Here is a 57,671-nt window from a genome sequence, read left to right as displayed (position 1 = left end):
ACAGTGATGTAGTAACGATACTCGGTGAGCGGGTTGTCTACAAAGAATTTATCTACTTGATGATGAATAAGCCACAAGGTGTATTATCTGCAACGGAAGATTCGAGAGATAGGACAGTTGTTGATCTGCTGGATGAAAAGTATCAGATTTTTGAACCCTTTCCAGTGGGTAGGTTAGATAAAGATACGGAAGGTTTTCTTTTGCTGACAAATGACGGCAAGCTTACGCATAATTTATTGTCTCCTAAAAAAGGTGTTCCGAAAACGTATTATGCACATATCGATGGGATTGTTACGGGGGAAGACGTTGAACGGTTTTTAGAAGGTGTTACATTGGATGATGGCTACGAAACGAAGCCAGGTCAACTGAATATTTTGAAGTCAGATGTCATTTCTGAAGTTGAATTAACAATTACAGAAGGAAAATTCCATCAAGTGAAGCGGATGTTTGAGGCGGTTGACAAGACGGTCATCTACTTAAAACGCTTATCAATGGGACCTTTATCTTTGGATGAAAGTCTAGCACTAGGGACATACCGAGAATTGACGGTAGAGGAAATAGAACAGCTCATGCAGATTTCAAAAAAATAAAAAGGGCTGAGCCGTTAGATACGGCTCAGCTTCTTTTATAGTTTAACTAATTCTATAATCTCGTACCGTAGATAACTTCTATTATGGATATTGCGCTTATAGCCCACGGGTGCCTTTTTAGAGGGCGTCAGGCGCGTACGCTTAAGATTGTGCCCAGACTGCAGGCGCCAGCCTATATGCCTGCGGAAGCAGGGTTAAGAGCTGGCGCCTTTCGCTTTTCAAGGTTACGTGCGGGTCAAGAAGATAATTTCACTTTTTTTGCTGTCGTTGTCCATTTACCTCGCACCGGGCTCATTATAAGCTCGTTGTATTCCAGGACGTTTAAGTCCCTTTGGACAGTACGGTGAGTGATACCAAATTCTTCTACCAGGTTTTCTGTAGTTACAGTTCCATTATCAAGGATGTAAAAATAGACATCTTTGATGCGTGTAAGCATACGATCAGTTGCAGGTTTCAAGTGTGGAATCACCCCTTCATCTTCATTATCCAAAATCATTGGTCATGAGACTTATGAATGTTGCCTAAAGCACGTTGAAATTATTCCTGACACCGCACATCCTTTCGAAAAGGTTGGTACGTCAGATTATTTTTTCTGACAATACCAGTATAACTTATTTATGTAAAGATTGCATGAATTTTTTGTGAAGATTCAGTGAAAGTGGTTTCCACTTTATTTTCTTAGTCTAACGTGTGAAAATAGGGTTATTAAGAAGGAGGGTGTCTTGATTGATGGATTGGAAAATTGAGGCCTTGAAAAACAAAGAGAAGCTGATAGGGGATTTACAGCAATTGATTGCCATTCCTTCTATTTTAGATGAAAGCGCAGCTACGGAAGAAATGCCATTTGGGCCAGAACCGAAACGCGCCTTAGACTGGATATTAGAAGAAGGTAGAAAAGCTGGGATGCTTGTAAAGAATATAGATAATATGGCGGGACATATTGAAATGGGTCAAGGGGATGAACTTTTAGGAATTCTTTGCCACGTTGATGTGGTTCCTGCAGGGAGCAATTGGAATTATGGACCGTTTGCCGGGACGGTGGATGATGATAAGTTATTTGGGCGTGGTGCTATAGACGATAAAGGACCGACAATTGCAGCATGGCACGCGATGAAAATGGTTCAAGAATCTGGAATTATGCTGAATAAGCGAGTGCGCCTCATTATAGGAACAGATGAAGAAAGTGGATTCCGTTGTGTGAAACGATATTTTGAAAAAGAAGAAATGCCAACGATTGGCTTTGCTCCTGACGCGGATTTCCCAATTATAAACGCTGAAAAAGGAATTGCCTCTGTCCTATTTAAACAAAAAGCAGTATTTGCTGATCAACAACTCCTGTACTTCAAATCAGGCAATCGAACGAATATGGTTCCTGATTATGCTGAGGCACATCTTGCGGGGGAAGTCGAAATTGATAATGAGCAATTCGTTACATTTTTAAATATTCATAATGTGACGGGGGGCATTGCCAATGAAAGCGGTCATACTGTCATCAATTTAAATGGGAAATCTGCACACGCGATGGAACCTAACAATGGGATAAATGCAGCTGTACTTTTAGCTTCCTATTTGAATCGTATACTTAAAGAAGGCCCATCGAAGGACTTCACTCAATTCATGTTTGATGCATTTGCAAATGAGTCGCGCGGACTGTTTCTTGGTTTAGCATTCAATGATGAAATGTCGGGAGATACAACGCTGAATGCGGGTATTGTTACCTTTGATTCTAAAACCGGTGGTGAAATCAACGTTAGCATGCGTTATTCAGTCACCTATCCGTTTGAAGAGAAAATAACGACATGTATGGAAAGGTTGGCAGATACGCCATTTTCAATGGATGTAGGATCGAACTCGGAACCCCATCACGTCGATGCTGCTGATCCTCTCATAAGGACTTTACAAGAGGTGTATACTAAGCATACCGGAGAACACGCCGGGCTATTGGCGATTGGCGGTGGCACCTATGCACGCGTCCTTGACAAGGGAGTTGCTTTTGGAATGTTATTCCCTGGTAGGGAAGATGTAGCTCACCAGGCTGATGAATATGTTTATATAGACGATTTAGTGAAAGCGACAGCCATTTATGCAGACGCAATTTGCGGTCTGGCGAGCGGAGAAACGAAAGGGGAATAAAGATGACAGTGTATTTTGTTGACGGACAGTTTACTGAGCGTGAAGGATTAAACATTTCGATTGACGATCGTGGATATTATTTTGGTGATGGTGTGTATGAAGTGATTAAAGTATATGGTGGAGAATTGTATACGGCAGAAGAACATATCAATCGTTTGTATCAAAGTGCTAGAAAAATAAAGTTAGCAATACCTTATGCAGAAGTCCAATTGATGGAGATTGCACGTCAATTAGTAGCTGCTAATAATATTTTAGTTGGTCATGTCTATCTGCAGATTACACGCGGCTCCGCACCTCGACTTCACCAATTTCCTGATTTATCGGTTTCGCCAGTCGTTACTGCATATGCGGTCAACAACCCAAGACCTTTAACAGATATTGAAAACGGAGTCCGAGTTAAAACCGTGGCAGATGTTCGCTGGTTGCGCTGTGATATTAAAAGTCTAAACTTGCTTGGAAATGTTCTCGCTAAACAAGAAGCTATAGAAGCAGGTTGTAGCGAAGCGCTACTTCATCGTGACGGTGTTGTGACGGAAGGATCTGCATCGAATATGTTCGGCGTAAAGGATGGAGCAGTTTATACTCATCCGGTTACGAATCTTATATTGAATGGAATCACGCGACAAGTTGTGCTTGAGCTCTGTAAGGAACAAGGGATTCCATTTATAGAAAAATCATTTACATTGGACGAAGCATTCGAAATGGATGAATTCTTTTTAACGTCAACAAGTTCTGAAGTAATGCCAGTCATTTCAATCGACGATCGGCTTTTAGGGTCAGGAGTACCGGGTCTTGTGACGAAAAAGTTACAAGAAGCATTTGTGGTACAGATTCCGACTTTCATCTCGGGTAATTAATGATAGACAGTATGTGATCGGAGTGATTGGACATGGCGCAACTTGTCAAACTTCTCGACTATGTCTCCCGGTACGAACAGGATCTATCACGTTACCCTTCACAGTATATCCGCTTAAAAAGATATCAATGGGAACGTATGAAGACCCAATGGGAAAGTGGCGCAGATTTATCAGAATGGCAACAGGGGATTCAAGATAATCCAGTAGAACCGATTGAAGAAAAATGGTTTTCCCCCCTAGTCCGGCTCTTTGGTCAACGGAGAACGGGACTGACAGAAATAAATCCTGCCAACGAAGAGATTGTAAGCGAAGATGAAGAAGACAATTTCGGCTTTAACCCGAACTTAATTCATAACCCATCCAATTTAGAACAACTAAGAAGTCTGTATTTGGATCAACTTTTTCATTTTCAGATAAAATGGGCTAGCTCTACGTTAATGGATAAGTCCAAAGTCAATACTCGTTTTACGCGAGATACCCTTTTAAGGAGTTTCGCCCAGCAGCTTCCAGACAATTATTTATTGTTCTATTACCCGATTCTGTTATTAAAAAAAGCGCCTGTGGAACTCGATATTATCATCGTGACACCAGTTGAATGCCAATGCATAACTGTACTTGAATCAGAGAATCTTGCGGCTTATAGCGGTAGCGGGGACAGATTCTGGCTAAAGAAGTCAGGTAACAAAGATTCGAAAATACTAAGTCCGCTTATCGCGCTAAATCGAACTGAAAAAATTATAACTAGCATATTTAATGCTCAAAAAATTGATTTTCCCATTCGAAAATATTTGGTTTCACGAAATGGGTATATCGATCACCCTGGAAAGGCATTCGATGTTGAAATTATTGATAGGCGATCCTACGAGGAATGGTTTTCTAGGCTCAGTAAATCGTCTGTGCCAATGAAATCGACACAGTTCAAAGCAGCCCAATCAATTCTTAATGCGGGACAAACAACTTCGATTAGCAGATTATTTGGTCCTAATGACGAACAACCCGCTGAAGAATAATTAATTATAAATAGAAAAGAGTGTATATAATGCGACTTCGCAATAAACCATGGGCGAGGGACTATATGGCAGAACACCCCGATGTCCTTTTAGCAGAACCAGAAAAAATGATAAATGGGTGGCATACCCTTTTTGGAAACGACAATCCGATTCATATTGAAGTCGGATCAGGAATGGGTCAATTTATTATCGGCATGGCAATTGCCAACCCAAATGTGAATTATATCGGTATTGAACATTTTGATAATGTGATTGTTTCAGCACTTGAAAAAGCGGTGGAAGCAAATAAACCATCAAATTTACGATTGTTTCGTGCAAATGGAATGGATCTTGCAAAGATCTTCCATAAAGGAGAAATCGACAGAATATATTTGAATTTTTCCGATCCTTGGCCGAAAGCTAGAAATGCAAAACGGAGATTAACACATGAAACATTTTTAAAGTTATATGAAGAAGTACTCGCGCCCGGAGGGGAAATTCATTTTAAAACTGATAACCGTCTTCTGTTCGAATACTCACTTGTATCTATGTCACAGTACGGTATGAAACTTTGTTTAGTATCCCTCGATTTACATGCAGAAATGCCGGAGGATAATATAATGACGGAATACGAAGAGAAATTTTCAGCTAAAGGTCATCCGATATACAGACTTGAATCCAGATTTACAAACACGTAAGTTAATTAGGGAATGGGGGCTGTTTCATGGATACATATACATTTCATGCAATGAAGTTAACATGGCTAGATGGCAGCGGAAATTATTTAGACGGTGGGACAATGTTTGGTGTTGTTCCAAAAGCTCTCTGGTCGAAGCGCTATGAATCAGATGAACAAAATCGTATTAAAATGAGAAATGATCCGATTCTGATTCAGTTCGCAGGGAAAAATATATTGATTGACACTGGTCATGGAAATGGAAAAATGTCTGAAAAGACGAAAAGAAATTTGGGGATTTTCGGAGATTCGAAGGTGGTAGAGAATCTGTCCCAGCTCAACCTGTTAGCTGAAGATATAGATATAATTTTAATGACGCACTTGCATAATGACCACGCGGCTGGTTTGACAGAATGGCGTGAAGGGAATCTAGTTTCCGTTTTTTCAAATGCAACTATTTTTGTTTCGAAAATTGAATGGGACGAAATGCAAAGCCCGAATATCCGTTCCAGAAATACATATTTAAAAGAAAACTGGGAGCCTGTTCAACAGCAGGTAAAGACATTTGAAGAAAGTATGACGATCATGCAGGGGATTGAAATGGTTCATACAGGCGGTCATAGCAATGGTCATAGTATTATCAAATTGACGCAAGGTGGCGAGACGATTCTTCATATGGCTGATATCATGCCTACTCAGGCACACAGTAATCCATTGTGGGTATTGGCTTTTGATGATTACCCGATGACATCGATTTTTGCAAAAGAGAAATTGATGAAAGAAGCACTTGCGGGGAGTTATAGATTCACTTTTTATCATGATGCTTATTACAGACTAGTGAGATGGGATACAAGCGGAAAAGAAATTATCGAATCAATTAAAGTTTCAGGTAAGTAAAAAAAACCGTCACACGCCCGCAGACTTCCGGGCGTATGACGGTTTTTTATTAGGCTTTTACTAGTTCAACAACTGTACCCGTTTTTGCGTCGGCCGCAAATTCGAATTGTTCCAGTACACCTTCTTTAATCCGTGATATGCCACCACGGTAAACATCCATTGTAATTACATTGTTCGTGTATGGCTCAGTTTTCATGACAATCCATGAACCATCTATTGGACCTTCGTTTTTAAAAGCATCTTTAATTGTGTTTAAAACCGAGTCTGCAGAAACATTCTGATTCATACGGTCGATTGATTCACTGACAATAACTCCAGCAGCAACACCTGTCAACACACCAGCTAGGAAATCTTTTAACTTCATATTCATTACCCCCTACAATCGGTATTTCAACTAGTGTACCACAAATTTACTTATCTTTGCCAAGCTAGCCAATGGAAATAGTAATTCGATTAACGAATTAATCGTTGGAAAGTTTCTGACTAATCGACTACACTAATTACAGAAGATTAATACATGATAAGTAGGGGGCAATATTCAATGCATAAAGATACACTTGAGATGTTTAAAACGTTGACTGAACTTCCGGGCGCACCGGGTAATGAACATGCTGTGCGTGATTATATGCGGGGTGAACTCGCTAAGTATTCCGATGAGTTGATTCAAGATAATCTGGGTGGTATTTTCGGTGTCAGAAAAGGTCCTGAAGATGGTCCGCGTATTATGGTTGCGGGCCATATGGATGAAGTCGGATTCATGGTGAGTCAAATAACGGATAATGGAATGATCCGTTTTCAGCCGCTTGGCGGATGGTGGAGCCAAGTCCTTCTAGCGCAACGTGTTGAAATTATAACGGTAAACGGTCCCGTAACTGGTGTGATTGGTTCGATTCCACCGCATTTGCTAAGTGATGCAGTGCGGAACAAGCCGATGGACATTAAAAATATGCTAATCGATATTGGTGCAGATAATAAGGAGGACGCAATAACAATCGGCATCCGTCCTGGTCAACAAATTGTACCTGTTAGTCCGTTCACACCACTGGCAAATAACAAGAAAATACTTGCTAAAGCATGGGATAACAGATATGGCTGTGGTCTAGCCATTGAGTTACTAAAAGAAGTACATGGTGAAGAGTTGCCAAATAATTTGTACTCAGGAGCAAACGTACTTGAGGAAGTCGGTCTCCGTGGAGCCGCAGCGGCTGCAACAATGATTAATCCAGATTTGTTTTATGCGTTAGATGCGAGTCCTGCAAATGATGCTGCTGGTGATAAAAGTGAGTTTGGTCAACTTGGAAAAGGTGCATTACTTCGTATTTTTGATCGTACGATGGTAACACATCGTGGCATGCGCGAATTTATCCTTGACATGGCAGAAACACATAACATTCCTTATCAGTACTTCTTCTCGCAAGGTGGGACGGATGCTGGTCGAGTTCATACATCCAATGAAGGAGTTCCAAGTGCTGTGATTGGCATATGTTCACGCTATATTCATACATCGGGATCTATCATCCATACAGATGACTATGCGGCGGCAAAAGAACTACTTGTGAAATTAGTACAAGCAAGTGATAAAACGACAGTGGAAACAATCAAAAGCAATGTTTGAGTATTGCGCTATCATAGACTGATTAAGGTCGTCCTAGCACTCCCTAGTGATGTGCCAGGACGACTTTCTAAATGGATAAATCGGAGGGGAAGTTGAATGGATTTTATGATTGGTTCTGTCAATGTGGCAAAAGTAACAGCTGCAAATGATGTGATTTCTCACTACTTCCCACATTCAATCATTTCTAGCGTTGAAGTAGGTTCGGGCGTTTCTAATCAACCTTACGGTGATGAGGAGACAAGGTTAGGAGCAATCAATCGTGCTTTACGAGCTGCAGGCAAGAACGGAGAAACGATTGGAATCGGGCTTGAGGGTGGCGTTCGTTTAATCGATGAGCAAATGTATCTTTGTAATTGGGGAGCTCTCGTACTTCCTAATGGAAAAAGGTTTACGGCTGGTGGAGCACAAATACCCTTACCGCAAGAAATTGCGGTAAGGGTGGCAGCGGGAAACGAACTTGGCCACGTTGTCGATACCTATTTTGAATTGAGTGGAATCCGAAGTAAAGAAGGAGCGATAGGCATGTTTACTGCAGGTGCGGTAAATCGTAATGACCTATTTAAACATATTATGCAACTACTAATCGGACAATTAAAATACTATCAACGTTCACAGTAATTACGAAGTTGCCACATCTATAAGTTGTAAGAGGTTGCAACAGGAGAGTAACATCTTTAAAATGGTTATGGAGTTCAAATTAATGATTGGAGGAAATCGAATGTTCCGGAAATGGAAATTCATATTCCTGATGATGATATCCATTATACTGCTTACAGCATGTGGAAAATCGCTTGATGAAAGAGCTACTGCAGGAATCGAGGCGGCGCGAGAAGCATTTCAATTGAATGATAAAAGTCCTACTGAAGAAATAGATGGTATTGAATTATACAAGCCTGCCGGGTTTGCGATGAATGATAGTTCAGATGAGCAAAATATCGTCTTTACAAAAAATGATGAGACGTTCATCCTTTTTATTAATCCAAATGAGAAGAGCGACAGTAAACTATTTTATGATTTGCTCCTAATCGATAAGAGTAAAGAAATTATTGAGCAAGCCACATTCTCTGATGATGGCACGTTCGGTTTCGCAGCGGTTGTAAAAAGCGGTGAGGATAATGTGGAGCTTATTGTAAGTGTAGGTGGATACAAAATCACGACAATGACAAAAAAGAAAAAAATTGAAGAAAACTTACCGAAGATGATGGAAATCGTGCGGTCTATTCAGCAGAGTTCTACTACAACTGCGATTAGGTAACATGATTCAGTTATCCGATAAATGGAGGCAAATAGATCTATGAATTCTCAAAAACTGGTGTCAATCTTAAAAGAACAACTTCCGTCTGAACATTTTATTTGGAAGTTCGACCGGAAAGCGGATAAGGTTCGTCTTGAGCATTCGATTCTTAAAAAAGGAATGGATATATCGCTCCCGGAAATTCTGGTTAAATATGAACGCAAAAAGGAAGTAGCTATAAAAGAAATAGTCTATACAATTGGGGAAACATTTAAAGCGATGGAAAAAGAACAATCAGAAGGATTTGTAGATAGCGCAGTCATTTTCCCGGTTATTAGATCATCTTCATTTCCTGAGGAATCAGCTGCTGGGCATCGTTTTCTAATGAAAGAGCATACTGCGGAAACGCGTATCTATTATGCACTCGACCTTGGAACTACTTACCGATTAGTTGACGAAAGTATGCTTGAATCAATCGGAATGTCTGAAATGGAAGTAACAGAATCTGCACTTTTCCGTGTTAGGGCATTGCCAACTGCTATGAAACAAGATGAAGTGTCGGGGAATATCTTTTACTTTATCAATAATAATGATGGCTACGATGCCAGTAGGATACTTAACAGTGCATTCTTGAAAGAGATGGCAGGAAAAGTTGAAGGACATATGACCGTTTCTGTCCCACATCAAGACGTGTTAATAATTGGTGATATCCGAAATGATACAGGTTATGATGTGCTGGCACAGATGGCTATGCATTTCTTTACAACAGGCGCTGTTCCAGTAACCTCTCTGTCATTCATCTATGACGATGGTAAACTGGATCCAATTTTTATCATGGCTAAAAATCGTTTGGCAAGAAGGGAAGGCAAGAAAAAATGAATGTATTTTATAATTTAGATGGTGTTGGGGATGTATTGCTATTTCAACTTACACTTACACGGCCACAAGCGGTTATCTCGAAATCATCAGGAGATGTAACGTTAATTCAAGATGAGGCGACTGAAGAAGTAATTGCATTTAACCTCTTCAAAGCATCGACTTATTTGGATATTCAAACAGTCGGCGAAGTTGAATTAACTGAAGACGTAGTTAAACGACTTCAAGAAGCGCTTTTGAAGAATAACGTGGAACTTAAACTTGATGTTGATTTTACTCCGAAATTTGTTGTAGGGCATATATTGAAAAAAGAAAAACATCCTGACGCGGATAAATTGAGTGTTTGTCAAGTAGATATAGGAGAAAAGACGGTCCAGATTGTCTGTGGTGCACCGAACGTAGAGGAAGGGCAGAAAGTCGTTGTCGCAAAAGTTGGCGCCGTTATGCCATCTGGAATGGTTATACGAGATGCGGAACTTCGTGGAGTCCCTTCGGCTGGGATGATATGCTCAGCTAAAGAACTTGGGTTGATTGATGCCCCTGCAGAAAAAGGGATTTTAGTTTTAGATAGTCAGGCTATAGCTGGAGAAGCATTCAATAAGTAGGAGACTAGAAGCGTACCGATATGGTACGTTTTTCTTATTTATGTTATTGATTTGATTTAGTCGTGTCAGTACTGTTAAAATAGAGTGATTGACATGAAAAGAGTGATAGTCTTGAGTTGGTTAAAAAAGATTACTAGCAGGTTATTTGGAACGGATGAAATTAACGAACAAGAAAATGTACATTATGAAAAAAATGAAATTGAGGATTCGTTACATAAACTAGACAGAAAGAATAGTGCATCCTTTCGTTTTCCAATTATCTCGGATGCAGAAATTTATGGCTGGGACGATGGACCAACGAAAGAACATGAAAAACCTGAATCTAAACTTCATACGGAAAAAGAAGAGATTGATAGCTATGAAACAAAACCACTTTATGAGAACGATAAATGGCCGAGTGATACTAGACCTGTAAATGTATATAGGTCTGAATCGGCATTGAAGTATGGAAAGGGAAAAGAAGTAGTTAAAAGACCTTCTTCTCCACCGGATAAAACGAATAAGGAAAAATTGCCTTCGAGAGCAAGTACGACCGTCCAGAAACGTTCAAGTAAACCATTTACACCGACTGCAGTACCTTCTCCCGTTTATGGATACACAAACCCTGGTAGGACAGCGTCGAAAACAATTATTGTGGAAGACATGAAACAGAGACCGCTGAATTTTGAAGTTGAAAATATTAACAAAGAGCAACTATTGCCAGGGAATGAAGAGAAAGCGTTTATAGTAACATCATCGGAAAAAGAAATTGTGCTTGATCGAACCGACATAATTGAAGTAAATACTCAAGATGAGCTAGTTAGAACGGAGTCAACAGTTGAAGAAGATACTCAAGCTGAGCTTGTTAATACGGAATCAATAATTGAAGTAAATGCTCAAGATGAGCTAGTTAAAACGGGGTCAACAGTTGAAGAAGATACTCAAGCTGAGCTTGTTAATACGGAGTCAATAATTGAAGTAAATGCTCAAGATGAGCTAGTTAAAACGGAGTCAACAGTTGAAGAAGATACTCAAGATGAGCTTGTTAATACGGAGTCAATAATTGAAGTAAATACTCCAGATGAACTTGTTAATACGGAGTCAACAGTTGAAGTGAATATTCAAGATGAACTCATTGAAATGGACTCAAGGATAGTAGAAAATGTGATTTCGGAAGCAGCAGCAGATGTTACAGAGAGTCCTGAAGTTGAAGTTGTTGAAATAGAATCTAGAGTAACAGAAGAAGACTTCGTAGGAATTATTAAGGGCACACCGGAACATACTAATACTGAGTTAACAGAAATGACGGAGCATCCTATTACAGAGGAATTGACAGTAGAACAATATCCGGAAAAAATAAAAGAACGCATTGTTCCTTTTAATGTATTGATGCTGAAATCCGATAAAGAGAAAATGAAGTCAGTAATAGCTGATAATCCGAAAAAGGTTATTAAAAATGATACTGTAATGAGAAAAGATGTAAAACCTGAAGAGCCAATACTTGACCCACGAGAAAATAGTTTAATCAATCCAAACAGAATAGATAGCGATAATAAAGAAGAGGAAGAGCCATATTACGCTTTTCCATCACTTGACTATCTGATTCCGCCCGAAGCACAAATCGAGGACACCGAATGGCTTGAATCGCAGTCGGGAAAACTTGAGGAAGCGTTGTCTCATTTTGCGGTCAAGGCAACTGTCATTGAAGCGATGCAAGGTCCGACAGTTACTCGTTTTGAACTTACTGTCGGAGTTGGTACAAAAGTAAGCAAAGTAAGGAACTTGACCGATGACTTGAAACTTGCACTTGCAGCGGAAGACATTCGGATACAAGCACCAATTCCAGGGAGAAGTTCTATCGGTATCGAAATCCCGAATCGAAAGACGAGAGCAGTTAGGATATCCGAGGTTATCGCAACTGATCAGTTTAGAACATCTTCCTCACCTTTAGAAGCTGTGCTTGGTCTAAGTCTGACGGGAACACCCGTAACCTTGGATTTACGGAAAATGCCGCACGGGATGATTGCTGGCGCGACAGGTTCGGGTAAATCCGTCTGCATTAATTCGATATTGGTCAGTTTGCTTTACAAAGCTACACCAACAGATTTGAAAATGATGCTTATAGATCCAAAAATGGTTGAACTTGCACCATTTAACGGTATTCCACATCTAATCAGCCCAGTAATTACAGACGTCAAAGCAGCAACTGCTGCTTTGAAATGGGCAGTTGCAGAAATGGAAAGACGGTATGAGTTACTTGCTCATGCAGGCGTCAGGGATATTGAACGTTATAACAAAGCAGTTGTAGAAAGTCGCCGGTTCTCATTGAAAATGCCTTATCTGCTTATTGTAATTGATGAACTTGCCGATTTGATGATGATTGCGCCGGCAGATGTCGAAGTGTCGATTAGTCGCATCGCACAGAAAGCACGTGCATGTGGTATTCACTTAATCATCGCCACTCAGCGGCCTTCTGTCGATGTAATCACGGGCACAATTAAAGCAAATATTCCTACACGTATTGCATTCTCAGTTTCATCCCAAATTGATTCAAGAACAATTATTGATTCTCCTGGAGCGGAAAGACTGCTTGGAAAAGGAGATATGCTTTATATTGGAAACGGACAATCTTCAAATGTTCGTCTGCAGGGTACATTTGTCACGGACGAGGAAATAGAACGTATAATAGAACACGTACAGAACGAGGCGTCACCCGAGTATTTATTTGGTCAAGATGAACTTCTCGCAAGTAGTATTGAAGAAGAAGAAGGCGATTCACTTTTCGAAGAGGCTTGTCTCTTTATTCATGAAACAGGCAGTGCATCTACATCATTATTACAACGCAATTTCAGCATAGGCTATAATCGGGCTGCCAAACTGATTGACCGAATGGAAAAGAATGGTTTCATATCAGGTCAGCGAGGTAGTAAGGCACGGGATGTATTTTTAACAGAGAGTGATTTAGAGCAGCTTACAGAACGTTAGGAATAATAACCGGCTTGATGAAGTACAGGTATAATAGATTAGTCCATAGAATTTGGAAAAAGACAATTAGTTTTAATTAAGGGGAACAGAAATGATCCCGGGAGGTTTCAATATGACGTTGTTTCATTTTACTGGCATTAAAGGATCCGGAATGAGTTCGCTTGCACAGATACTCCATGACTCTGCCCATGAGGTACAAGGTTCAGATGTAGAAAAATGGTTTTTTACAGAAGATCCACTTCATGAAAGAGAAATACCTATTTTAGCATTTGATGAAAAAAATATTAAACCAGGAATGATCATTATTGCAGGAAATGCTTTTCCTGACAGTCATTCGGAGCTTGTTAAAGCAAAAGAGCTAGGTCTCGAGATTATTCGCTACCATGACTTTTTAGGCCAATATATGAAAAAATTCATTTCTGTCGGAGTGACGGGGTCACACGGTAAAACGTCGACTACTGGTTTACTTGCCCATGTATTATCCGGACATTCACCCACTTCATACTTAATAGGAGATGGTACTGGCAGCGGTCCAGTAGATAGTGAATACTTTGTCTTCGAAGCATGCGAGTACAAACGCCATTTCCTTGCATATGAACCTGATTATGCAATCATGACGAATATCGATTTTGATCATCCTGACTACTTTAAAGATTTAGCGGATGTGATGGATGCTTTTGGAGAGATGGCGCTGCGGGTGAAAAAAGGCCTGATAGCTTGTGGTGATGATAGGCACCTGCAAAAAATTCAAGCAAATGTACCTGTCGTTTATTATGGGTTTGATGATTCGAATGATTTTGCAGCTAATAATATTACCAAAACGGTAGAAGGATCGACATTCGATGTCTATGTACGCAATGAATTTTATCACACTTTTTCAATTCCGCTAGCTGGGGATCATGCAATCTTAAATTCACTTGGTGTTATCGCTCTTTGTCATTATGAAGGGGTTAAAGCATCGATTATCCAAGAAAGATTATCTACTTTTAATGGTGTGAAAAGAAGGTTTACTGTAATTGAAACGGAAGGCAGAATTATTGTAGATGACTATGCTCACCATCCGACTGAAATTCAGGCGACATTACAGTCAGCTAAGCAGAAATATCCGGACCGAGAAATTGTAGCTATATTTCAACCGCATACATTTACGAGAACGGCAGCCCTTATGGGAGGATTTGTAGAAAGTCTTTCAACTGCTGATCATATCTATCTATGTGATATATTTGGATCAGCACGTGAAGAAGCTGGAAATCTAACCATTAATGATTTAATCAGTAAGATTCCAGGCGCTAAACACCTGGAACTCGAAAATATCGAAGAACTTGAAATGAATAACCCAGCAGTTTATTTATTCATGGGTGCGGGTGATGTTCAGAAATACTTGAACGCATTCAAATCATTTATCGAAACAAAGGAAACAGCTTAATCCTACGGGATTGGCTGTTTTTTCCGTTTGTAAAAACAATAAGACGAGTATTTTGTTAAATTGATTTTCGTTACCATGAAGGAAATTGAAGATTTGTGTCGAAGTAGTTCTAGAGACATAACGTTTACTTTGTCCCGAAAAAGGGTATACAAAGATATATGAGCAATTGAAGGAGGCAGTGCCTTGGAAAATCTTCTGTACATAGCGGCAATTGTCGCTGCAATCGCATTCTTAATTTTATGCGTAAGCCTAGCGATGACACTGTTCTCATTGAAGAACACATTAAAGGGTGTTTCTGAAACGATGGAAGGGCTAACCTCACAACTTGAAGGAGTAACAACTGAAACGACAGAGCTTCTTCATAAAACCAACAACCTTGCCGAAGACATTCAGTTGAAAGCAGAAAAGTTAAACACAGTGGTGGATGCTATGAAAGGGGTAGGTGAGTCCGTGACGGATCTTAACTCTTCCGTTCGTCGGGTTTCCGCCAACATCACTACTGAAGCAGAACGAAACAGCGATAAGATTGTCCAGGTCGTTCAATGGAGCAGTGTAGTTATGGGCATAATGGATAAGCTGAAAGAACGAAAGACGAGCAGTACTGGTTGGACAGCTTATACGCCTGTACCTGGACAAAAAAGATTACCCAGCCCTATTGATCGTTAATAGGGAAAGGTTAAAACATGACACTGTATTTGAAAATAGGAGGAATCGATTATGAATGAAGACCGCAAAGTGAAACCGAACTATAATGACCCTAATTACAACAAAGACTACAATTCAGGGAACAGCAAAGAATATGAGAATTCTTATGGCGAGCCATCTTACTTGCCGGCAAATTATGATCACAATCGAGTCTATACCAATTCTTTTTATGAAGATGAGGAAAGTTCAGGAGCAGGTAGTTTCCTAGCCGGCGCATTAGTCGGGGGAGTGATAGGAGCTGCGGCAGCACTATTCCTTGCACCGAAATCAGGAAGTGAAATGCGTGGAGATCTTACAACACAAGCGTCACACTTAAAAGATAAAAGTATTGAAATCAGTTCAGTGGCAAAAGAAAAAGCAACGGGATTGACTTCAGCTGCAAAAGAGAAAACTGGAGAATTTTCAAAAACAATTCAGGAGCAATCAGGACAACTGGTCGATAAAGTAAAATCGATGAAATCAAAAACTTCTGTTCCGATGGATGATGGAACAGCATCCTCCGAAGGAGAAGAATCGGTTGATTTCATAGATACTGCTAAAACGAAATTAGAGGATGCATATGAGGCTGGTGAAGAACAAGTGACTGCTACTGCAGATGCATTGCAAAAAGCAGTTGCTAAGTCTTCTAACGACGCTGAAAAGGCTGAAACAGGTAATAGCGATGTTGCGTATAGCAATAGCGAAAATCTTGGGAAAGATAAAATCACAAACCAGAATTATGTATCAGACACGCTTGGTAAATAAAAACTGCACTTTAGAAAGTCCGTCTACCCAATTTAGGTAGACGGACTTTTTATGTGAAGATAATCTCCAAGATATCTCCGCCATCTATCGGATCGTTGAATCCGATTGGTTTGCTGTTTCGTAGTAGCTGATACTGGCTTGGCGAATTTTCAGGCATACTATAATCGGTAAATGCAAAGATATCACTGAAGCGGATAGGACTTTCAGTCAATGTAACAAAATCGAGACGGTCGCCTTGTTTTGTAGTTTGGGAACCTTGAGCAGTAAGTCCATTTAAAGTAATAGCAAGTCGCTGTTTTTGAATTGCAACTTCCTCGTTATTGAAAAAAACCGTTATGATATCATTGGTTTTTTTTCCTATTTCTAAAATTACTTCATCCACTGTGGGGAAAGGGTGGATTTGTATATTAATTTCGTCACCCTCTTTGATAACTTGTTGAAGTCGAGCGGGAATCCCGTTGACGAAAAGTTCAGCAGTCTTTCTTTTCAATGTGACTGGTTTCTGATTGACTGTTAATGTGAATGTATTTTTATCTGAAAAATTACTATGATCGGTATTTTCTAATATTGCTGCGAGTGTTTTAGTATGGGAAGCAGAAATCTTATCTCGATCTTTAATAGGGGTGTGTATACTTCTAGGAATCCCATTAATATGAATTGATGGTTCCAATTTAACAGGAACTCCATCAATTGATGCATTGATGGGTATCAAATTTTCGAGAAAATCACTTACTTTAGCGGATGCATCTAAACCGTTAATACCAGGCATCAACTCGATTACGTCTCCGTTTGTAATCGGTTTTATTGTACTAACAGGTGAGCCATTTAACAGAATAACTGAAGGGGTACCATGCTCGCCAGGTATTAATATGTCATTATCATTTACCGTAACGGTCATCCCGAGACCTGGCCTTCCATATAATTGGCGGGCCTTAATATTTGCCGCAAGAAGCGCGTCTCCGACAGTCATTTCCTTCAATTCAAATAGTCTAAGCATTTTGTTGTTTACAGATATTGACATGTATTGGATTGGCGCTCTTCTTGCAGCAATAGCGATTCCAATCGGAGTTACTAATTCAGGTGAAGAAACGATACTAGGCTCTAAAGTGACTCCAGTAAGTGCATCTAGTCCACGGATTCCGACTCTGTTTTCAGGTAAATCTAGACATATGCTAATTTCTTTGGCTAGTCCGGGTGTTAAGCTACCGCCACCCACGAGCATGATTGCTTTCGGTGATTTTGCATTATTAAGTCGTTTGACCTCACCTGAAATCGATTTTGCTAGTAAATCTACAGCAGGCTTGATAATAACAGCTACTTCACTGGATTCAACTTCTTGCTCGCAGCCTAGAATATCAGTCATGATTACAATTTTATCTGTGGAAATTCTTTTTTTTGCGCTTTCAGCTAACGGGAAATCCAATAAGTAATGATTGCTTAATGCTTCAGTAATTTCATCCCCCGCAACGGGTACCATGCCGTAAGCGACAACGGTGTTGTTATCGGTGATTGCAATGTCTGATGTACCCGCACCTATATCGACAAGCGCGATGTTTAAACGTCTCATGGAAGGCGGAATCAGGACATTGATAGCAGCTATCGGTTCAAGTGTTAATGCTTCCATTTCGAGACCGGCATGTTTGAGTGCCGAAAGAAGAGATTCAACAACTACGCGAGGAAGGAAAGTGGCGATAACGTCGACAGATGCTGACCTTCCCGCCTGTTCAATCAAACTACCGATTACCTCACCTTCAAGCTTATAATGAAGGACCGAATAGCCGACACAATAATAATAGTCATCTGCTGTAACAGCATCTGAGGACAATAGTTTTTGTTGGGCTTGCTGGACTGCGGCAAGTTCCAGACGATTGACATCTTCAGAGGAAATAAGTGACCTTTCTGAAATATCGACAGCCATTGACCCCTCTGAAGTCTTCAACGCTCTGCCCGCAGCTGCGACACTAACCCGTTTTAAAGGACCATGCCGTTCCTCAAGTAGTTTTTTAATTTCAGTTATGACTCCTGCAACACTTAAAATATTATGTATTTGTCCATCAATCATTGAACGCTCTATGTGTTCAATTGAAACGAGGTCAGCTACATGGAAGTTTCCCTTGTCTTCTGTTAGGATGATCCCCACGACGGAACGTGTTCCGATATCGAGCGCAAATAATGTGGTAGCCAGAACTTTTCACCCTTTCTGTCGTTAAATGTAACGTATTTAGAAGAATAAGTAGAAATAACGTGACTTTTCAAATAGTCTTCTTTATAATAGGTCTATTATCAAAAATGTAACATATATTCTTCTCTACTGAAAGGGAATTATATGTGCGGGGAGGAGACGGACTGATGAGACAACATGATTTAGATGAATTACGCGGCCGTGTTAACGAGCTGAACGTCAAAGTATTGGATTTGATTAACGAAAGAACTACAGTTGTCAAAGAGATTGGGAAAGTTAAAGAAAAGCAAGGTGTAAACAGATATGATCCGCTACGTGAACGTGAAATGCTTAATTTCCTGAAAGAATCTAACAATGGTCCGTTACCTAACGGAGTTCTTGAACAGATTTTTAAAGGTATTTTCATGTCAGCACTTGAAATACAAGAAGATGAACAGCGCAATGCATTGCTTGTATCCCGTAAACGAAAAGCGGAGGATACGATTGTAGACATTAATGGACATAAAATTGGTGATGGAACACCATCATTCATTTATGGTCCTTGTGCTGTTGAATCATATGAGCAGGTCTTAGCCGTTGCACAGTCTATCAAAGCAAAAGGACTGACAATGATTAGAGGCGGCGCATATAAACCCCGTACTTCGCCATATGATTTCCAGGGACTCGGTCTTGAAGGTTTGAAAATACTGAAACGTGTTGCTGATGAAACAGGTCTTTCGGTTGTAACGGAAATCATTACACCTTCTCATCTAGAAGAAGCTCTTGAATATATCGATGTTGTCCAAATCGGTGCACGTAACATGCAAAACTTTGAATTGCTGAAAGAAGCAGGTATGATTAATAAACCGGTTCTTTTAAAACGTGGATTAGCAGCTACAATCGATGAATTCATTCATGCAGCTGAATATATAATTTCAAAAGGCAATAGCCAAATCATCCTTTGTGAACGCGGTATCCGTACATATGAACGGGCAACTCGCAATACATTAGATATTTCTGCTGTTCCAATCTTGAAAATGGAAACACATCTGCCGGTCTTTGTTGATGTAACACACTCAACAGGTAGAAAAGACTTGTTACTTCCAACGGCGAAAGCTGCGATAGCAGTAGGCGCAGATGGCGTAATGGCTGAAGTGCATCCAGATCCGGCTGTAGCATTATCCGACTCTGCACAACAGATGGATCTGCAACAGTTCGATGAATTTTACGAAGCAATTCAGCAATTCATGAACACGCACACAACAATCTCTTGAGTAGACGCCGGACCTAATAGGTTCCGGCGTTTTGAATACATAAAGTAAGTATGAGTATGGAAGGAGAAAGGCAAATGGCTATAACGATTTACGACGTAGCCAGGGAGGCAAACGTTTCAATGGCGACGGTCTCCCGTGTCGTTAATGGCAATCAGAATGTAAAACCCGCGACTAGAAAAAAAGTGCTCGATTGTATTGAAAGGCTAGGCTATCGCCCTAATGCAATAGCAAGAGGACTTGCCAGCAAGAAAACAACAACAATCGGTGTGATTGTCCCTGACATTTCTAAAAGCTTTTATTCCGAGCTTTCCCGTGGAGTAGCGGACGTAGCGACAATGTATGAATATAATATAATTCTTTCAAACTCCGATGAAAGCTCAGATAGGGAAGTCGAATTGTTAGAAGACCACCTTGGTAAACAAGTAGATGGACTTATATTTATGAGTGATTCAATCTCCGATGAAGTGCGCACTGAAATGTCAAAAGCGAATGTACCAATAGTTTTGGCCGGGACGTCTGATGTGGAAAATCAATTAGCAACAGTGAACATCAACTACCAGGAAGCTGCGTATGAGGCGGTCAATAAACTTATTGAGAATGGTCATGAAAAGATTATTTTTGTATCAGGTCCATTCTCCAAGGATATTAACCGAATTAATAAAAAGGCTGGATACATTAGAGCGCTTCAAGATAAAAATATTATGGTAGATGCACAATACATTGTAGAAATGGAAAATACATACGATGGTGCATATGAAGGCTGGAAACAAATTCGTGAATTACCTGGAAAACCAACGGCAATAATTGCAGGAAGTGATGCAATCGCTGTTGGTCTGTTAAATGCAATTGTGGATGCAGGACTGTCTGCACCAGGTGATTATGAAATCATTTGTTTTGAACACTCGATATTAGCTAGGGTTGTAAGACCTCAATTAACTTCAATTGTCGTTCCGCTCTATGATTTAGGGGCTGTATCAATGCGTCTTCTGACAAAATTGATGAACAAGGAAGAAGTTGAAGAACAACAGGTTATATTACCTTTCAGGCTTGAAGATCGTAATTTAATAAAGTGAAAAAAGGACACTCTTTTCAAACGGATGCATCCGTTTGAGAAAGATTGTCCTTTTTTGTTGCTAAGAAAATTATATAGAATTGCATTATGAAAAAAGAAGAATATAGTAATTCTCCCTCTAGGGTCCTAATACTATTATTTAGTCGCTCGATTATCTAGTTATTCAGTTTTTCATTTCGAATTACGTGTAAGGCACGACTGAGCATGTATGCATTTTTTTCATTTATTTCTGCTTTTCTAGGAATGGGTTCATAAAGTGGTATGGGGTCTTCCCATGTTGGAACTAAGGTAACTGGAGACTGTTCCTGCCACTTTGACAGCCATTCCTTAGGAAGTGGACCTGTAGGTGCAGATTCATTTTTCATCGCTAACCAGACATGAGCCCAAGCTCTTGGTACGACTCGCCAGATGTCATATCCGCCTCCGCCTACAGCTATCCATCGTCCTTCACAATATTCTTCAGCGATTTCACGTGCAACGCGGGGAATTTCTTTGTAAATGTTCATCGTTCCATACAGATGTGTTAGCGGATCAAAATAATGTGCATCAGCACCATTTTGGGTAAGAATTACATCAGGTTTGAAAAATTCAGTCACTTCTTTCATGGCTGTCCTATAAATGGAAAGGAAAGACTCGTCCTCCGTAAAAGCGTCAATCGGGAAATTGAAGGAAGTGCCATAGCCGGCACCGTTGCCGCGTTCTGTAATCGCCCCTGTCCCAGGAAACAAGTAGCGACCGGTCTCGTGTATGGAGAGTGTACAAACTGTAGGATCATCATAGAAACTCCATTGGACACCATCACCGTGGTGAGCATCGGTGTCAATATAGAGTACACGTGCACCGTATTTGCTTTGTAAATACTTAATAGCAACTGAACTGTCATTGTATACACAAAAACCGGAAGCACGACCATGGAATCCATGATGCAGCCCGCCGCCTAAGTTCAGCGCATATTTAGAACGACCCTGCATTACTTCATCGACTGCTGTCAAAGTACCTCCGACCAACATTGCACTAGCTTCATGCATATTGGGGAAGATGGGGGTATCCTCTGTGCCGATACCATAGATGGGACCAACATCCTCACGCAATTCCCCTTTACCTGCTTTCTTTACAATTTCAATATATTTCTGGTCATGCGCAAGAAGTAACTCTTCATCTGTTGCCATACGAGGCGCAATGATATCGCTTTCCTGAATGGCTCCAGACTTCATTAAAAGGTCGAGTGTCAATAAAATTCTTTTTTGATTGAATGGATGCGTATCTGAAAAAGAGTATTCAAGCTGTTCTTCTGAAAAAATAAAAACGGCATCCTTCTTCATATGTCGATGCCCGGAACATTTGGCCATAAGACATCAAAACCTCTATCCTTCAATCCTTTAATAACTTTAAGTGGATTCATTGAATTAATTCGAATTACGAGAACTTTATTTGCCTCGTTCTCTTTATCAGGGTAGACAAGTACACTCAATACATTTAGATTTTGTTCATGGAAAACTTTCGATACTTCGAAAAGGATACCGGGTGTATTTGGAACCTTAACTTCAATTTGTGAACCTGGTTGGTGAGCACCCGTCAATTCAATGTATTTATATAATAAGTCCGTTTCGGTAATTATACCAACCAGCTTATTGTTTGAGACAATGGGAAGGGAGCCGATTTTATTGTCGTAAAAGATAACAGCTGCTTCTTCAACAAAATCCATCGGGTGACCGATGATAGGATGCTTCGTCATGACTTTCGCTAGTGGTGTATCATAATAACTATTATCCATTATTTCGTAAATTGAAGACGGTACAAACTCTTTCAAGTCACGGTCTGAAACGATACCTACTACTGTACCGTCTGACGACAAAATCGGTAAATGCCGTATTTTCTCTACCCGCATGGTATGTAATGCATCATTTACTGTGTTCTCCGGAGACAATGTAATGACATCTATTTTCATTATTTCTTCAATTAGCATTCATTTACCCTCCCAATTTTCAATACATGAATCGGTTCATAAATCGTAAACCATCAAACTTTTGGACGGAATCTTGATCAATTCTATTACCGATGCGCGCCATCAAACAATTGGCAGGGTGGGAACTAATTTCTGGATCGTCGGTTGCATAGTATTCCAATCCGCCCGCGTTCATCATTTTCTCCATTATTTTTCGGTATTCCCATACGTTAAGCTTCGTACCTTTCAAATCCCAATGCCAGTAATATTCAGTCGTTAAAATGATATAGTCTTCCATCGCATCATCCATCATTGAAACACGCAATAGTGTTTTTCCGACACCAGCACCCCTAAATTTCGGAATGACTTCAATTGCTCCAAGCTCGATTAAGTTTTCAATTTTCCCTTCAGACCATCGCTCCAGGGGATCAGGATATAAATAAGTGACGTAACCTACGATTTGATTGGCGTCACGAACGATAAGAATACGTCCTTCCGGAAGTGCTGCAATCTCAATTAATGCTTTATGTTGCTGAGCAGGAGGCCTGAATGCAACAAGCCCTTCATGAAAGTCGAGACTTGCGAGATAGTCAGCGGTAATAGGTCCTTCAACAACGATATTGCCATTTTTATGTTTAATTTCCATTGCATTATAAGTTTTTATATGTTCCAAATGGATCACCTCCCATTAATTGATTAATCTACTCCTAGTATACAACAAATATGATAAAGAGTAGTCCGCTGATTACAAAGAAGCCGAAACTATTGGAAAAATTAAATTAGTTAGACAGGTAGGTTTAAAGTAAGGTAGAATGATAATTATAAAATGTATTTTGAAAGGGTGTTATGAATGGTTATGAAAACGGTGCCTGTAATTCAGGGAGATTATCAGTTAAGAGATTACGATAGTACAGTCAAGCAATTTAATTGGGCGGATGCTGAGAAAGAATTCAGCTGGTTTGAAAGCGGTCTCATTAATATCGCACATGAAGCAGTGGATCGTCACGCAGATTCTTATAGAAAAAACAAAGTAGCTCTCTATTTCCAAGATGCTAATAGAAAAGAGACATATACGTATAATGAAATGAAAAAAATGTCTAATAAAGCGGCAAACGTATTGCGCAATCAATCCCCTCTAAAAAAAGGCGATCGGATTTTCATCTTTATGCCGCGTTCACCTGAATTGTACTTTTCACTATTGGGTTCGCTAAAGTTGGGTGCTATTGTGGGACCGCTTTTTGAGGCATTCATGGAAGGCGCTGTCTATGACAGATTGTCGGATAGTGAGGCAAGCGCGATCGTTACAACTCCAGAACTTCTTGAAAGAATTCCAGTAGATAGATTACCACATTTAAAGACAATTTTTATTGTCGGTGAGAATGTTGTCGAAGAAGGAATTGTGGTTGATTTTAACAAACATATGAAAGATGCTTCACAGTATTTCCAGGTTGAATGGATGGATAGAGAGGATCCAACACTTCTTCATTACACGTCCGGTTCAACGGGAAAACCAAAAGGTGTCGTGCACGTTCAGGAAGCAATGGTACAGCAATTGCAGACAACACGTTGGGTACTTGATCTGAAAGATGAGGATGTTTTCTGGTGTACAGCAGATCCGGGTTGGGTGACAGGGACAGCTTATGGTATTTTTGGCCCTATGCTTGCCGGAGCTACGAGTCTAATTCTTGGCGGAAGATTCTCCGCTGAGGGCTGGTATGGTGCGATTGAAGAATATGGCGTCACAGTCTGGTACAGTGCTCCGACAGCATTCCGGATGCTGATGGGCGTTGGGGAAGGTCCGTTACGTAATTACGATCACTCAACACTCCGCCACATTCTTTCGGTAGGTGAGCCGCTAAATCCTGAAGTCATCCGCTGGGGGTCTGAAGCATTTAACTTACGCATTCACGATACATGGTGGATGACAGAAACAGGTGCCCAAACAATATGTAATTTCGGATGCATGCCTATTAAACCAGGCTCGATGGGCAAGGCGGTTCCTGGAATCGAAGCGACAATTATTGATGATCAAGGAAACGTTCTCCCTCCGAATCATATGGGGAATTTAGCGATTAAAAAAGGTTGGCCGGCAATGATGCGTCAAATTTGGAACAATAAGGAGAAATATGATTCTTATTTTATTAACGATGAATGGTACGTTTCTGGCGATTCAGCATATATCGATGAGGACGGTTATTTCTTTTTCCAAGGACGAGTCGACGATGTAATCATGACTAGTGGGGAAAGGGTGGGGCCATTCGAAGTGGAAAGTAAACTTCTTGAGCACCCTGCGATTGTCGAAGCGGGTGTTATTGGTAAACCTGATCCAGTTCGCGGAGAGATTATCAAAGCTTTCGTCGCGCTTCATGACGGCTATGAACCTACGGAGGAACTAAAAGAAGACATTCGTCAGTTTGTTAAAAAAGGACTGGCTGCACATGCTGCGCCGCGTGAAATAGAATTTAAGGATAAGTTGCCGAAAACGAGAAGTGGCAAGATTATGCGTCGAGTACTGAAAGCGTGGGAACTTAATTTGCCGACAGGTGACCTGTCGACGATGGAGGACTAATATCAATTTAATTAATAAAAAGAGCTTATCCGCTAGAAATAATAGCGGACAAGCTCTTTTTTGTGAAAAGATTCTATCCGTTTTCCTCGTAAGTAGGTGTTTAGATTACAGGTATGCTTTACATCATTTCTGTTGATTAGCCATTTATTTGCATAAAATGCTAGCGAGAAGAGCTTGTTATAAGTCATTTTCATTGGACTATTTCCGGCCCACTTTCGGCAAATGAATCACGACAGTTTTACCGAGAGGCAAGTGTGGCTAGAAGTGACTCCGTCACTTCTAGCCACACTCTTTAGGGAGGAATTGCAGTTCATTCCCCCTTGGTTATCCTATTTTGAATAATAGCCTACCGCGTACCTACAATATTTAAGTGAAAAATGCAGTTGCTTTAAAAAAAAGAATAGATGAGCTATTTTAAAGATTGTAAGTACCCGAAGATGTAATTTCGGGCACTCTAGTACGTTATACATTGTGTTCTCTGCTAACTTTTAGCAAAGACTATGTGATGCTTTATAAGAAAGTGACACTTCCTTAAACTAAAAAAGAGATATGGTAGTAGAAGGCCTGAGCGGTCAAAATTGTATCTTTGGCCGCTTCTCTCTAGGTGAGCAGTGAGCTATTCTTTCGTCCCGAAAAGCTTCGGAACTTCTTGTAGCCGTGTCTTTGGAGAGCGCAGGATGAACAAACATTATACGATTACGGAAAAAATAAGTAGGGATGCGACGAAGTCACATCCCTACTTATTAAGAAATCTTGATAATGGCATAGAAGTTGTTCAATTCAAAGCAATCTCAAGCAACTATACACGTAGTGCCTAGTGTTTGAATGAATTATTTACTAGTTATTTTTGGTTAATCAACAGAAGTGTCTTTATATATTACAAATCAATCACCAGAATCTCCATCTTCAGCTTCGTCTGCTGGAGGTGTTTCGACCTCATCGTTTTCAGGAGGAGTTGTAACGGGTGGTGGTACGTTTTCAGTAGTAGGAGTTTCAACAACTTCTTCTACGGGTTTAGTTGCACCAATAGTGATTATGTTTGAATCAGCCGAAAGTTTCCCGGTAATATCAACAGCTTTAACTGAATAAGAGCCCGGACCAACAGAAAAAGCATTTGAAGATAAGTCTCTGGTTGTTCCGATTCTGGTACCTCCGCTGTAAACGTAATACCCAATTACGTCATTGGATGGGGAGTTATTCCAGACCAGCGTTGATCCATTTACTGAAACGTTTACAGATGCTGGTGCAATATTATCTGCGTTAAATATAGCTCCCGATACAACTCGCGAGGCAAATAGAGAGTTCGCAGGGAACAATTTTGACGCATCACCTTTTAAAGGCCCAAGCATGCGATTAATATAAACTTGATTCACACCGGTACCACCAGCTGTAATAAATTCGCCAGGCGTAGATGGTAATGCCTGATATCTCGTTCCCTTAACAGATACATAGGATGATGAAGTGATGCTGTCATCAGACTTATTTGGTACCATCACGTTTGCATTAAATAAATCTGTTTTTACGAGCCCTGCTGACGAACACGAGGCAGAAGGGGCTAGACCTGAAATGCCACAGAATGACCTGCTAACAACGCCTTCTGGACGCTTGAACTTCGAAGTAGCACCAATAAGTTCGGGACTAGTTTCGTTTGCCTTATTAAGTAATCGTGCGAAAATTGAAGAGGTACGGGTATTACTTGTCCCATATTTCGCATTTTTAGAGCCTTGTAGTGAAAGTGTTGGATACTTATATCCAATCCATACACCCATTGAAATAGTAGGATTATAGCCGACGATCCAAGCATCGCTATAAGCATCCGTAGTCCCAGTTTTTGCGGCCATATCAATATTGAAATTTAATTTCTTTTTCATATTTGTTCCAGTCCCGGACGTTAAAACATCGCGTAGCATGTCTGTAACTATATATGATGTTTGGGGACTAAATACCTCAACAGGAGTAACTTCACGTTGGTAAACAATATTGCCTTCATTATCTTCGATTTTTTCAATCATGTATGCATCTACAAAATTACCGCCGTTTGCAAATGTTGCGAATGCGTTTGTATTTTCTTCTACTGTAGTCTCTAGAGTGCCTAGTGACAAAGATAAATTTTCATAGTCAGTTTCTTTGAGTTTTGAGAAGTCCATCAATTTAAGAAAGTCAGCAGGTCGTCGATTTATGATGTCGTTGTATAGACGTGCGGTTGCAAGGTTTTGTGATGAAGCAAGGGCTTGTCTAGCAGGAATGATTCCTAATTCTTGGTTCCTAAGGAAATTAACTGGTTTCCATTTATTGATCTCAAACTTAACATCGACGACAGGACTTCCGGCTCCAATCATTCCGTACTCAATAGCAGGTGCAAATACGAGTAAAGGTTTCATCGTGGATCCATTTTGTCTAGGTGCTTGTGTAGCGTGATTAGTTTCTTCTATTTCATGGTCACGACCACCTACAAAAGATAGGATTTTACCAGTGCTGTTTTCAATCATTATTGCACCTACCTGGACAGGATATTTCTCAATCCTGGCTTCACCAGTTTCTTTATCTATTACTTGATCTGTATGGGTATAGCCGTAACCTTCGTATTTTTTCGCTTCGTCATTCATTGCGTTATAAAGTTTTAAATCTACTGTTGAATGGATTCGTAAGCCATCATTTCTCATAGAGCGTTCAGCTAAAATTGAATACTTTTCCCTAACTTTCGACTCTTTTTTTAGTCTTTCGGAATCAATTCCGTCTTTTTCTGCAATGATTTTAGCGAGAATTTCGACTGTGCGGTTCTGTATCTCTTGTGTCAAATAAGGAAATCTTTCATCCGCACGCTGAACATGCTGACGGAAGTCCTTCGTAATGTCATAGGCAACTGCTTCATTATATTCCTGTTCTGTTATGTAGCCCGTTTCCTTCATTCTGAATAGAACGGTTTTCATCCGGTCAATTCCCGGTTGTAAGAACTCTTTATCCTTTGTTCCACCACCACTTTTAAAAGGGGTATATGCGAATGGTGCTTGTGGTAGTCCAGCAATGAATGCAGCTTGCGGTAAATTTAATTTAACAGCCTCAAGGCCGAAAATACCATCAGCTGCTGTTTCAATTCCGGCAATGTTTTGCCCATTTGAATTACGTCCATACGGAATAATATTCAAATAAGCTTCGAGAATCTCATCTTTTTCCATGAAATGTTCAATTCTCATTGCGAGTAAGATTTCTTTCGCTTTTCTTTCATACGATACTTCATTCGTCAGAATCTGGTTTTTAATAAGCTGTTGGGTCAGTGTCGAGCCGCCAGTCTGGCTATCTGAGTTTGAAACGTCCTGGAAAAGCCCGCGAAAAATTGCTTTAGGCACAATACCGTTATGCTCTTTGAAATATTCATCCTCTGTGGCGAATACCGCATCGATGACATAAGGAGATACACTTTCAAGCTTCGTTTCTTTGCGCTCTAAATCAGAGTTTATCTTTCCGATATAAACATTGTTGGCAAGATAAAGTTCGGACGTTTCTTCGTACGTGAAGATTGCATCCCGCATATCCTCTTTAGAGCGAAGCGGTTCTTTGGCTACCAATGAAGCAAAATAACCAGCTCCAACTGAACCGGCAAAAACGGTAAACGTTATACCGACTACTAAGAATATAAGAAAAAGGTTCCAGGTGACACTAGATGATATGCGCATACCTTTTGCCCATTTCGTTTTATTCATTCTGTCCAAATTCTCTTCTATTAAATTAATTCGGTTCTTTTTCTGTTTGCTCAAGTAAATCAACCTCCTGAAATCTATCCTATTATTGCAATAGGCTTGTAAAGTACTGATACATAAGGCTTTCAGGCGTTAAGGATGATGATTTTCCCCCAATTTGCCCCTCGGCTACTAAAATTCTAGGTAGTCCTCAAATTTTTTCATAGAATTTCTCTCGTGGTTGTCCGAAACGTGCAGATACACGTTCGAGATTGTTTGAATATTTTTGTACCCTAAAATTCGGCTCACTGTTTTTATATAGCCGCCAGCCTCTAACAATAATACCGCATGGGTGTGTCTAAGTAAATGAGTAGATTGGCGAGGGGGGAGACCTGCTATTTTGAGTAGCATCATCATTAATTATTGAGGTTGCAAATAATGGAATTCTTTTCCTGTTCCGCTAACCATTACATAATCGGAAACATTATAATGTAGATTCTCTTCCTCGTTGTCGCCTTGCCATTGCTTATACTCTTTTAGTATGCCGATGGTAACGTCATCCAAAAATGTCGTCCTGAGACTGCTGCTTGTTTTAGGTGGGCCTAGACCTGTCTTTGATCTTTGACGGTTTACTGCAAGAGTATTCTTTTCGAAGTCTATCTCGCCCCATTGTAACCCTAATAGCTCGCCACTTCGCAAACTCAACTTGAGTCTATGAAACTTTGAAAGGGTGAGGATTGTAAATCACGAATGGCAATGGCAGCAGGAAAATGAGAGGTTACGATGCGTATTAGCTTTTTACGCCGACAAAGCAAATTGTAAACGAAATAGTACAACGATAATGAATGTGCGGTTTAGCGAATTTGATTGGGATAAGGGTGGAAAAGCGAGAAAAATATTGTATGCACTTGGGTGAATAACAACGCGGCGGTGACAGAGTTGACATCAAAAGGGCTGTAGTAGGGGGCAGTGTTTATTGCTTAGAGAAGGTGAACAATAAAGCCAATCAAAACGAATTTGATATTTCGCTGACTGGCTTTATAGAGTACTGAAATTAGGGTAATAAATATTCCTCCTTTTAATGAGCAGCTTGATCCAAATAATTATTAAGTAATACATCTAATTCTTGACTGCAATTTACTACTTCTGGATGTGTAAATCCTAAATCTTTTGCCTTTTTATACATGTCTTTTCTTTTTAATTCAATTTTAAGTTTTAACATTTCACTTTTCATAATAATTCCTCCATCCAATATTATTAGCTTTATTCAACTGTGAAGTGTGGTTGAGATAAAACACAACTTTTCTATTGTAGCCTACTCAAAGTGTATAGAGTGTCGAATTATGCGAAGAAATAGTGATTTCATAATATTGTCATAAACAAAGAGTTTTATGTTAGGTAAACCGATTTAGTATTGACTTTAATATTTCTATTGGTTAGATGGAGGAGATAACCAAGTGATCGCATATGAAGAAATAATATTGTTAGCAGAACAGATACCGTTCGAGGTACTAAAAGACGTTGAAAGGCGTACTGGAGATTGGCTGGTATCGGGCGGTAAATAGGATGATCCGTATATTTATCAGCAGTTGCGGTATGCGAGACGTTTTGTTTCAAAGTAATTACTATAAACGGCTGCCCTATCAACAATCAGCAGAGTAGTCTCCAAGTTCCTTCGATTCATCGCCCTAGCAATAGTTAAAAGACTTGCCCCGTCCTCCCACATCGCGTAGAACTTGTCCAATTCCCTTTGCTTAAATATCCGATTCACATTGATCCGCTCGTCATCGAAAAGATAATACATGCCCTTCCCAAAAAAGACAGGATTCCTCCCGTCTGGCTGACTGAATTATGACAACAGGAGGGGGCCTGGTGAATAAAGACATTACTTTTATTACAGATACATTATTGTTAGGAATTGGTATAATGGAACTACCAATGAACTGTGTGGTAGTTATTTCTGAGGGTATTGCGATAGTGAGAGAGTTACACCTGACCACGGTGAATATAGGATTGTTACGCATCAAGGGAAAGTACTTTGGATGCGGAGGGAAGAAGGGGAAGAGTTCTGATAACGATATTTATAACATTTCTGTTGGTGTATGGATTTTTGATATTACTATCACTTAACAATAAAATAATTTCTAAAATTATTTGGATACCTTTTTTAGTATTATATTATAAAAAAATATCAACAAAGTCTAGTTTGAAAAGTTTCAAAAATAAAATAATGGTATCCATAATTATTTAGGTATTATTATTATATTTATCAATATCATGATTTGGTTAAACCATGTAGAACAATTAAATCCGAGATTTTATATTTTTATCGGATTAATTATTATTGTTGTTGTTATTTTAAATGGTGAAGAATTAATTCAATCATACATTCGTCCGTTTTTGATTACTTTATTATTACAATTGGCTGGATTATTAAATGTAGCTATATCCTTTTTGTTATTGCCTATTTTAGATAACAATTTTGATATACTTCAAAGTTTTTATAACCTAATGAGAAATAATGAGTTTGCAGAAGAAGAATTTAAAAACCAGTCTAATTTTCTCCTGTTTTATTTATTACTACTTTTGTTTTCTGCTTACCTGACATATACATTGCTCATTAAAGTAATGAAGAGGATTTTTTCTATATTTAAACGTGAAGAACTAATCAAAATACCTAAATCAGATTATAATAAAGTGTTGACGTATCTATCTATCACTTTGATCGTATTTGGATTCTTACCATTACTATTTGACTCAATTACTTTGAGTGCATTGTCTGAGCAGGAAGAAACGGACATGAAAAAATATTTCAATATAAATATTTTTACGTTATTTTTAATAACTATTGTTCCCTACACTTATTTACTTTTAAACAAAAAGAATAAATAAGTCCCCCTGGCCAACCAGAGGACAACGATTGATTACAACATAGCGCTGTGTCATTTGTTGTCCTCGTTTTTATTTCAAAAAAGGAGTGAGTAAAATGAAATCGTTGCGGAGTAAATTGATTGAAAAAGGATTTTCTAGTGTTCGGACATGCGAGATAGAAACGCAGACTATAGAGCTGAGTGCAAGACTAAAGAACGGCTATCTGATAGAGAATGGGCTGAATTGAAGGGGAGTAATCGACAGACCTACAAACGTGGACCAGGCGGGGCAATGCGTAGACGATAAATAGAGGGCGGGGACGGAGAAGCAGACTGAACAGTTGCTAAAGGGCTATCACAGGATGATTAATAGCGTGAAGATCATGCGCGAGGAGCTGAACGATATCTGCGGTAATTTGACGGATCCGTACGGATTAGAGGCAGCTATGCCAAAAGCAGTTGGGGGTCATAGCAATCCTGTTTATCAAGAGTTTTCAAGACGGGAAAAGCTGTGGAAGAAGATTAGTGATTATGAACAAAAAATAAAGATGGGTTAGGATAAATTTCATTTCATTACAATTGACCGTGAGATTGAAGTGTTGCATTGCTTGCTTGAAGGGAAAAGTATGAGATTGAATTGTGGATGGAATTTATTGATTAGTGCATCTGTGATGAGCTTAATTAGAATGAGCTTCAAAAAGAATGGGGAAACAACAAAAATAACCCTTGCTGTTTTACTCTTGGTATAGAGGATTTACACCTTACTTGGCGAATGTTGTAATGGGGGTGAAGAGGTTGAAATACACTACTTATATCACCACTTTACATATAGTGGAGATTGAACGCAGAAGTTTGTTTAGTTTTTCCGATGCCCCGAAAGAACTGTGGTATTGGGAAATTACGTTATGCACCAATGGCCCTGTTACTAAGAGTAGAGCGTATGAACAAAGCAGAGACGCTACAATTCCGTGGACGGAGATACGAAGTGCGAACCCGTTGACGGAAATGATTGATGCATGCAAGAAGTATATGGTGTAGCAATTATTAAGCCTAGGCATCCCACGGGGTGCTTTTTCTATGCCTAAAAATAACGCTTGCTGTATTAGCTGAGAAGTATGATGTTAAACTTGGGACGTTAAAGAGTAGAAAAAGTCGCGAAGCTTGGGTAAGAGGTCCATCAAATATAGATGCAACTAAAAAGAAAAAGGATGCAACCGAAAGAAGCCATTATGGAGTCGGATGATTTAACTGATAAGCAAATGCTTTTTTGTATTCACTACATTAAGAGCTTTAATGCGAAAGGATTCTTATCAAAACAGATGATAGAGAAGACTAATAACTACAAAGAAAATGTTGAAGACTATTGGAATTGGATGTATCGGGGTTTGGTTATTGGTATGGGCGATAATATTTACAATTTGAACCACTTCCAACCGTTGTAGGAACTACCAAATAATGATCCCTCTATCTTCATTTGTGTAAAAAAACAAAATATATCTAGAAATATTGAATTGTAATCTTTCCTGTTATGTCAAATATCAATAATTGCAAGTCGAAAATATTTGACAACTTCTCGATTTCGTTTAGAATGATGGTTATATATATATTCACACCTTGAAAGAGTCGAAGTAGTGTTGGTAGCACCGTTTAGAGAGGCAGCGGTTGGTGAAAGTTGCCCGGTTTACCATTCATGAATTACAGCTCTGGAGTGTGACGCTTACGCGGTGATATTGCGTTTTTAAGTGGAGAAGTAATTCTCAAGCCGGGTGGTACCGCGTTAATACATAATTAACGTCCTTGCATGATTTTTTTATAAATCGTGTAGGGGCTTTTTTAATTTTAGGAGGGAATAGAATGAAAGAAAAATTGATGGAAGATTTAAAGTGGAGAGGTTTATTGTACCAGCAGACAGATGAAGCGGGTCTTGAAGATTTACTGAGTAAAGAAAAAATATCTCTCTATTGTGGTGTTGATCCAACAGCAGACAGTATGCATATTGGGCATATCGTTCCATTGCTCACACTTCGCCGTTTCCAGATGCATGGACATCGTCCGATTTTACTTGTCGGTGGAGCAACGGGGATGATTGGAGATCCATCAGGCCGCTCGGAAGAAAGACAGCTACAAACGACTGAGCAGATAGATAAAAACGTTTCGTCAATTAAAAAACAGATGGAACAGATTTTTGATTTCAATTCGGATAATGGTGCACAAATGGTGAACAACAATGACTGGATCGGTTCAATGAGCATAATCGACTTTTTACGTGATTACGGAAAATTGTTAGGTGTCAATTACATGCTTGCAAAAGACAATGTTGCATCACGTCTTGAAGGTGGTATTTCCTTTACTGAGTTTTCTTATATGCTTATTCAAGGAATTGACTTTAATCATTTGTTCAACAATTATGGTTGTCGTGTCCAAATTGGTGGATCAGATCAGTGGGGTAATATTACGACTGGACTTGAAGTGATTCGTAAAACGCATGAAGAAGAGGTGAAAGCATTCGGAATCACAATTCCACTTGTCACGAAAGCAGATGGCACGAAATTTGGTAAGAGTGCAGGTGGAGCGGTTTGGCTAGATGCGAAAAAAACCTCTCCTTACGAATTCTATCAGTTCTGGATTAATACAGCAGATGCCGATGCCGTTAAATATATGAAGATTTTCACATTCATGGAGCGAGCAGAAATTGAAGCATTTGAAATTACCGTTCAAGAAGAACCGCATTTACGCAAAGCACAATTGAGGCTGGCAGAAGAAATGACGCGGCTGATTCACGGACAGGATGCATTAGACCAAGCAATCCGTATATCAAAAGCATTATTTAGCGGTGAATTGAAAACACTTACTGCGATTGAAATGAAAGACGCGTTTAAAGATGTTCCTTCCTTTGATATGGCTAAGGAAGACAAAAACATCGTGGACTTTCTCGTTGAAGCGGGTGTGTCACCATCTCGACGACAAGCACGTGAAGATGTGACTAACGGAGCGATTTCATTGAACGGGGAACGCGTGACGGATACAGCTCACGAAGTAGGAGCAGTAGATCGTCTGGATGACGCATTTACAATTGTTAGACGCGGTAAGAAAAATTATAAAATGGTGAAATTTGTTTAATTATAGGTATGAATGAAGACCAAATTTGCAAACCTTCAATTCAGCTGGTAATAATATTTCATTAAGGGGCAATTGTTTCGAAGGTTTGGACTTTATAAGGTATACCAAAAGGCTGTTTTCCTAATAATTAGGAAAACAGCCTTTTGCAATTCATACATAGGTAATCCATTTAGGTAACTCCAAATCTTCATATGTTTCAGGATGAATCATTTTCGCTAATTTCAATGCTCCTTCGAGTAAACGCGGAGAAGGTCGACAATACAATTCTTCTTCCATTATTGACATACAATCGTTTTTTACCGCAGCAAGTTCCTTCCATCCTGGCCGTTTTAAAACGACTTCTTTCTTTACTTTATCAGTCCGTACTCCGACCCAGGCGAGAAGAATATAATCAGGTTCTCTTTTCAGCACATCTTCCCAGTCGGTCTGGACACTCGCTAATTCAACGTCCCGGAACTCGTTCAGACCACCGGCAATGGCACTAATCTCAGTCAACCAATTTACTTCACCGGGTGTAAATACAGGTTTCGGCCACCACTCCCAATATAGGCTTGGGGTAAACTCAACTGTTTTTGCCCGTTCTTCCATTTGCTTTATGAATGATATATATTCCGCTTTTATCTGGAGAGCATGTTCTTCGATACCACAAGCTTTACCGACAGATAATAGATCATCTGCGATATCGTTCAAACTTTGTGGATTCAATACGATATGCGGAATTTGACGTTTCACAAGCTCTTCAATATTCTTTTCCATACCGGGTACACTGAGGGAAGCGAGAACCAAATCAGGATTATGTAATTCCAGTTTATCCATATCGATTGATAAGTCTGGTCCAAGCTTCGGTAAAGTATTGATTTCGCTTGGCCAATCGGAAAAGTCATCAATTGCAATAAGCTGATCGATGAGACCGAGATAAGCAAGCAGTTCGGTGTTGCTAGGACAAATCGAAATAATTTTCATATTTAAGCACCTCGTATATCTTAGTATATCATTGTTTATTAGTTAGGAAGTCCATACTCTGAAAAAATAAATAACTGAATTGCCGTTTAATAAAAAAATCGACCAATCCATAATGGACAGGTCGAAGGTTGTTGTTTTAGACTTTAATAAAGTGAGTATATAACCAAATTTAATCTCTTCTTACCATTTCCAAGAGCATATGGGCAAGCATCCCTTGCTCCTCTTTAGAACCGGATTTCCAAAGTTCCATTAGCACTTTTTCTTCACGGTTGCGAGGTTCTTCGTGTTTTGCTAAATAATTTGCAACTAACTCTGTTGTTTTAGTGAGTTTTTCCTCGCTTAACCCCATATTTTCACCTAATTCAACTTTACCTGATAGATATTGCTTGAATCGATTAAAATTCACCAAAATTTCGTCTTTTGTTTCGTTATTGATTTCTGCTAATTCACTCTGCACTTTACTATTAATATCCATTCCACTAGCACTCCCTTTGTCGTTATACATTCATGCTCTACATAATCAAATCGAAGTAAACATGGAAAAGATATGAATAAGTGCTACAGTTTGTGGAGATATTGCATTTTTCATTGTGAATAAATAAAAAAACCCCGGAATCGTTGATGTTACTCAACTTCCGGGGTTTTAGATATTGCTTTATAGAGCAAGTATTAATTAACGTGAGTAGAATTCAACGATAAGTGCTTCGTTAATTTCTGCAGCAAGTTCACTACGCTCAGGGAAACGAACAAATTGACCGACTTTCGTGTCGTTGTTAAATGTAACGTATTCAGGAACATAGCTGTTCACTTCAAGCGCTTCATTTACAACATCAAGGTTTAGAGATTTCTCACGAAGAGAAATTTCTTGTCCTGGTTTAACGCTGAAAGAAGGAATGTCAACGCGTTTTCCATCAACCAGAATATGGCCGTGGTTAACAAGTTGGCGAGATGCACGACGTGTACGTGCAAGACCCATGCGGTATACAATGTTATCAAGACGAGTCTCAAGAAGAATCATGAAGTTAACACCGTGTTTACCAGGCATTTTACCAGCTTTGTTGAAAACCGTTTTGAATTGACGTTCGTTTACGCCAAACATGAAACGGAGTTTTTGTTTTTCTTCTAATTGCATTCCGTACTCGGAAAGTTTTTTACGTTGGTTAGGACCGTGTTGTCCCGGGCCGTAAGGGCGTTTTTCGATTTCTTTTCCAGTGCCTGTAAGTGAAATCCCAAGACGACGGGAAAGTTTCCAAGATGGACCTGTATAACGAGCCATGAAAGACTCCTCCTCTATTGTTGGTTTTATTTTGTTGTAAAATAAGAACCAGATGTGTTCAATTCAAATGCCATTCTATTATCTTGCATCCTCGCCTCCGCAGCCAGGAAGTTACTCGATGCACCTTGTAAAAGGAATAGACTGGACAACCTGAAACACACAACTGCTGCAACTATTTTACACAAGTTTCATCATAACAAGTATAGATCTAAGAGTCAAGCATCATCAATGAAAATGAAAATAAGTAAAATGATTCATATAAAGAAATAGCATCCATAGTTCGAATGGTTTAGAATGAAAGCATACTTATTTGAACTTTCATACAATAGAATGTAAATGTGTGATGCGTTATTATTTGATGAATTTCGATAGACCAAACAACTTAGTGATAATTTTTCGAATATTATGGATAGAGTGTTATATTTAACTGGAGGTAATGGTGGAAATCAACTTGTGTTTAATGATCCAACGTGTGGATCCTTTTCTTGACTACTATTAAATGGTAAACTAAGAGAGGGAATGTGAGCGTCGATAAACTAGGGGGGGAATAAAATGAGCGATAAGAATTTGCATAAAGATACGATCGTCATCCATGAAGGGTATGATGATAAGGCGCACCAAGGTAGTTTGGCAGTTCCGCTATACCAAACATCAACTTTTTCATTTGAAACAGCATTGCAAGGCGAGAACCGTTTTTCAGGTGCTGAAGAAGGTAATATATATTCAAGACTGGGCAATCCGACCGTCCGTGTTCTAGAAGAGCGCATGACAGCACTTGAGAATGGAAAAGGTTCACTTGCGTTCGGTTCAGGGATGGCGGCTGTAAGCACAATTTTAGTTCATTTGACAAAATCCGGAGATCATATTCTTTGTTCGCGCGGTATTTATGGTTGTACATTTGGACTTTTGGGCATGTTGAATCAGAAATACAAAATTACACATGATTTGGTTAGGATGGGTACTGAAGAAGAGATTGAGCGAGCTATTAAGCCTGAAACGGTCTGTATATACATTGAAACGCCTATCAATCCGACAATGGAACTTGTAGATCTTCATGCGGTCGTCAATGTTGCCAAGCGTCATGGGCTTCGCGTAGTCGTTGACAATACCTTCTCTTCACCTTATCTGCAAAATCCCCTAGATATTGGTGTGGATTTCGTTTTGCACAGCGCAACTAAATATATTAATGGCCATGGTGATGTCATAGCTGGTCTTCTCGTTGGAGCGGATAAAGATGAAATAGAAACAATTAGAATGTCCGTTCAAAAAGATTTTGGCGGTATTATCTCACCTTTTGATGCTTGGCTTTTAATCCGTGGCTTGAAAACATTGTCGGTTCGAATGGAGCGTCATTCTGCCAATGCGGAAAAATTGAAAGCTTTTTTAAAAGAGCAAAAACTTGTTGAAGAAATTTATTACCCGTTTGATGAAGACAATCCTCAATATGACATAGCAAAACGTCAAATGCGTGCAGGAGGTGGCCTGATTTCATTTACCATTAAAGGTGGAAAAGAAGGGGCACAGCTGTTTATGAATAGCCTTTCACTTATTAAAATTGCCGTCAGCCTCGGAGATGCAGAGACACTAATTCAGCATCCTTCAACGATGACGCATTCAGTTGTGCCTGTGGAAGAACGGCTGCAAATGGGAATCACGGATTCATTGTTGAGGCTATCAGTTGGCCTTGAACATGCTGAGGATCTCATAGCTGATCTCAAATCGGCATTCTCGATAATGGAAGCAGCAATTACTGAACAAGCTTAAATTGAAAAAACTGCTTTGGCGACCGAATGTACGGTAACCAAAGCAGTTAAAAGGTCAAAGATGTTTTACAAGGGTTTCTACAAATAGTTCAAGGCCCAACCGATCTTGTTCAGTGAAGCGATTCAACTCAGGACTATCGACATCTAGAACGCCTAAAATAAAATCTTTTTTCACAATTGGAATGACAATTTCAGACTGCGAAGCTGCATCGCAAGCAATATGTCCAGGGAAAGCCTCGACATCAGCTACGATAATGGATTCTTTCGTTTCGGCCGCGGTTCCGCAGACGCCTTTTCCAAGAGGAATACGAATACATGCTGGAAGACCTTGGAATGGACCGAGTACGAGTTCACCGTCATCTATCAAATAAAAACCTACCCAATTGATACGGTCTAAAAATTGATTCAGTAAGGCTGATGCATTACTCAAGTTGGCATAGACGTTTTTCTCTCCGGTCAGCAATGCATCTAATTGACCTGCCAGTTGTTTATATTTCAGATTTAAATCCGTAGCATAATTTATTTCTTGAAACAATTAGAGCACCCCTTTTAGTGAATAATAAAATTCAGTATACATATTTAGATGATTATAAACAAACTTTGTTGATTATTTGAGGGGGAAACAGATTTTTCGCTATAAATCATACATATTCGCAACCAATTGTCTTTAAACGTGGTACTATATAGGATAATATCATGGTACAGCGACTCGGACAGGGGGACCACGATGAAAACCTTCATCATAGCTATTATCGCGCTAATCATATTGACGACAATCGCCTTCTTATTCAGGCGTAAACATATCCAAGAAATCGGTCGATTGGAACAGGAAAAATTACAGATTCAGCACAAACCGATTTTAGAAGAGATGACGAAAGTGAAACAATTGAACATGACAGGCGAAACCGAAGAAAAATTTGAACGGTGGCGGACTGAATGGACGGAATTGATGGATATACATATGCCGAAAATCGACACGCTCTTATTTGATGTCGAAGATATGGTTGATCGTTTCCGTTTTAAGAAAGCCACATTGCTGGAAAAAGAAATCCGGGAGAACATTCATTTCTGTGATAAAAAAATGAATGATATCTTATTTGAATTGAACGAGCTTGTCGGCAGTGAAGAGAAAAATCGTATTGAGATGGAAAAACTAAAAGAACAGCATCGTGCAGCTCGCAAATCAGTTCTTGCTCACCAACACTCATTCGGAATGACGGCGAATCCGCTTGAAAAGGAGCTGGAATCATTTAATTCGAAGTTTGAAGAATATGATGAGTTGACTGCTAATGGTAATTACTTATTAGCTCGTGAGATTGTCATTTCATTGGCCGTAAAAGGAAATCGTGTATTTTCACTGATTCATGAAATTCCATCATTACTTTCGGAACTGCAAAGTAAAATTCCAGCATCGATTCGAGAACTTCGAAATGGGACGAGAGAGATGGAAGAGCAATCCTATTATCTACAACATCTTGACTTAAAGAAAAATTTCAGTGCAATTGAACTCGAAATAGAAGAATTGTTGTCGAAAATGGCAGGGCTTCAAATTGAATCTGTACAACAGCGCGCAGCTGAAATGAATGACCAAATTGATTCATTCTATGATGCGCTTGAAAATGAAGTAAATGCAAAGCATTACGTAGATGAATATTACAATCAGATTGCTGAAAGGCTGTATGAAATAACCACATTAACAAGAGAAACGTCGGATGAGGCGGCATTTGTTCAGAAAAGTTACCGATTGGATGAAAAGGAAGCCCAAATTCCACAAAAATCGCTTAACGAGTTGACCAGTCTTGAGAAACAATTTGAAGTACTTACTTCACGTGTTGAGGGGGGTGCTTCTGCCTATTCAATTTTACAGGAAGAATTACAACAAATTTCCGATGTACTTGAACAAATAGCCGATGAACAAGCAAATCTTGCAAATCGTATGAAAAACTTACGAATTGATGAGAACAATGTACGAACTAAACTCAACGAATTATCACGTAAATTACAAAATGCGGATCGGATGCTCCATAAAGGAAATATACCGGGAATACCGGACGATATGGAAGCCCGTCTCGAAGAGGCAGATGAACAAATCTATATCGTGACACAAAGTTTACAGGAAGTACCGCTAAATATGACGCTTGTCGATTCGTATTTGGAGAACGCTGATAAAGCTGTACGTGATGTTAGCGAAAAGGTAGAAGAGATGTTAGAAAACGTGTTGCTTATTGAATGGATTATTCAATATGGAAACAGATACCGTGCCTCAAATCCGGAAGTGCATAGCCGACTGCTGAATGCTGAAGAATCTTTCAGACAGTTTCGTTACGCAAAAGCATTGGAAGAAGCGGCAACAGCCGTTGAAGAAATAGAACCTGGTGCAATGAAACGAATTGAGGAACTTGTAAAAGAACATGTCTAAGGTAAGATTATGAATTACAGAAAAATAGCCACCGGCATTTAATGCAGGTGGCTTTGTCACGCACATAATTGTTTCACTTGAGAGGAAGACACCAATGATCTATTTTGATAATAGCGCAACGACAGCCCCAGATGAAGGCGTACTGACATCGTTCATGGAAGTAAATAAACGTTTTTATGCAAATCCTGCTTCGTTGCATCTTGCTGGAAAGGAAGCCGAAGCACTTCTTAAACGTTCAAGAGAACAAATTTTGTCAATACTGGGTGTAAGTGATGGAGAGCTCCTATTTACGTCGGGTGGAACGGAGGCGAATAATTTAGCTATAATCGGTTTCGCCCGTTCTTTGCAATCCAAAGGGAATCACCTGATTACGACAAAAATTGAGCATCCATCAGTTCTGCATTCAATGGAATATTTAGAGTCACAGAAATTTGAAGTGGATTATTTGTCAGTTGATGAACAAGGGATGATATCTGTTGATGAGTTGAAAAGTAAGCTGAGGAAAGATACAATTCTTGTCAGTATCATGCATGTCAACAATGAAATTGGGACTGTGCAACCGATAGCCGAATGTGCACGAATCATTAAGGAACATTCTAATGCTGTATTTCATTCAGATATGGTCCAAAGTTTTGGGAAATTGCCGGTTTCAATTGAAAATGACGGTCTTGATGCAATAACAATTTCAGCTCATAAAATAAATGGTTTAAAAGGTTCGGGCTTACTTGCTTTAAGGAAAGGTAAATTACCGCAGGCGATAAATTATGGGGGCGGACAGGAAAATGGTCTTCGTAGCGGTACAGTTTCCGTTCCAGACGCGGTGGCGTTAGCAAAAGCGATACGGATTAGTTCGGTTGAAACCGAACGTCAAGACTTCAGACAGTGGAGAAAGCAACTAATTGATTTTATAGGTCAATTTGAGAAAGTTCTTATACTCGCACCAGAAAAGGGAGCACCACATATATTATCTATCGCTTTTTATAAAATAAAAGGTGAAGTAGCTGTTAATTTCTTTCAAGAAAATGGCATTACTGTTTCTACTTCGAGTGCATGTTCCTCAAAAGACAATAGTGCGGGACATGTAATAGAAGCAATAGGTGTCAATGGGAAATACAAAAATGGAGTAATTCGCATCAGTTTTGGGAAAAATAATGTAGAACAAGAAGTCATAGAACTAAAGCGAGTATTTGCAAAGTTCATGGATTTACTTGGAGGGGGAAAATAAGTAATGGAATGGAATGAACTATTAATTCGTTACGGAGAAATGTCTTTAAAAGGTCGGAATAAGAATGTGTTCGTAAAGAAGTTGCGTAATAATATTAAAGATGCACTAAGTGATTTAAAAACAGTCGTCATAAAACCTGAACGTGACCGTATGTTTCTATATGCAGAAGACAAACGAGATATGGAAGAAGCGATAACTCGTTTGCCACATGTTTTTGGTATCCAATCATTCAGTCCAGTTGCTAAATGCGATGCGACAGTAGAAGCGATTAAAGAAAAAGCGATAGAGGTTATTGGAGCAGCTGAAACTGCAGGAAAAACTTTTAAAGTTGAAGTGAGACGAACGGACAAGAGATTTCCACTGGTGACCAGTGAATTGCAACTTGAGATCGGGTCGCATGTGTTGCGAAGCTATCCTGAACTAGGCGTAAAAATGAAAAAACCTGATATTGTCCTTCATATTGATATTAGAATTGAAGGGGCTTTCCTGACAGCCAAAATATATGAAGGTGCAGGAGGAATGCCGATTGGGTCGAATGGCCATTCTCTTTTAATGTTATCGGGCGGTATCGATAGTCCGGTTGCTGGATATCTGATGATGAAACGTGGCGTGTCGATTGATGCGATTCATTTTGCCAGCCCTCCATTCACAAGCGAGCTGGCTAAAAAGAAAGTGATGGATCTTGCAGAAAAGTTAAGCTCTTTTGGTGCTGCTGTTCGACTTCACATCATTCCTTTTACTGAAATACAGCAAGCAATTATCAAACAAGTACCAGATAACGTTTCGATGACGACAACGCGGAGAGTAATGCTTCAAATCGCTGATATAGTACGTGAGGAAGTGAATGCTTTTGCCATAATCACAGGAGAAAGCCTTGGTCAAGTCGCAAGTCAGACACTAGAAAGCTTAACAGCCATCAATGCTGTTACTTCGACCCCTATTTTGCGTCCGCTCATTGCGACAGATAAACTTGAAATTATTGATATTGCACAAAGTATTGGGACATATGAAATATCAATAAGACCCTATGAGGATTGTTGCACAATTTTCTCGTCTTCAAATCCGAAAACTAAACCGAAACTCGAAAAAGTCGCTTATTATGAAAGCTTTGCCGATTTTCATCCAATGATACTTGATGCAAATGAAAAACGAGTCACGATTGAATTACCGCTTGTAGAGAAAGACGAATTCGAAGATTTGCTTTGAGGATGAAGAAATTACCATATATACGTCCTGCATGAATTTATCTTTTCTGTACATTCTATATGTACAAGGAGGTGTCAAACATGCCAAACAACAACAGCGGTAACTCAAATCAGCTTCTAGTTCCAGGTGTACGACAAGCTCTTGATCAGATGAAAAATGAAATTGCATCAGAATTTGGTGTACAAATGGGACCAGATGCTTCATCGCGTGCCAACGGATCCGTCGGCGGAGAAATTACAAAGCGATTAGTGCGTCAGGCTCAATCACAAATGAATGGATCCCAACAATAATACTTTAAATGAAAAGCTGTTTTGGACATTGTCCGAAGCAGCTTTTCGCTTATAAAGTATTACCAAAGGTCAAGCTATTTAATCATATCTTAAGCAGTTTACAGTATTTACCGCTTCTAAATAGTGCATCGATTTCTGTTTCTTGCACATTCTATACTTAGAAGGAGGTGTCAAACATGCCAAACAACAACAGCGGCAACTCAAATCAGCTTCTAGTTCCAGGTGTACGACAAGCACTTGATCAGATGAAAAATGAAATTTCATCAGAATTCGGTGTACAAATGGGACCAGATGCTTCATCGCGTGCCAACGGATCCGTCGGCGGAGAAATTACAAAGCGATTAGTGCGTCAGGCTCAATCACAAATGAATGGATCCCAACAATAATACTTTAAATGAAAAGCTGTCTAGGACATTGTCCGAAGCAGCTTTTCGCTTATACAGTATTATCAATAGTAAAGGCATCTAATCACATCTAACGCAGTTAACAATATTTACCGACTCTAAATCGTGCATTAATTTCTGTTTCTTGCACATTCTATACTTAGAAGGAGGTGGTAATCATGGCGAACAACAATAACAGCGGTAACTCTAACCAGCTTCTAGTTCCAGGTGTAAGACAAGCACTTGACCAAATGAAAAATGAAATTGCATCAGAGTTTGGTGTGCAAATGGGACCAGATGCTTCAGCGCGTGCCAACGGATCCGTAGGCGGAGAAATTACAAAGCGCTTAGTGCGACAAGCCCAGGAACAAATGAAAGGAAACAACCAATAACAATCAATAGAAAAGCCATTCCGGTAATTTTTCCGGGATGGCTTTTCCTATTTTTTTATAGTATCTTCATTTATCAATCATTTTAACCATTCCATTTTAGAATTAGTAAATTTGTTTTGAATTGTCGGTCGTTTATTTGTATACTGAATTTAGACATATAAGGGGGAATCGTTATGAAACGTGAACAATTGATTGCACCTGAAGAATATAATCTGGTAAGTGAGTTCGAAAAGTATGCAACAGGTACTGGGAAAAAAGCACTTATATACGTAAATTCGGAAGGGCAAAAGCAACAACTAACATATGATGAATTAATGGAATCGGCAAACAGAGTCGCCAATGTATTTCAATCGAAAGGTCTATTAAAAGGCGATGTTGTATTAGTTATGGTACCTCGGAATATTGAAGCGTATGTTACATATATCGGAGCACTCAAGGCGGGTCTAGCTGTAATTCCAAGTTCTGAAATGTTGAGGTCGTCAGATATCGAATATCGTATAGCGCATAGCAATGCAAAAGTAATTGTAGCATTTGATGCATTTACCGATCAATTCAGTGAAGTGAGGAATATGGATGATGTTCAGCTATTTGTTGTCGGGGAGGCAAAGAATGATCAGCTTTCTCTAACTGAACTGATGAAGACTGCATCAACGGAATTCGCTAGACCGGAAACAAAGAGTACAGACATGGCCTTTCTATCATATACTTCGGGCACAACAGGAAAACCAAAAGGAGTAGTACATACACACGGTTGGGGATACGCCCATCTGCGGACAACAAGTGCAAGTTGGCTAGGCATTGAAGAAGGAGATATAGTTTGGGCGACTGCCGCGCCGGGTTGGCAGAAGTGGATATGGACACCATTCCTCTCTGTATTAGGTAGTGGAGCGACTGGACTCATTTATGATGGCAAATTTGAAGTAGAAACCTATTTGAATTTGATTAGAGACTATCGAGTGAATGTTTTATGTTGTACGCCTACCGAATATCGATTTATGGCGAAGGCAGAAAAACTTGAGGCTTACGATTTATCCTCAATAAGAAGTGCAGTTTCCGCAGGAGAACCGTTGAACCGAGAAGTCATTGAAATATTCGATAAAGTATTTTCTCTATCAGTAAGAGATGGGTATGGACAAACAGAAAATACGCTTCTTGTAGGAACAATGATTGGTATGGAAGCGCGTCCAGGTTCGATGGGAAAACCGACGCCTGGAAATAAAGTTGATATTATTGATGATGAAGGCAATCCTTCTGCCATTGGAGAAGTTGGAGATATCGCAGTACATGTATCGACTCCCGCGTTATTTAAGGAATATTTAAATGATCCTGAACGAACAAAGATGCAGTTCCGAGGCGAGTATTACGTGACAGGTGACAGGGCGAAAATGGATGAAGATGGTTACTTCTGGTTCGAAGGCCGGGGAGATGATATTATTATCAGCTCTGGTTATACAATTGGGCCGTTTGAAGTGGAGGATGCATTGACGAAGCATTCAGCAGTACGTGAATGTGCTGTCGTCGCAAGTCCTGATGAAGTGCGCGGAAATATCGTAAAGGCATTCATTGTTCTCAAAAACCCTGAAAGGGAAAATGAAGAAGGTCTTATCAGAGAATTACAAGAGCATGTGAAGACATTAACGGCACCTTATAAATATCCACGGAAAATCGAGTTTTTGGATAAACTGCCTAAAACAGCTTCAGGGAAAATTATGCGTATAGAATTAAGAAAACTAGAACAAGAGTAAGTCATTATTGTTAGCAGGCCGCTTTTCCGGTACGGGATAACCGTGACTGGAAAAGGGGTTTTTATTATGAATTTTGCATTAATATCAAACCGATATTTAATATCTTCTTTACGAAATTTTTCCAATAGACTATACTGAGAAGATTATTTCGGAAATCAAAATATAAAGGAGGCTAAGTAATGCAAATGGAAAAAAACGGTGTTCTTTGGGCGATAGGCTCCTATTTAATTTGGGGTTTTATGCCAATTTATTGGAAAAGTCTCGAACATGTCGGAAGTACCGAAATACTGATGAGTCGAATTGTATGGGCATTTGTAATTACTCTATTAGTAGTATTACTAATGAAAAATGGCCGTTATCTAAAAGAAGACATTAAGGCACTTTGGAAATCACAACGAAATTTTTGGGCATTGTTCGCAGGTTCGGCACTTGTTTCATCCAATTGGTTCATCTACATATGGGCTGTGAATAATGACTATATTATTCAAGCAAGTCTAGGTTATTACATAAATCCGCTAATTTCAGTTTTACTCGGAATCTTTTTCTTAAAGGAAAAACTTTCGAAGTCCCAGCAAGTAGCTTTTTTGCTAGCTGCGACTGGCGTTACAATTTTAACAGTTTCATATGGTTCGTTCCCATGGCTGGCATTCGCTCTTGGCATTACATTTGCAGTCTACGGGCTTATCAAAAAACAAGTCAAACTCGATGCATTACGCGGCTTAACAATTGAAACACTTTTCATTGCTCCGTTCGCAGTTATTTACTACATTATGTTGTTTAAAGATGGGAACGCTGTATTTTTGCATTCAACTATCAAAACAGATATTCTGCTGATTTTGACAGGTGCAGCAACAGCATTGCCGCTTCTTATGTTTGCAAAAGGAGTGCAGAGAATTCCTCTTTACATGGCAGGGTTTCTTCAATACATCGCACCAACGATGATGTTATTCCTTGGGGTTATCGTTTATAAAGAAACTTTTGGAGGAGTTGATTTGTTATCATTCGCCTTCATTTGGTCAGCGTTGCTCTTGTTTACTGTGTCGAAAATTTTAGAAGTGGTGAAAGTGAAAAAAGCGCGGCTGCAAGAAGCTTCTGCAAATGTAGATTAATGAAATTTGGGATTACTATAGAAGTGGATAATCAGGAGGCTAAAGTGGCGACGATTTATTGTCTTGTGCCTTTCGGTGCTAAACCTTCGCTTTACTTGTTGTCTAGCTATGGTCGCCAGTCCCTCGGGTCACAGGTCAGTTAGTTAGGGAGGGATTGAACACTTCAACCCTCTTAGGTGGCTTGAGATACCCTCCTTGCAAACTGCCTTGCGCCTTTCGGGGCTAAACGGCGCCCTACGCTTTTCTAGAGATACATCCGTTGTACTTTTTCCCAGAAGGAGTTATTTTTCATCTTAACTGTTTTCACGGTTCTGTCGCTTAAGCAGATTTCCACGTTTTTGACCTGGCGTATGCCAAGTGCTTCATTGTCAGCGGCGATTATAGGGAAGACGTTGCCATCCTGGTGAACATTAAGCTTTAGTTTTCGTTGACCACTCATGATGAACGATGATCCAAGCGTTCTATAATTATTGTTATTTACGGATGCAAGTTCAGTTACTTGAAAACAGCTGAGTAGTGGATCTACTACTGCACCATTGACGGATTTATTGTAAGCGGTACTGCCGGTCGGCGTAGAAATGATAAGACCGTCGCCTAGGAAAACTTCAAATAGCTTATCATCAATAATGACATCCATGACAAATGTCCGAATGATATTAGAGCGTATACTCAGTTCGTTCAAACAGTAGAATGGTTGGTGATTGTCAATTTTCACTTCAATTAGCGGATACTTTCTTACTTTAAGTTCTGCAGCACGAATTGTTTGTGTCATTTGAAATAGGTTATTGAAATTGAAATCACAATAGAGACCAGGTTTGGCTGTTAAAGATATGCCTGCGTATAAGCAGTCTTGGCGGAAACCAGTTTTGCGGACCGCCTGTAAAAATGAACCATCACTACCGATGCTAATAATAATATTCGCATCTATATCACTCTCGGTCATAGTAAAACCTTCATGGATTAATGCATCTTCCACTTTTAACTTTTTATCAAGTGAGACTTCATCATGTTTGCTGTAAATAAAAATATTCATCCGATCTGTCATTGCACAAGCTCCTTCCGAATGAGTTATACTCATTTTAGCATGTAATGAAACATTTTAGTGTCTAGTAACGTATAAAATAGTGATATAAAAAAGGAGGAATTTAAATGACAATGAAACGATGGATTGCAGTTATTGTCGCTGCGGCACTAGTTTTTGTTTCGGTAGGTATTAATTCATTATCGTACATATTTACGAGAGACTTCGATGGTTTCTTTGAAGAAATGATGGCTACTTCATCCGAGGGATATGAAGAATCGATTATAGAAGAAGGCAGTGGGGGAGAAAGAATTGCTGTCCTCACACTCGATGGGATTATCCAAGACTTAGGGACTTCGACATCTTTATTTCAACCTTCGGGCTATAATCATCAATTCTTCATGAGTCAGTTGAATGAGGTATTAGTGGACACTAGCGTTAAAGGAGTGGTATTGAAAGTGAACACACCTGGCGGAGGTGTAGTTGAATCAGCAGAGATTTACGATGCTCTTCGCTTAATTCAACAAGAGAATAAAACACCTCTGTACATTTCGATGGGTGGAATGGCGGCTTCAGGTGGTTATTATGTGTCAGCACCGGCTGATAAGATTTTCGTTAATCCAGAAACAATTACAGGTTCAATTGGCGTCATTATGGAAAGTGTAAATTATGCGAAACTCGCTGAAAAATATGGTATTGATTTTAATACCATCAAAACAGGACCTTACAAAGACATCATGAGCGGATCACGTGAAATGAAAGACGAAGAGCGTGCGATGCTACAGGAAATGATTAATGATTCTTATGAACGCTTTGTCGATATTATTGTAGACGGAAGGGGTATGAGCGAAGCGGCAGTGAAAAAAGTTGCTGACGGCCGTATCATGAATGGACGTCAGGCAATTGAAGTTGGGCTTGCGGATGAATACGGTAAAGTAACCGATGTAATAGCGGCCATGAAGGAAGATAATAATCTTCAGAATGCAACCGTTTTCGAATATACAACTCAAGACAGCTGGGCATCCTTATTTGGAGTGAAAGCTGGAAATCTATTCGGAAGTAATATTGAATCAGAATTGATTGGTAAGTTGTTGAACGATTATAATGCACCAAGAATGATGTATTTATACGGTGAAAGATAAGGAGGGACAAATATGTCGGAATATATTGAACGACAACCGGATCTGACGGATAAAACAATTGTCACAGGACAGCCTAGCGATTATGAAACTGTTGAAACAGAACACTTTCATGCGAAATATGCGGGGTTTTGGACGCGGCTATGGGCGTACACAATAGACTTGATTGTTCTCTCTGCCATCAGCGGAATTATCATTAAACCGATTTTTCGAATTGCTGGTTGGGAAATAACAAACCCTTCATTCTTCTTATTCAGCCCCTATAAAATCACGGTGTTAGTGTTGTTGTTGCTCTACTTCATGCTAATGACGAAGTATTTGCAACAGACAGTAGGAAAAATGATTATGGGTATACGAGTTGCATCAAAAGATGGAGGGCAACTGACTTGGGGAGCGATAATCTTCAGAGAGGGCATTGGACGTTTCATTTCCAAAATGCTTTTGGTTCCTTATTTACTAGTCATATTCATGCCGAAAAAAGAAGCGTTGCATGATTTGTTTGCGGACACAATTGTTCAACATGAGTCTTCGTATGAAAAAGAGTTGCGGATAAATTATCGCAAACGGAATGAGGGACAACAGTTGCAAGAAGGCACTCTGATTTAGTAAGATAGACATAGAAAAGGGGGCGTATTAATGGTTAACGTTACATTTCAAAACAATCCTATGACATTGCTCGGTAAAGAAGTTTCAGTAGGGGATACAGCAAACGATTTTACAGTGCTTGCTAACGATTTGAGCCCGGTTACACTTGCTGACTCAAATGGGAAGGTCAGACTAATCAGTGTGATTCCTTCTATCGATACAGGAGTCTGTTCAGCACAGACGCGTAAGTTTAATGAAGAAGCTTCGTCACTTGGAGATAACGTTCAAGTCTTGACAATCTCTGCCGATCTTCCGTTTGCACAGGCTAGATGGTGTGCTGCAGAAGGAATTGACAATGTTCAGACGCTATCCGATCATCGTGATCTTTCATTCGGAGAAGCATACGGAGTTGTCATGAAAGAGCTGCGTTTGCTTGCACGCTCAGTATTTGTTATTGATAAAGATAATAAGGTAACTTATGTTGAATATGTCGGGGAAGGTACAGACCATCCTGATTACGAAAAAGCAATTTTAGCAGTAAAGAAACTAACAAAGTAATAAAAATTATGAAAGCCCACTCGGAGACGGGTGGGCTTTGTCAATTGAGGGATAAAGATATGAAAACAAATACGGAAATTATATTTTCATTTATAGATGCATATGCGGAATCTAAGGAAGAGCTTTACTTAGAAGCGATTGTTGAAGTCTGCCAAAAGTGGTTAGTAGGCGATATAAAACCCGAAGTAACAGAAAAGATCACTAAAGAGGATATCCGTAAAGGTATTCAGCTAGCTGTTTTGAAAGGTATGAAGCAAAATGTTCAGCCTAATCACCAGATGACCCCCGATTCAATTGGGATGCTCATTGGACATATCGCTGGTAAATTAGCAGCAGATGAACAAAGTCTGACACTTTTAGATCCGGCGGCAGGCACAGGTAATTTGCTTTATACTGTCATGAATACAATTGAAAATGATGTCACTGCAACGGCAATTGAAATTGATGATTTACTTGTCAGGTTGTCTGCAGTTACAGCGGAACTCCTTGAACATCCTGTTACGTTTTATGTTCAAGACGCACTGCGACCGTTATTTGTAGATCCAGTCGATATTACGGTAAGTGATTTACCAGTAGGTTTCTATCCGGATGATGAAAATGCGCTAAATTATGAATTGATGTCCGCTGAGGGACATGCATATGCACATCATTTATTTATTGAGCAATCGATGAAGCACACAAAACCGGGAGGTCATGGCTTATTCATCGTCCCAGCGAATCTGTTCGAATCCGACCAATCTTCTGTATTGCATCCGTACTTAAAAAACAAAACAATTATCCGAGCAATTATTCAACTACCTGATTCGTTATTCAAAAATGCGGCTCATGCAAAAAGTATTTTAATACTGCAGAAACCCTTACCAGAAAAGAAAGTGGTGCATGATGTTCTTCTTGCTAAAGTTCCTAATATGACTGATAGGCATGCAATGGCGTTATTTCTTCAGAAAATTGATATTTGGGCTAATGAATAAAGTATTATTAACCTGACAATTGTGTCTGATACAAAAGAAATCAGTTGAAAAGGGGTACACTTTATGCGGAATATTTTAGCGATAAACGCTGGGAGTTCATCCTTGAAGTTTCAGCTTCTCAAAATGCCCGAAGAATACGTAACGACGATAGGACTAATAGATAGAATTGGTCAAACTGAATCATTGTTCACCATGAAATCCGAAGATGGTAAAATTGAATTAATACAAGGTATCAAGAACCATACAGAAGCAGTAAATATATTGCTTGAAATGCTGATTAGCCAAGGAATCGTAACCTCTTTTGATGAGATTGACGGAGTCGGCCATCGTGTCGTACATGGTGGTGAAGTGTTTAGCGATTCTGTGCTTATTAATGAAGATGTTGTCGCAGCACTTCAAAAACTATCTAATCTAGCGCCATTGCATAACCCGGCTAATATCGTAGGTATTAACGAGTTTAACAAAGCTTTGCCAAACGTTCCGGCAGTTGCAGTTTTTGACACAGCATTCCATCAGACAATGCCGGAAAGTTCATTTTTATATCCGTTGCCATATGAGTATTACGAAAAATACGGTATCCGAAAATACGGTTTCCATGGTACTAGTCATAAGTATGTAACAGAGCGTGCAGCGTTGTTGTTAAACAGACCACTTGAAGATACGCGGCTAATTTCTTGTCATTTGGGAAATGGCGCGAGCATAGCCGCAGTAGAACGTGGTAAATCGCTCGATACTTCTATGGGTTTTACACCTCTTGCTGGTGTAACGATGGGAACACGTTCAGGAAATATAGATCCCGCTTTAATCCCTTATATTATGGATCAAACGGGAAAGACTGTTGAAGAAGTACTCGAAGTGTTGAATAAACAATCAGGAATGCTTGCGATTTCGGGTTTTTCGAGTGATTTGCGCGACATTGAAATCGAGGCTTTAAAAGGAAATACACGTGCACAGCTTGCGTTAGATGTCTTTGCGGATCGAATTCATAAATATATTGGTTCTTATGCCGCGAGGATGGGCGGTGTGGACGCAATTATATTTACAGCTGGAATCGGTGAAAATAGTATAGTTATTCGCGAAAAAGTTTTAGAAGGCCTTGAGTTTATGGGAGTCTACCTAGATCCCGATTTAAATAATATCAAGGGAAAGGAAGTACATATTAGTTATCCATACTCCCCTGTAAAAGTGCTTGTCATCCCGACGAACGAAGAGGTTATGATTGCCAGAGATACGATGCGGGTTGCACAATTATAAGTTTGGGAGAATAGTTCAGTGTGCTTTGTTTTAAACATTCAGTCCTAGTTCGGGTATTATCCACAATACATGTGAAAAAGAGTTGCCCATACAAAAATTGGGCAACTCTTTTATCATTAATTTACAGCTGGAATCAGCGAAAACAGTATTGTTATTCGTGAAAACTTTAAAAGAACGATTAATCCCAACAAACGAAGAAATCAGAATGGCGAGAGATACAATGAGGCTTGCAGGGGTATAAAAGGTTTAAGGGGTTTTACTATTTAGGGGGTGTTCTATATATGAAGAGCTTTTTTGTCATGCAAGGAGAAACATATCGAGAAGAAAAAGAATTAGGTGTTATTTGGTCTCCGCAACAAGATAGTGGAGGGCAGATCCCCCATTCATGGTTGCGGATGAAGGAAGTGAATGAAGGTGATCGTTTCTTCCACTATGTAAAAGGGAATATTGTTGCGATTAGTGTTGCTAAAACTGAATGCAGAGCAGCGACTAAACCATCAAAAGTGCAAAGATATGAACGCTCGAGTGATGACGGTTATTTGGTGAATTTAGAATATCATGAACTAGAAAAACCACTAAACGTACACTCAAACTTTGATAAAATCTCACCACTTTTACCAATAAAATATTCTCCGTTTCAACAAGATGGAAATGGAAATTCAGGATATTTATATCCATGTAATGAAGAGTTGGTCATTAAATTATTAGAACTTATTAGTGATTTGAATATTTACCAAGTGGATGAGGAGCAGCTGGAGTTAGCGATTGGTACAGTTCGGCGTACAGAGCGCAATACATTTATTCCAATGATTGCTGAAACGGAAGCAGAAGTGAAATCAAAGATTCGTTTGGGTCAACAAAAGTTTAGGAGAGAGTTATTGCTGTTGTGGAATCATAAATGTGCTTTGTGTGATATTGAATTATCTGCTTTACTTCAAGCGAGCTACTCCAAGCCGTGGAAAGACAGTACTGATCTTGAAAGAGTCTATCCTTATAATGGAGTACTATTATGTTGTAATCACGACGCCTTATACGATAAAGGGTATATTGCGTTTGATGGACAAGGCAAATTACATATTTCTACGTCTGTTCCTGAGAACGATTATTTAGTATATAATATCCATCCGAAAAAGAAGATTGCTCGATTTGAGGAAAATAAGCCTTATTTTAAGTGGCATCTAAAGAATATATTTCAACAATAAAAAGAAGTTTTTCGGTCACCTTTTTTTAACTTTTCTCATTTATCCTATTAACATAAGTTTGGTCCTTAACGAATTGACTCATATAATGCGTGGTTTAGTTTTAATTTATTTCCTTCAAAACTACTTTTATTCAATAGGTCAAATGTATTAATTAAAAATATGTTCAAATCGATGATTTTTACTGAAATTTTATTGGTAAAAATTCTACTGAAGTCATCGGCATCAGGGGCTTATCGAATGTTATTTAAAGTTCATTTACATAGGTCTATTTAATCACATATTGAATATGAGAGTGGATAGGAAAATTGAATTGACTGCAAAACAACTATATAGTTAAAAAGTAAATCTCCTATTTCTTCCTGAGAAATTGAAATGACTGCAGTTCTGTCCTTTTGTTTTAAATTCCTCTTAATTTAAAATCTAAAGTTGGTATGAACAACTGTAATAAGAGAAACACTTCAATAGTATATTTGCAAAGTCTGCTTTTGAAGTATTATTTCATTTTATGTGTAACAAAGACAATGTAAACAATGAACGTCTCTATCTTTCAGTGTTTGCATAACCTTTCTTTATTATCGAAAAAAATGTGCAATAATCTGCCTTCATGAAAAAAGGATGTATGGATCTTTACCTGAAGAGAATATTGATTGAGGTGTATAAATGGAACCAATTGTAGAAGTGAAAAACGTAACGAAGATTTTTGGTAAATCTCCAAAAGCTGCAGTAGAGTTATTAAAAAAAGGCAGTTCAAAGAAAGACATTTTAAAAGAAACGGGGCACACTGTCGGCGTTAAAAATGTAAACTTTAGCGTTTACCCAGGTGAAATCTTCGTGATAATGGGATTATCCGGAAGTGGAAAGTCTACATTAATCCGCATGTTCAACCGTTTAATTACGCCGACATTAGGTGAGATTTTGATCAATAATGAAGATATTGTAAAAATGGATGCTGCTCGTCTAAGAGATGTGAGACAGAAAAAGATAAGCATGGTATTTCAAAACTTTGCGCTTTTTCCACATAAAACAATTCTAGAGAATGCAGGATTTGGGCTTGAGATTCAAAAAATCTCCGATAAGGAGCGCCATGAAAAAGCAATGAATGCGTTAGAAGCTGTAGGGTTGAAGGGATATGAAAACCAGTTTCCCTCACAATTGAGTGGTGGGATGCAACAAAGGGTTGGACTTGCTCGTGCACTTGCTAGTGATACAGAAATCATCTTGATGGATGAAGCATTTAGCGCACTAGATCCATTAATTCGAAAGGATATGCAGGATGAGTTAATTGAAATTCAAGAAAGTTTCAAGAAAACCATTATTTTTATCACACATGATTTGGATGAAGCACTGCGCATAGGAGATCGAATAGCTTTAATGAAGGATGGAAGCATCATTCAACTCGGAACACCTGAACAAATAATGATAGAGCCAGCAAATGAATTTGTAGAGAAGTTCGTGGAAGATGTCGATTTGTCTAAAATACTAACTGCATCACACGTGATGAAACGTCCAGAGAAAATTAGTATAGACAGAGGTCCAAGGGTTGCACTAGAAATCATGGGAAGACAGGGTTATTCCAGTATATTCATTGTGGACCGTAAGCAAAAGTTATTAGGTGCGCTTAGTGCTGAGAATGCACGTCTTGCAATAGATCAAGGAAAATCAATTTCTGAAGTGATGACTGCTGACATCCCAACTGTAACAGAGGGTACCTTACTTGCTGATATTATGGAAGTGATGGCAACGTCAAGTATACCAATATCAGTTATAGATGAAGAGAACAGAATTAAAGGAATTATTATTCGGGGCGCATTAATTGGAGCTCTTGTCGGAAACAAAGATTCCTTGAATGATTTGGAGAGTGAATGATTTGAGTATATCCAAAATACCACTTGGAGAATGGGTTGATACCCTAGTTGATTGGGTAACCATTGTATTTGCAGGATTTTTTGAATTATTTACAAATGTAATTGATTGGGGCTTAGATCTTATAGTTGAGGTATTGAGTGTAGGGCCGCCTATCGTATTAATAATCATTTTAGGACTTTTAGTTACCTATACTAGTAAATGGCAATTAGGTGTATTTACCATAGTTAGTTTACTTTTGATTGATAATTTAGGATATTGGGAGTCGACAATTCAAACACTTTCGATTGTGTTAGTATCAGGATTTCTCACAATTCTAGTAGGGATTCCAGTAGGAATATGGTGTGCACAAAACCAAACAGTACAAAAAATTGTTACACCTACTTTAGATTTTATGCAAACAATGCCAGCGTTTGTATACCTGATCCCATCGATTTTATTCTTTGGAATTGGCGTAGTGCCAGGGATTGTTGCGTCGTTTATTTTCGCGATTGCGCCAACTATCCGTATGACGAATCTTGGTATTCGAGAAGTACCTGAAGATCTTATCGAAGCATCAAATGCTTTTGGATCGACAACTAATCAAAAATTGTTTAAAGTTCAATTGCCATTAGCAATGCCAACGATTTTGGCAGGAGTAAACCAAAGTATTATGCTTGCTCTTTCGATGGTTGTAACTGCTTCTTTAGTAGGGGCACCTGGTCTAGGAGCAGAGGTATACAGAGCTGTCAGCCAAATTAATGTTGGTCAAGGTTTTGAAGCAGGATTGTCAATTGTTATAATCGCTATCATTCTTGATCGCATTACGCAAAACTTGCGCAAGCCAGCTTATGAACATGTTATTAAGCCAAAAATCGTCTTTTTAATTTTCGCTTTACTTATAGGCGGTACTGCGATTGTTTTAGCAATTCCTCAAGGGGATACTGTGAATGAGAATGCTAGTGAAATTGGTACTCAGACAGGATATGAAATAATTGGTATTGAGCCTGGTGCAGGACTTATGGGGCAAGCTAAAACTGCAATAACTGATTATGGTCTTGATAATTGGAATCTAGTTGAAGGTTCTTCAGCTGCAATGGTTGCCGAATTGAAAAAAGCTTATGATGCAGAAGAGCCGATTATTGTCACAGGATGGACTCCACATTGGATGTTCTCAGCATATGATTTGAAATACCTGGAGGATCCTAAGGGTTCATTTGGTGGAGCTGAAGATATAAATACACTTGTAAGAAAAGGACTCGAACAAGATGCCCCAGGTGCATATAAGATCCTAGACCAATTCATCTGGGAACCAAGTGATATGGAAAG

Annotated in this window: 58 protein-coding genes, 1 pseudogene and 1 other annotated feature (2 of these 60 only partly in view); of the genes and pseudogenes, 44 read left to right on the top strand and 15 right to left on the bottom strand. The window is 39.3% G+C overall.

All coding sequences use genetic code 11. The features are described 5' to 3' along the window. Positions 1 to 590 carry the 3' portion of a pseudouridine synthase gene (locus tag AC1TO6_RS01540; RefSeq protein ID WP_482099840.1) on the top strand. 130 nt of this gene lie to the left of the window's left edge, so the window shows 590 of its 720 coding nt (coding positions 131-720); its start codon lies beyond the left edge, outside the window; it ends in the stop codon at positions 588 to 590. Between the two features lie 235 nt (positions 591 to 825). Here the strand turns inward: AC1TO6_RS01540 and AC1TO6_RS01535 are convergent, their stop codons facing one another. Further along, positions 826 to 1,047: a DeoR family transcriptional regulator gene (locus AC1TO6_RS01535; RefSeq protein ID WP_482100110.1), complete on the bottom strand. Its 222-nt coding sequence runs from the start codon at positions 1,045 to 1,047 to the stop codon at positions 826 to 828. A 272-nt stretch (positions 1,048 to 1,319) separates the two neighbouring features. On the opposite strand from AC1TO6_RS01535, the gene pepV reads away from it, so the two are divergent. From pepV to AC1TO6_RS01510, 5 genes are read left to right on the top strand one after another with little or no spacing between them, the layout of a single operon-like run. Then, positions 1,320 to 2,723, top strand: a complete 1,404-nt coding sequence (gene pepV, locus AC1TO6_RS01530) for a dipeptidase PepV (RefSeq protein WP_482100109.1) — start codon at positions 1,320 to 1,322, stop codon at positions 2,721 to 2,723. A gap of 2 nt (positions 2,724 to 2,725) precedes the next feature. After that, a complete protein-coding gene (dat, locus tag AC1TO6_RS01525) occupies positions 2,726 to 3,580 on the top strand; it encodes a D-amino-acid transaminase (RefSeq protein ID WP_482099839.1) in 855 nt (284 codons plus the stop codon). Positions 3,581 to 3,612: 32 nt separating this feature from the next. Beyond that, the gene (locus AC1TO6_RS01520; protein ID WP_482099838.1) at positions 3,613 to 4,590 is read left to right on the top strand and encodes a nuclease-related domain-containing protein; all 978 of its coding nucleotides are present in this window, start codon (positions 3,613 to 3,615) and stop codon (positions 4,588 to 4,590) included. Positions 4,591 to 4,619: 29 nt separating this feature from the next. Continuing rightward, positions 4,620 to 5,267 (top strand): tRNA (guanosine(46)-N7)-methyltransferase TrmB, encoded by a 648-nt coding sequence (gene trmB / locus AC1TO6_RS01515; RefSeq protein ID WP_482099837.1) that lies wholly within the window; start codon positions 4,620 to 4,622, stop codon positions 5,265 to 5,267. Positions 5,268 to 5,293: 26 nt separating this feature from the next. Then, positions 5,294 to 6,142, top strand: coding sequence for a YtnP family quorum-quenching lactonase (locus AC1TO6_RS01510; protein WP_482099836.1), 849 nt, complete (start codon positions 5,294 to 5,296; stop codon positions 6,140 to 6,142). 49 nt (positions 6,143 to 6,191) lie between these two features. Here AC1TO6_RS01510 and AC1TO6_RS01505 read toward each other — a convergent pair whose 3' ends face one another. After that, positions 6,192 to 6,506 carry a hypothetical protein gene (locus AC1TO6_RS01505; RefSeq protein ID WP_482099835.1) on the bottom strand — a complete coding sequence of 105 codons (315 nt, stop codon included), beginning with the start codon at positions 6,504 to 6,506 and terminating at the stop codon, positions 6,192 to 6,194. Between the two features lie 177 nt (positions 6,507 to 6,683). On the opposite strand from AC1TO6_RS01505, the gene AC1TO6_RS01500 reads away from it, so the two are divergent. The 9 genes from AC1TO6_RS01500 (at position 6,684) to AC1TO6_RS01460 (ending at position 16,311) form a co-directional block, all read left to right on the top strand. Continuing rightward, positions 6,684 to 7,757, top strand: coding sequence for a M42 family metallopeptidase (locus tag AC1TO6_RS01500; protein ID WP_482099834.1), 1,074 nt, complete (start codon positions 6,684 to 6,686; stop codon positions 7,755 to 7,757). Between the two features lie 96 nt (positions 7,758 to 7,853). Next, entirely contained in the window at positions 7,854 to 8,375 is a 522-nt protein-coding gene (locus AC1TO6_RS01495; RefSeq protein ID WP_482099833.1) for a DUF84 family protein, read from the top strand. A 100-nt stretch (positions 8,376 to 8,475) separates the two neighbouring features. Beyond that, complete coding sequence (locus tag AC1TO6_RS01490) at positions 8,476 to 9,012, top strand: hypothetical protein (RefSeq protein ID WP_482099832.1); 537 nt, start codon at positions 8,476 to 8,478, stop codon at positions 9,010 to 9,012. 39 nt (positions 9,013 to 9,051) lie between these two features. Next, complete coding sequence (locus tag AC1TO6_RS01485) at positions 9,052 to 9,870, top strand: DUF1444 family protein (protein WP_482099831.1); 819 nt, start codon at positions 9,052 to 9,054, stop codon at positions 9,868 to 9,870. Further along, positions 9,867 to 10,472, top strand: a complete 606-nt coding sequence (ytpR, locus tag AC1TO6_RS01480) for a YtpR family tRNA-binding protein (protein ID WP_482099830.1) — start codon at positions 9,867 to 9,869, stop codon at positions 10,470 to 10,472. The genes AC1TO6_RS01485 and ytpR overlap by 4 nt, the downstream gene beginning before the upstream one ends. Positions 10,473 to 10,583: 111 nt before the next feature. After that, positions 10,584 to 13,436 carry a DNA translocase FtsK gene (locus tag AC1TO6_RS01475; RefSeq protein WP_482099829.1) on the top strand — a complete coding sequence of 951 codons (2,853 nt, stop codon included), beginning with the start codon at positions 10,584 to 10,586 and terminating at the stop codon, positions 13,434 to 13,436. Between the two features lie 112 nt (positions 13,437 to 13,548). Then, positions 13,549 to 14,862 (top strand): UDP-N-acetylmuramate--L-alanine ligase, encoded by a 1,314-nt coding sequence (gene murC / locus AC1TO6_RS01470; RefSeq protein WP_482099828.1) that lies wholly within the window; start codon positions 13,549 to 13,551, stop codon positions 14,860 to 14,862. Positions 14,863 to 15,045: 183 nt separating this feature from the next. Then, positions 15,046 to 15,528, top strand: coding sequence for a DUF948 domain-containing protein (locus AC1TO6_RS01465; RefSeq protein ID WP_482099827.1), 483 nt, complete (start codon positions 15,046 to 15,048; stop codon positions 15,526 to 15,528). 51 nt (positions 15,529 to 15,579) lie between these two features. Next, entirely contained in the window at positions 15,580 to 16,311 is a 732-nt protein-coding gene (locus AC1TO6_RS01460) for a YtxH domain-containing protein (protein ID WP_482099826.1), read from the top strand. A gap of 49 nt (positions 16,312 to 16,360) precedes the next feature. Here AC1TO6_RS01460 and AC1TO6_RS01455 read toward each other — a convergent pair whose 3' ends face one another. Next, a complete protein-coding gene (locus AC1TO6_RS01455) occupies positions 16,361 to 18,451 on the bottom strand; it encodes a cell division protein FtsA (protein WP_482099825.1) in 2,091 nt (696 codons plus the stop codon). Between the two features lie 209 nt (positions 18,452 to 18,660). Here AC1TO6_RS01455 and AC1TO6_RS01450 point away from each other — a divergent pair, with 209 nt between their 5' ends. Next, on the top strand, positions 18,661 to 19,746 hold the full coding sequence (locus AC1TO6_RS01450) for a bifunctional 3-deoxy-7-phosphoheptulonate synthase/chorismate mutase (protein ID WP_482099824.1): 1,086 nt from the start codon (positions 18,661 to 18,663) through the stop codon (positions 19,744 to 19,746). Between the two features lie 74 nt (positions 19,747 to 19,820). Next, positions 19,821 to 20,819, top strand: coding sequence for a catabolite control protein A (ccpA, locus tag AC1TO6_RS01445; protein ID WP_482099823.1), 999 nt, complete (start codon positions 19,821 to 19,823; stop codon positions 20,817 to 20,819). Between the two features lie 154 nt (positions 20,820 to 20,973). Here the strand turns inward: ccpA and AC1TO6_RS01440 are convergent, their stop codons facing one another. From AC1TO6_RS01440 to AC1TO6_RS01430, 3 genes are read right to left on the bottom strand one after another with little or no spacing between them, the layout of a single operon-like run. Then, positions 20,974 to 22,140, bottom strand: coding sequence for an acetoin utilization protein AcuC (locus tag AC1TO6_RS01440; protein WP_482099822.1), 1,167 nt, complete (start codon positions 22,138 to 22,140; stop codon positions 20,974 to 20,976). Then, complete coding sequence (locus AC1TO6_RS01435) at positions 22,137 to 22,784, bottom strand: acetoin utilization AcuB family protein (RefSeq protein ID WP_482099821.1); 648 nt, start codon at positions 22,782 to 22,784, stop codon at positions 22,137 to 22,139. Before AC1TO6_RS01435 ends, AC1TO6_RS01440 begins: the two co-directional genes overlap by 4 nt. A gap of 19 nt (positions 22,785 to 22,803) precedes the next feature. Further along, on the bottom strand, positions 22,804 to 23,436 hold the full coding sequence (locus AC1TO6_RS01430) for a GNAT family N-acetyltransferase (RefSeq protein WP_482099820.1): 633 nt from the start codon (positions 23,434 to 23,436) through the stop codon (positions 22,804 to 22,806). Positions 23,437 to 23,613: 177 nt separating this feature from the next. Here AC1TO6_RS01430 and acsA point away from each other — a divergent pair, with 177 nt between their 5' ends. Then, a complete protein-coding gene (acsA, locus tag AC1TO6_RS01425; RefSeq protein ID WP_482099819.1) occupies positions 23,614 to 25,332 on the top strand; it encodes an acetate--CoA ligase in 1,719 nt (572 codons plus the stop codon). Between the two features lie 677 nt (positions 25,333 to 26,009). Further along, a complete protein-coding gene (locus AC1TO6_RS01420) occupies positions 26,010 to 26,150 on the top strand; it encodes a hypothetical protein (protein ID WP_482099818.1) in 141 nt (46 codons plus the stop codon). 66 nt (positions 26,151 to 26,216) lie between these two features. Here the strand turns inward: AC1TO6_RS01420 and AC1TO6_RS01415 are convergent, their stop codons facing one another. The 4 genes from AC1TO6_RS01415 to AC1TO6_RS01400 all read right to left on the bottom strand — a co-directional run bounded on the left by AC1TO6_RS01415 (position 26,217) and on the right by AC1TO6_RS01400 (position 30,243). Next, positions 26,217 to 29,087 (bottom strand): transglycosylase domain-containing protein, encoded by a 2,871-nt coding sequence (locus tag AC1TO6_RS01415; RefSeq protein ID WP_482099817.1) that lies wholly within the window; start codon positions 29,085 to 29,087, stop codon positions 26,217 to 26,219. 114 nt (positions 29,088 to 29,201) lie between these two features. Then, the gene (locus tag AC1TO6_RS01410) at positions 29,202 to 29,420 is read right to left on the bottom strand and encodes a tyrosine-type recombinase/integrase (RefSeq protein WP_482099816.1); all 219 of its coding nucleotides are present in this window, start codon (positions 29,418 to 29,420) and stop codon (positions 29,202 to 29,204) included. A 9-nt stretch (positions 29,421 to 29,429) separates the two neighbouring features. After that, entirely contained in the window at positions 29,430 to 29,573 is a 144-nt protein-coding gene (locus AC1TO6_RS01405; RefSeq protein ID WP_482099815.1) for a hypothetical protein, read from the bottom strand. A gap of 514 nt (positions 29,574 to 30,087) precedes the next feature. Further along, positions 30,088 to 30,243: a Spo0E family sporulation regulatory protein-aspartic acid phosphatase gene (locus tag AC1TO6_RS01400; protein WP_482099814.1), complete on the bottom strand. Its 156-nt coding sequence runs from the start codon at positions 30,241 to 30,243 to the stop codon at positions 30,088 to 30,090. Positions 30,244 to 30,466: 223 nt separating this feature from the next. Here AC1TO6_RS01400 and AC1TO6_RS01395 point away from each other — a divergent pair. From AC1TO6_RS01395 to tyrS, 8 genes and pseudogenes are all read left to right on the top strand, one after another. After that, positions 30,467 to 30,631 (top strand): annotated as a pseudogene (locus tag AC1TO6_RS01395) (DUF6877 family protein). 250 nt (positions 30,632 to 30,881) lie between these two features. Then, on the top strand, positions 30,882 to 31,139 hold the full coding sequence (locus tag AC1TO6_RS01390; RefSeq protein ID WP_482099813.1) for a hypothetical protein: 258 nt from the start codon (positions 30,882 to 30,884) through the stop codon (positions 31,137 to 31,139). Between the two features lie 147 nt (positions 31,140 to 31,286). Beyond that, positions 31,287 to 31,901: a hypothetical protein gene (locus tag AC1TO6_RS01385; protein ID WP_482099812.1), complete on the top strand. Its 615-nt coding sequence runs from the start codon at positions 31,287 to 31,289 to the stop codon at positions 31,899 to 31,901. Between the two features lie 94 nt (positions 31,902 to 31,995). Then, positions 31,996 to 32,127, top strand: a complete 132-nt coding sequence (locus AC1TO6_RS01380) for a hypothetical protein (RefSeq protein ID WP_482099811.1) — start codon at positions 31,996 to 31,998, stop codon at positions 32,125 to 32,127. A 126-nt stretch (positions 32,128 to 32,253) separates the two neighbouring features. Continuing rightward, the gene (locus AC1TO6_RS01375) at positions 32,254 to 32,436 is read left to right on the top strand and encodes a hypothetical protein (RefSeq protein WP_482099810.1); all 183 of its coding nucleotides are present in this window, start codon (positions 32,254 to 32,256) and stop codon (positions 32,434 to 32,436) included. Between the two features lie 238 nt (positions 32,437 to 32,674). Then, positions 32,675 to 32,917, top strand: coding sequence for a hypothetical protein (locus tag AC1TO6_RS01370; protein WP_482099809.1), 243 nt, complete (start codon positions 32,675 to 32,677; stop codon positions 32,915 to 32,917). Between the two features lie 149 nt (positions 32,918 to 33,066). Further along, positions 33,067 to 33,321, top strand: coding sequence for a hypothetical protein (locus tag AC1TO6_RS01365; protein WP_482099808.1), 255 nt, complete (start codon positions 33,067 to 33,069; stop codon positions 33,319 to 33,321). Between the two features lie 163 nt (positions 33,322 to 33,484). Beyond that, positions 33,485 to 33,681 (top strand) — a binding site (T-box leader). 52 nt (positions 33,682 to 33,733) lie between these two features. Next, a complete protein-coding gene (tyrS, locus tag AC1TO6_RS01360) occupies positions 33,734 to 34,999 on the top strand; it encodes a tyrosine--tRNA ligase (protein WP_482099807.1) in 1,266 nt (421 codons plus the stop codon). 150 nt (positions 35,000 to 35,149) lie between these two features. Here tyrS and AC1TO6_RS01355 read toward each other — a convergent pair whose 3' ends face one another. The 3 genes from AC1TO6_RS01355 to rpsD form a co-directional block, all read right to left on the bottom strand. Further along, positions 35,150 to 35,962 (bottom strand): cobalamin-binding protein, encoded by an 813-nt coding sequence (locus tag AC1TO6_RS01355; protein WP_482099806.1) that lies wholly within the window; start codon positions 35,960 to 35,962, stop codon positions 35,150 to 35,152. A gap of 169 nt (positions 35,963 to 36,131) precedes the next feature. Next, positions 36,132 to 36,437, bottom strand: a complete 306-nt coding sequence (locus AC1TO6_RS01350; RefSeq protein ID WP_482099805.1) for a DUF3243 family protein — start codon at positions 36,435 to 36,437, stop codon at positions 36,132 to 36,134. A gap of 198 nt (positions 36,438 to 36,635) precedes the next feature. Further along, positions 36,636 to 37,238, bottom strand: coding sequence for a 30S ribosomal protein S4 (rpsD, locus tag AC1TO6_RS01345; RefSeq protein ID WP_482099804.1), 603 nt, complete (start codon positions 37,236 to 37,238; stop codon positions 36,636 to 36,638). Between the two features lie 552 nt (positions 37,239 to 37,790). Here rpsD and megL point away from each other — a divergent pair. Next, positions 37,791 to 39,002 (top strand): methionine gamma-lyase, encoded by a 1,212-nt coding sequence (gene megL, locus AC1TO6_RS01340; protein WP_482099803.1) that lies wholly within the window; start codon positions 37,791 to 37,793, stop codon positions 39,000 to 39,002. A 54-nt stretch (positions 39,003 to 39,056) separates the two neighbouring features. On the opposite strand, the gene AC1TO6_RS01335 is transcribed toward megL, so the two are convergent. Next, positions 39,057 to 39,536, bottom strand: a complete 480-nt coding sequence (locus tag AC1TO6_RS01335) for a GAF domain-containing protein (protein ID WP_482099802.1) — start codon at positions 39,534 to 39,536, stop codon at positions 39,057 to 39,059. 192 nt (positions 39,537 to 39,728) lie between these two features. On the opposite strand from AC1TO6_RS01335, the gene ezrA reads away from it, so the two are divergent. The 8 genes from ezrA to rarD all read left to right on the top strand — a co-directional run bounded on the left by ezrA (position 39,729) and on the right by rarD (position 47,770). After that, entirely contained in the window at positions 39,729 to 41,420 is a 1,692-nt protein-coding gene (ezrA, locus tag AC1TO6_RS01330; RefSeq protein ID WP_482099801.1) for a septation ring formation regulator EzrA, read from the top strand. A gap of 94 nt (positions 41,421 to 41,514) precedes the next feature. Beyond that, positions 41,515 to 42,645, top strand: a complete 1,131-nt coding sequence (locus tag AC1TO6_RS01325) for a cysteine desulfurase family protein (protein ID WP_482099800.1) — start codon at positions 41,515 to 41,517, stop codon at positions 42,643 to 42,645. A gap of 3 nt (positions 42,646 to 42,648) precedes the next feature. Continuing rightward, complete coding sequence (thiI, locus tag AC1TO6_RS01320) at positions 42,649 to 43,851, top strand: tRNA uracil 4-sulfurtransferase ThiI (protein ID WP_482099799.1); 1,203 nt, start codon at positions 42,649 to 42,651, stop codon at positions 43,849 to 43,851. Between the two features lie 80 nt (positions 43,852 to 43,931). Next, a complete protein-coding gene (locus AC1TO6_RS01315; RefSeq protein ID WP_482099798.1) occupies positions 43,932 to 44,141 on the top strand; it encodes an alpha/beta-type small acid-soluble spore protein in 210 nt (69 codons plus the stop codon). Positions 44,142 to 44,317: 176 nt separating this feature from the next. Then, positions 44,318 to 44,527, top strand: a complete 210-nt coding sequence (locus tag AC1TO6_RS01310; protein WP_482099797.1) for an alpha/beta-type small acid-soluble spore protein — start codon at positions 44,318 to 44,320, stop codon at positions 44,525 to 44,527. A gap of 176 nt (positions 44,528 to 44,703) precedes the next feature. After that, entirely contained in the window at positions 44,704 to 44,916 is a 213-nt protein-coding gene (locus tag AC1TO6_RS01305; RefSeq protein WP_482099796.1) for an alpha/beta-type small acid-soluble spore protein, read from the top strand. A gap of 173 nt (positions 44,917 to 45,089) precedes the next feature. Further along, a complete protein-coding gene (gene mbcS, locus AC1TO6_RS01300) occupies positions 45,090 to 46,661 on the top strand; it encodes an acyl-CoA synthetase MbcS (protein ID WP_482099795.1) in 1,572 nt (523 codons plus the stop codon). Positions 46,662 to 46,840: 179 nt separating this feature from the next. Beyond that, positions 46,841 to 47,770, top strand: a complete 930-nt coding sequence (gene rarD, locus AC1TO6_RS01295; protein ID WP_482099794.1) for an EamA family transporter RarD — start codon at positions 46,841 to 46,843, stop codon at positions 47,768 to 47,770. A gap of 244 nt (positions 47,771 to 48,014) precedes the next feature. On the opposite strand, the gene AC1TO6_RS01290 is transcribed toward rarD, so the two are convergent. Further along, a complete protein-coding gene (locus AC1TO6_RS01290; protein ID WP_482099793.1) occupies positions 48,015 to 48,815 on the bottom strand; it encodes an NAD kinase in 801 nt (266 codons plus the stop codon). A 104-nt stretch (positions 48,816 to 48,919) separates the two neighbouring features. Here AC1TO6_RS01290 and sppA point away from each other — a divergent pair, with 104 nt between their 5' ends. From sppA to AC1TO6_RS01250, 8 genes are all read left to right on the top strand, one after another. Then, entirely contained in the window at positions 48,920 to 49,933 is a 1,014-nt protein-coding gene (gene sppA, locus AC1TO6_RS01285) for a signal peptide peptidase SppA (RefSeq protein WP_482099792.1), read from the top strand. Positions 49,934 to 49,945: 12 nt separating this feature from the next. After that, entirely contained in the window at positions 49,946 to 50,536 is a 591-nt protein-coding gene (locus tag AC1TO6_RS01280; protein ID WP_482099791.1) for an RDD family protein, read from the top strand. Positions 50,537 to 50,566: 30 nt separating this feature from the next. Beyond that, on the top strand, positions 50,567 to 51,073 hold the full coding sequence (gene tpx / locus AC1TO6_RS01275; protein ID WP_482099790.1) for a thiol peroxidase: 507 nt from the start codon (positions 50,567 to 50,569) through the stop codon (positions 51,071 to 51,073). A 59-nt stretch (positions 51,074 to 51,132) separates the two neighbouring features. Further along, on the top strand, positions 51,133 to 52,044 hold the full coding sequence (locus AC1TO6_RS01270; RefSeq protein WP_482099789.1) for a class I SAM-dependent methyltransferase: 912 nt from the start codon (positions 51,133 to 51,135) through the stop codon (positions 52,042 to 52,044). 63 nt (positions 52,045 to 52,107) lie between these two features. After that, a complete protein-coding gene (locus tag AC1TO6_RS01265; protein ID WP_482099788.1) occupies positions 52,108 to 53,298 on the top strand; it encodes an acetate kinase in 1,191 nt (396 codons plus the stop codon). Positions 53,299 to 53,579: 281 nt separating this feature from the next. Beyond that, the gene (locus tag AC1TO6_RS01260) at positions 53,580 to 54,500 is read left to right on the top strand and encodes an HNH endonuclease (protein ID WP_482099787.1); all 921 of its coding nucleotides are present in this window, start codon (positions 53,580 to 53,582) and stop codon (positions 54,498 to 54,500) included. Between the two features lie 660 nt (positions 54,501 to 55,160). Beyond that, the gene (locus tag AC1TO6_RS01255; RefSeq protein WP_482099786.1) at positions 55,161 to 56,366 is read left to right on the top strand and encodes a quaternary amine ABC transporter ATP-binding protein; all 1,206 of its coding nucleotides are present in this window, start codon (positions 55,161 to 55,163) and stop codon (positions 56,364 to 56,366) included. 1 nt (position 56,367) lies between these two features. Further along, positions 56,368 to 57,671, top strand: the 5' portion of a protein-coding gene (locus AC1TO6_RS01250; RefSeq protein ID WP_482099785.1) for a glycine betaine ABC transporter substrate-binding protein. It continues 430 nt past the right edge of the window; 1,304 of the gene's 1,734 nt are visible here — the first part of the coding sequence; the start codon lies at positions 56,368 to 56,370; its stop codon lies off the right edge, out of view.

It is taken from the genome of Sporosarcina sp. Y352 (genome assembly GCF_056786535.1).
The sequence above is the reverse complement of the archived record's forward strand: the minus strand, read 5'-3'. Positions and strand labels throughout refer to the sequence as shown.

Excerpts from the sequence above, each read along its gene's own strand:
- pepV (WP_482100109.1), top strand. The coding sequence starts at position 1,320 with ATGGATTGGAAAATTGAGGCCTTGAAAAACAAAGAGAAGCTGATAGGG.
- dat (WP_482099839.1), top strand. The coding sequence starts at position 2,726 with ATGACAGTGTATTTTGTTGACGGACAGTTTACTGAGCGTGAAGGATTA.
- AC1TO6_RS01520 (WP_482099838.1), top strand. The coding sequence starts at position 3,613 with ATGGCGCAACTTGTCAAACTTCTCGACTATGTCTCCCGGTACGAACAG.
- trmB (WP_482099837.1), top strand. The coding sequence starts at position 4,620 with ATGCGACTTCGCAATAAACCATGGGCGAGGGACTATATGGCAGAACAC.
- AC1TO6_RS01510 (WP_482099836.1), top strand. The coding sequence starts at position 5,294 with ATGGATACATATACATTTCATGCAATGAAGTTAACATGGCTAGATGGC.
- AC1TO6_RS01505 (WP_482099835.1), bottom strand. The coding sequence starts at position 6,506 with ATGAAGTTAAAAGATTTCCTAGCTGGTGTGTTGACAGGTGTTGCTGCT.
- AC1TO6_RS01500 (WP_482099834.1), top strand. The coding sequence starts at position 6,684 with ATGCATAAAGATACACTTGAGATGTTTAAAACGTTGACTGAACTTCCG.
- AC1TO6_RS01495 (WP_482099833.1), top strand. The coding sequence starts at position 7,854 with ATGGATTTTATGATTGGTTCTGTCAATGTGGCAAAAGTAACAGCTGCA.
- AC1TO6_RS01490 (WP_482099832.1), top strand. The coding sequence starts at position 8,476 with ATGTTCCGGAAATGGAAATTCATATTCCTGATGATGATATCCATTATA.
- AC1TO6_RS01485 (WP_482099831.1), top strand. The coding sequence starts at position 9,052 with ATGAATTCTCAAAAACTGGTGTCAATCTTAAAAGAACAACTTCCGTCT.
- ytpR (WP_482099830.1), top strand. The coding sequence starts at position 9,867 with ATGAATGTATTTTATAATTTAGATGGTGTTGGGGATGTATTGCTATTT.
- murC (WP_482099828.1), top strand. The coding sequence starts at position 13,549 with ATGACGTTGTTTCATTTTACTGGCATTAAAGGATCCGGAATGAGTTCG.
- AC1TO6_RS01460 (WP_482099826.1), top strand. The coding sequence starts at position 15,580 with ATGAATGAAGACCGCAAAGTGAAACCGAACTATAATGACCCTAATTAC.
- AC1TO6_RS01450 (WP_482099824.1), top strand. The coding sequence starts at position 18,661 with ATGAGACAACATGATTTAGATGAATTACGCGGCCGTGTTAACGAGCTG.
- ccpA (WP_482099823.1), top strand. The coding sequence starts at position 19,821 with ATGGCTATAACGATTTACGACGTAGCCAGGGAGGCAAACGTTTCAATG.
- AC1TO6_RS01440 (WP_482099822.1), bottom strand. The coding sequence starts at position 22,140 with ATGAAGAAGGATGCCGTTTTTATTTTTTCAGAAGAACAGCTTGAATAC.
- AC1TO6_RS01435 (WP_482099821.1), bottom strand. The coding sequence starts at position 22,784 with ATGCTAATTGAAGAAATAATGAAAATAGATGTCATTACATTGTCTCCG.
- acsA (WP_482099819.1), top strand. The coding sequence starts at position 23,614 with ATGGTTATGAAAACGGTGCCTGTAATTCAGGGAGATTATCAGTTAAGA.
- AC1TO6_RS01420 (WP_482099818.1), top strand. The coding sequence starts at position 26,010 with ATGAACAAACATTATACGATTACGGAAAAAATAAGTAGGGATGCGACG.
- AC1TO6_RS01410 (WP_482099816.1), bottom strand. The coding sequence starts at position 29,420 with ATGCTACTCAAAATAGCAGGTCTCCCCCCTCGCCAATCTACTCATTTA.
- AC1TO6_RS01400 (WP_482099814.1), bottom strand. The coding sequence starts at position 30,243 with ATGAAAAGTGAAATGTTAAAACTTAAAATTGAATTAAAAAGAAAAGAC.
- AC1TO6_RS01385 (WP_482099812.1), top strand. The coding sequence starts at position 31,287 with ATGATTTGGTTAAACCATGTAGAACAATTAAATCCGAGATTTTATATT.
- AC1TO6_RS01380 (WP_482099811.1), top strand. The coding sequence starts at position 31,996 with ATGAAATCGTTGCGGAGTAAATTGATTGAAAAAGGATTTTCTAGTGTT.
- AC1TO6_RS01365 (WP_482099808.1), top strand. The coding sequence starts at position 33,067 with ATGCAACTAAAAAGAAAAAGGATGCAACCGAAAGAAGCCATTATGGAG.
- tyrS (WP_482099807.1), top strand. The coding sequence starts at position 33,734 with ATGAAAGAAAAATTGATGGAAGATTTAAAGTGGAGAGGTTTATTGTAC.
- AC1TO6_RS01355 (WP_482099806.1), bottom strand. The coding sequence starts at position 35,962 with ATGAAAATTATTTCGATTTGTCCTAGCAACACCGAACTGCTTGCTTAT.
- AC1TO6_RS01350 (WP_482099805.1), bottom strand. The coding sequence starts at position 36,437 with ATGGATATTAATAGTAAAGTGCAGAGTGAATTAGCAGAAATCAATAAC.
- rpsD (WP_482099804.1), bottom strand. The coding sequence starts at position 37,238 with ATGGCTCGTTATACAGGTCCATCTTGGAAACTTTCCCGTCGTCTTGGG.
- megL (WP_482099803.1), top strand. The coding sequence starts at position 37,791 with ATGAGCGATAAGAATTTGCATAAAGATACGATCGTCATCCATGAAGGG.
- ezrA (WP_482099801.1), top strand. The coding sequence starts at position 39,729 with ATGAAAACCTTCATCATAGCTATTATCGCGCTAATCATATTGACGACA.
- AC1TO6_RS01325 (WP_482099800.1), top strand. The coding sequence starts at position 41,515 with ATGATCTATTTTGATAATAGCGCAACGACAGCCCCAGATGAAGGCGTA.
- thiI (WP_482099799.1), top strand. The coding sequence starts at position 42,649 with ATGGAATGGAATGAACTATTAATTCGTTACGGAGAAATGTCTTTAAAA.
- AC1TO6_RS01315 (WP_482099798.1), top strand. The coding sequence starts at position 43,932 with ATGCCAAACAACAACAGCGGTAACTCAAATCAGCTTCTAGTTCCAGGT.
- AC1TO6_RS01310 (WP_482099797.1), top strand. The coding sequence starts at position 44,318 with ATGCCAAACAACAACAGCGGCAACTCAAATCAGCTTCTAGTTCCAGGT.
- AC1TO6_RS01305 (WP_482099796.1), top strand. The coding sequence starts at position 44,704 with ATGGCGAACAACAATAACAGCGGTAACTCTAACCAGCTTCTAGTTCCA.
- mbcS (WP_482099795.1), top strand. The coding sequence starts at position 45,090 with ATGAAACGTGAACAATTGATTGCACCTGAAGAATATAATCTGGTAAGT.
- rarD (WP_482099794.1), top strand. The coding sequence starts at position 46,841 with ATGCAAATGGAAAAAAACGGTGTTCTTTGGGCGATAGGCTCCTATTTA.
- AC1TO6_RS01290 (WP_482099793.1), bottom strand. The coding sequence starts at position 48,815 with ATGACAGATCGGATGAATATTTTTATTTACAGCAAACATGATGAAGTC.
- sppA (WP_482099792.1), top strand. The coding sequence starts at position 48,920 with ATGACAATGAAACGATGGATTGCAGTTATTGTCGCTGCGGCACTAGTT.
- AC1TO6_RS01280 (WP_482099791.1), top strand. The coding sequence starts at position 49,946 with ATGTCGGAATATATTGAACGACAACCGGATCTGACGGATAAAACAATT.
- tpx (WP_482099790.1), top strand. The coding sequence starts at position 50,567 with ATGGTTAACGTTACATTTCAAAACAATCCTATGACATTGCTCGGTAAA.
- AC1TO6_RS01270 (WP_482099789.1), top strand. The coding sequence starts at position 51,133 with ATGAAAACAAATACGGAAATTATATTTTCATTTATAGATGCATATGCG.
- AC1TO6_RS01265 (WP_482099788.1), top strand. The coding sequence starts at position 52,108 with ATGCGGAATATTTTAGCGATAAACGCTGGGAGTTCATCCTTGAAGTTT.
- AC1TO6_RS01260 (WP_482099787.1), top strand. The coding sequence starts at position 53,580 with ATGAAGAGCTTTTTTGTCATGCAAGGAGAAACATATCGAGAAGAAAAA.
- AC1TO6_RS01255 (WP_482099786.1), top strand. The coding sequence starts at position 55,161 with ATGGAACCAATTGTAGAAGTGAAAAACGTAACGAAGATTTTTGGTAAA.